The following is a 57,671-nucleotide window of genomic DNA, read 5'->3' as shown; positions in this document are numbered from 1 at the left end:
GAGGGATCTACAGTGATGACCAAGTACGGCCCTGTGAAGACCGATTACGTGCTTTTCATTGCCGCAGGTGCTTTTCACATTGCTAAGCCTTCAGACCTTATTCCTGAGCTTCAGGGGCGCTTTCCAATTCGGGTTGAGCTGAACAGCTTGACGCTGGAGGATTTTGTATCTATTTTGACGGAGCCGGAGAATGCATTGACTAAGCAGTACGTTCATTTACTCCAGACAGAGAACATCGAAGTGCAGTTCCAGAAGGAAGCTATTGAGGAAATCGCTAAGATTGCAGCGTCTGTTAATCAGAACATGGAGAATATCGGCGCACGCCGTCTGCATACTATTTTGGAGAAGCTGCTGGAGGATCTTTCCTTTGAAGCCCCTGAGCTGACACTGGATACAATGGTAATCACACCGGAATATGTTCGTGACAAACTGTCGGGTATTGCCCAGGATCGTGATCTGAGCCAATACATTCTTTAAATTGACAGCATTCGAGATAATTCGAATTTGGGTAGTTGGAATTAGAAATATGCAACATCTCCTCGAAACTGAGGAATATTATGTAAAAATATGCAAAATATTAGTTTTAATATAAGGAGTAATGTAATAAAATAGCATTTTTGTGCTTTAAGCCCTCTCTTTTCTGAAAAGATAGGGCTTATTTCTTATTGTAATAATATACAAATTCTAAGAGAATCAAAGTATGTGAGATCGCTAGTGGAATAAACCACTGACAACTTTCGACCTATAACCAGACGTTCGGCACTATTTTTGGACTTATTTGTCGAATCAAGAAGGGATTCGTAAAGTTGCTGTGGAATTCTTTTTATTACGAAAGCTTTTGGAAGGAGGATTTCCGTGGGATTGCTGAATAGTGTCAGTTTTCAACGATTGCAGGGAGGCATTGAAGCTGCTAATCAACGACAATCTGTGCTGGCTAATAATGTGGCCAATGTCGATACACCAAATTTCAAACGCTCCAATGTTTCATTTGAGAGTATTCTTCAGCAGCAAGAGCTTGGGCTTCAGTCGGATCTGAACGCTAGAGTGACAGATCGCCGGCATTTTCAATTCGGTTCGAACAAGATCGTACCGGCTTCCGTCTATAGCACAGATCAAACCACCTCAATGAACAATAACAACAATAACGTAGATGTTGACAGAGAGATGGCTTTAAGCGCTGAAAATCAGCTCAGATACAATTCATATGTCGGGCTGTTGAATAGCCAATTTACGATGATGCGCTCAGTTGTTGAAGGGAGATAATACTCAATGAACTTTGGTAGCAGTTTTGGGATAAGTGCTTCTGCATTAACCGCACAGCGGCTGCGGATGGACGTAATCAGCTCGAATATTGCCAACGCAGAAACGACAAGGGCTTCGGTAGTGGATGGCAAGGCTGTTCCTTACCGGCGGAAAATGGTCGTTCTGGAGACAGCAGAAGGCAACAAGTTCTCGGACATCCTTCAAAATAAGATGGATGGTGACGTCAAGGGTGTAACCGTCCAGGCCATTACGGACGATTCTTCTCCGTTCAAGCCGGTATTCAATCCAAGTCATCCCGATGCGGATGAGAATGGATATGTGTATATGCCGAATGTGGACATCACTAAGGAAATGGTGGACATGCTGTCTGCATCTCGCTCCTACGAAGCGAATGTAACGATGTTGAACGCATCGAAGGCAATGGTAACCAAAGCGCTCGAAATCGGACGCTAACCGTAAATTTGACCAAGGGGGAACATAGTTGATACCGAATAATCTAGCTATAGGCTCACAGGGAGTTCAGCAGCTTGCACTTAAACCGGCAGCATCACAATCTTCATCTGGTCCGGCAGTGAATGACACACAGAGCTTTGGCTCTTACCTGGAAAATGCATTGAATCAAGTGGCTGCCCAAGAGCAGCAGTCGAAAGAGATGAGTAACAAGTTTATTCTCGGAGAAGTGAACGTGGACGAGGCAATGATTTCTTCGCAACAAGCATTGCTTAGTTTGCAGCTTACGACACAAGTCCGGAACAAGGTGATAGAGGCCTACCAGGAAATTATGAGAACTCAAATCTAAATAATCCTAGCTTAGTTTCGGATGGGGTGACACTGTGAATGAAAGATTTGCCCAGTACCGGGAAAAAGCAGCCCAGTATTGGAACAGATTCAGCAACCAACAGAAGATATTATTTTTTTCCACACTTGGCATTATTATTGTAATTATTGTGGTTCTTACGATGCAGTTGTCCAAGACAGAATATGAAGTTGCATTTAGGGATCTGGACAGTACGGATTCCGCGGCAGTCATGACCTATCTGGACTCCAAAGGAACACCTTACCGGTTGAGTCCTGACGGAAAGAGCATTTCTGTACCAAGTACGGAGGCAGCACGGATCAAGGTGGACATCGGTTCGCAGGGAATTGTGCAAGGTGGCTCCATCGGGTACAAAATCTTTGACGAGAACTCGTCGATGATTGGTACAACAGACAGTGAGTTTAATGTGAAATATAACAACGCTCTGAATGGTGAAGTAGAGCAGTTGATGAAACGGATGCAAGGCATTCAGGATGCCAAGGTACTGATTAATCTGCCTAAAGAGACGGTATTTGCCTCACAGGCTAACCAGGAGAAGGCTTCCGCTTCCGTTGTACTTACGTTTAAACCCGGATTCAGACCAAGCCAGGATAATATTGACGGATACTTCAATCTCGTGAAGACTGCTGTACCAAATCTGCCAGTTGAGAACATTACGATCGCCAACAATGAGGTTGAACTGATGCCAACGGCCAAAGGCGGCCAAGGCGGAGTCTCCAATCAGGTGGAAGAGAACTTTGCGCTGCAGAAGAAATTCGAAGATGATGTCAAAAAGGATGTTAAACAATTTCTTAGCAGACTGATGGGACCTGAAAAGGTAGATGTACTCGTCATGTCCAAGCTGAACTTCGACAAGGAGAGCCGCAAGGAAGATCTTGTCGCACCGGTTGATACTGAGAATATGAAGGGGATCGAGATCAGTTCCCAGATTATCAGCAACTCGTATTCCGGCCAAGGTAACACTACGGGAGGCGTGGCTGGTACGGGTTCCCAGGATGTTGCCGGATTCCCATCCGCAACAGGTACGGGGCAGTCGACTTCGGATGAATCTTCGGAGACTAGAAACTTTGAAGTAAACCGAATCACTAAAGATATCGTTGCAAGTCCGTACTCTGTAAAAGATTTAACCATTAATGTTGCCGTTGAACCACCTAATGGACAAAATTCTTTGGATCAGCCAACAACAGCTGCTATCCAGAACATTTTGGTTAATATTGTACGGGCATCGCTGGCTGGTTCTGAGGTTACTTATACAGACGCAGAGTTGGCCAAAAAAGTTTCGGTATTTTCACAACCATTTGGTTCCAGTGCTGCTGCGACTACTGATACCGGGTTTGCTAATTGGATGGTTTGGGCCATTGGCGCTGCTGCGCTGCTTGTGGGTGCCGGAGTGGGATACTTCATCTATCGGAGACGTAATAGAGCCGAGGAGGAAGAAGAGGAAGAAGATATTCCTCTGCAAGTTCCGACTGAGTTTCCTTCCATTAACTTGGAAAGCGTAACGAATGAAAGCCAGGTTCGCAAGCAGCTTGAGAGTCTGGCCAAGAAGAAACCGGACGAATTCGTAAATCTGCTGCGTACATGGCTTGCAGACGAACAGAGGTGAACTGATTAATGGCAAAAGCTACCCAGCAGACACTTAGCGGTCGCCAAAAGGCTGCAATTCTGCTAATCACACTTGGGCCGGAAGTGTCGGCTCAAATATTCAAACATTTAAGGGACGATGAAATCGAGCAGCTTACGCTGGAGATTGCCAATGTGCGTAAGGTTGATAGCGGTGAAAAAGAGTCGATCATGGCAGAGTTTCACCAGATTTGTCTCGCCCAGGAATATATTTCACAAGGCGGTATCAATTACGCCAAGGAGATTCTGGAGAAAGCGCTAGGCTCGCAGAAAGCACTGGAGGTTATCAACCGCCTGACAGCTACGCTGCAGGTACGGCCGTTCGACTTTGCTCGGAAGGCAGATCCCAACCAGATTCTCAACTTTATTCAGAACGAGAATGTACAGACCATTGCGCTCGTCCTGTCCTATCTTCAATTTGAACAAGCTGCGGCGATCCTGTCTTCATTGCCACAGGAGAAACAAGCGGAGGTTGCGCGGAGAATTGCCGTCATGGACAGCACTTCTCCAGAAGTCATTACCCAGATTGAACGGGTGCTCGAGCAAAAGCTGTCGGCGACAGTTACTCAGGATTACACCAACGCTGGTGGCATAGAGTCCATCGTTCAAATTCTGAATGGCGTAGACCGCGGTACAGAACGCACGATTCTGGATTCCTTGGAAATTCAGGATCCGGAGCTTGCTGAAGAAATCAAGAAGCGGATGTTTGTCTTCGAGGATATTGTCAACGTGGACAATCGTTCGATCCAGCGTATTATCCGCGATATCGAGAATGCGGATTTGCAGCTTGCCCTCAAAGTGGCCAGCGAGGAAGTGCGGGATGTTATTTTCCGCAACATGTCCAAACGCATGGCAGAAACATTCCGCGAGGAAATGGAATACATGGGTCCGGTGCGGCTGCGTGATGTGGAAGAAGCTCAAACTCGTATTGTTGGTACGATCCGCAGACTGGAAGAATCCGGTGAGATTATTATTGCCCGCGGTGGAGGAGATGACATAATTGTCTAAGCTGATCAAACACTCCCAATATGTTCCGGTAGATGTACTCAAGAGGTTGGAGCAGGCCCGGCATTATGCCGGCCTCACCGAAGAACCCGATCCGGAGGAAACTACTGGAGAAATCCACTATCAGGATCCCGCACAGGAAGAGGCGGAGCAGGCCCGCAAGCAAATGCTGAAGGATGCGAAGGAGTTTGCTGAAGGCCAGGTGCGTGATGCTTCCCTTGAGGCCGAGTCCATTGTGGAAGCGGCGCAGGCGGAAGCCGAAGAGTGGTGGCGGCAACGTCGGGAGCAGGATGAGCACCTTGTAGAGGCAGTTAAATCCGAGGCATTTCAGCAAGGCTATCAGGAAGGCATCCAGAAGGCAGAGGAAGAGATGCAGCGGAAGTTAGCCGAGATGATGGAAGAAGCCAGGGCGGTATTGCAAGAAGCCTATAAGGCAAGAGACGTTATTATTCAGGAGGCCGAGCCTTTCCTTGTAGAACTGAGTTGTGACATTGCCGAGAAGATTGTGGACAAGCAGTTGACCTTGGAGCCGCAGTTCGCAATGGAACTAATTCGTAAGAATCTGGCGCGTAAGCGCGAGCAAGGATTGATCTCGCTCTGTGTGTCACCTGCACAGTTCGCGTTTGTGAATGCAGCCAGAGAGGAATTGGCGCTCGCGGTGGATTCTCAAGCAGAACTGCAGATTTTGCCCGATTCAACGGTGAAAGACCAGGGCTGTGTGATCCGGTCTTCCTTTGGCAGTATAGATGCCCGTATCGATACCCAGCTTTCGGAGATTAAGAAAGAGCTGGTACGAATCGCGCTGGATACCGAGGAGCATGGAAGTGGTGAAGAGCATGCTTGACAGTGGACGTTACAAAGAGCAGCTTCGTAATCTCGATCCGGTCAGAATTAACGGCAAGGTTACGCAAGTTATTGGTCTCATGGTGGAATCGGAAGGACCAGACGCCAGCATTGGAGATGTATGTTACATCTACCCGACTAAGGGCAGTAAGCCATTGCAGGCTGAGGTTGTGGGCTTTCGTGATAATAAAGTGCTGCTGATGCCTCTGGGCGAGCTTCAGTCCATCGGTCCAGGCTGTGACGTAGTCGGTACAGGGAAACCGCTTAGTGTTCAAGTTGGCTCCGAACTGCTCGGCAAGGTGCTTGACGGCCTTGGCCAACCGCTGGACGGCTCGCTGATACCGGCTCGGATGCCCCATAGCTCGACTTTTAATATTCCGTCCAATCCGCTGACCCGGCCACGTGTACATGAACCGATCAGCATTGGAGTGCGCGCTATTGATGGGCTGTTGACCATCGGCAAAGGACAGCGGGTTGGGATTTTTGCGGGTTCAGGAGTCGGGAAAAGTACACTAATGGGCATGATCGCCCGCAATACCTCGGCAGATGTGAATGTCATCGCGCTCATTGGAGAGCGGGGCAGGGAAGTGCTTGATTTTATTGAACGTGATTTGGGTCCGGAAGGATTGCAACGTTCTGTAGTTATTGTAGCTACCTCGGATCAGCCGGCGCTGATCCGCATCAAAGGGGCATTGATCGCTACCACCATCGCCGAATATTTCCGCGATCGCGGACTGAATGTCATGCTGATGATGGACTCTGTTACCCGCTATGCGATGGCTCAGCGCGAAGTGGGGCTTGCAGTCGGTGAGCCGCCGGCGATGAGAGGGTACACCCCTTCCGTTTTTGCAAGCCTGCCGAAGCTGCTGGAACGTGCAGGGACTGGTCCAACCGGATCAATAACGGCGTTCTACACAGTGCTGGTTGATGGGGATGACATGAATGAGCCAATCGCAGATGCGGTTCGGGGAATATTGGATGGGCACATCGTGCTTAACCGTAGCATTGCTAACAAAGGACATTTTCCAGCCATTGACGTGCTCGCCAGCATTAGCCGTGTTATGAAGGATATCGCTCCAGAAGAGCAGATAGCGGCTGCAGAGAATGTGAAGCGGCTCATGGCTGTGTATAAGGATTCAGAGGATTTGATCAATATCGGTGCCTATCAACGAGGCTCCAATGCCCAGATCGATGAGTCGATCCATTATATCGACAGCATTTGGGAATTCACCAGACAGAAGGTCAATGAAAAAGTGACGCTTACTGAAGTTCAGGAATCTTTAATTTCCCAGTTCTCAAGGAGTTGATTCAGTATTATGAAATTTCATTATACGTTTCAAAAAGTCGTAGACTTGAAGGGTAACGAAAAGACACAGGCAGAGTGGATGCTCTCAAGCGCGCTCGGAGAACTGCAGGCACAGGAGAAAAGCCTCGAGGAATTGACTGCCCAGCGTAGCAATTTGATGATGGATCTGCAAAACGCAGCGGAACACAAAACGCCGATGGTGAAGATGCGGGAAATGCAGGATTATGTTGATTATCTGGACAAATGCATTGTTCGCAAGCATGCGGATATTGGCCGTGCACATCAGGAAGTTCAGAGAAAGCAGGATCAGCTCAGCAATAAAATGTTGGACGAAAAAGTATGGCTGAAGGCAAAGGATAAAGCCCAGATGCTGTTTCAGCAAAATATGATTTTACGGGAACAAAACGAACTGGATGAGATGGCTACCGTCCGCTTCGCGATGAAATCCCTCTAACCCGGGAGGTTTCCCCTAGTGGCAAATAACGAAGTTGAATTGGAAAACGAAGGGTCAGCAGGAAAGTTTGAGCGTTTCTTGTTCTTGATGATACCGATTATATTTACGCTCGTACTGCTTGGCGTACTGTTGACACTTTTCAATATGGATATCCGCAATAATGTGTTTGCGATTGCGAATAAGATTCCTATTTTGGAAAAATGGATTCCTGATCCGCCAGCGGATCCTTCTAAACCAGCGGATCCGAAGAAACAGGCTGAGAAGCAAGCCGAAAGCTCGAATTCTACTATTAAAGAATTGAAGTCACAGCTTTCCAAGCAAGAGGAGAACTTGAAGAAGATTACTGAGGAGAAGACGGCTCAGGATAATAAAGTGCAGGCGCTTGAGTCTCAGGTGGATACGATGACTCAAGAAGCAAAGGCTGCCGAAGAAGCAAAAGCGGCTACCACCGAAGATGATTACTTGAAGCAGGTCAAGGACTTGGCCAAGCTCTACGCCGGGATGAAGCCATCCAAGGCAGCACCGATCATGGAGAATTTGACACAAGAGGAAATGGTGCAGATTTTCAGTGTGATGAATAATGCCAGCAAAACCGCAATCCTTGAGAAGATGGATCCGAAGAAAGCAGCGGATGTATCTATTAAGCTGAAGGAAGAGACAACTTCTTCGGACCTGGCTATTGCTGCACTTCAGTCTCGACTGAAACAAGATTCGAAAGCAGCAGCGACAACGCCTGCAAATACAAGCAAGAATCTGGACAAGGAAAAGCTGAATCAGACATTCTCCACCATGACACCTGCAAATGCGGCATCTCTGCTCGGAGAAATGTACAAGATCAGTCCGGATAAAGTAATTACGATCCTGAACACCGTCAGTGATTCGGTTCGATCATCCATTTTGGGGGAAATGACGAAAAATGATAGTCCTCAGACTGCCAAGATTGTCAACCGGCTGATGGGTGGCAAGTAAACCTGAAAGGAGGTGAACAATAACAATGAGTTTGATTATTCAATCCCTTTTGGGTAGCAATGCATTGGCTGGAAATGCTCAGTCTGGGACTGCAGCGGGTGCTGCCACAGCCACAACACAGCCTTTCGCCCAGACGCTTGTGCAAACGATGGGTACAAATGCTACGTCAGTTACCCCGCAGACAGTGGGAGGCTTAACCTCATTGCTGATGGGACTGCTCGGCGCTACGGAGCAAACAGTAAGGGAATCTGGTGATCAGCAAGGTCAGCAGAAGCCTGAGGATTTGCTAAAAGCTATGACAGAGGAACTGGAGAAGCAGGATGACAAGATCAGCAATGATCCTGTGCTGCAAGCGGCGCTACAGGGATGGTTGATGTTGGTGGCGGCGGTAGGAAACACGCCTCAGCAGTCAATTGAGGGTGGTAATTCTACAGGTGAAGGCCTGGAGGGCAGCTTACCGCCTCTAGCCCAGCACTCAGCCACTTTGCGATTTGCGCTTCAGGATGAGCTTCATCATCTGGTCAATGTGATTCAGCAATCAGCGGATAAAGGAGACGAAGCTGCAGTCGCCAAAGGCGTTGAACTGGTAAACCAGCTCTCGTTAATGTTAGAACAAGTAGCGCCATCTGTTAAACAAACGAGCACAGCAAATGCTGCTCACGTTCAGTCATCCACGGCAGCCTTTGAACAGCTTTTAGGTGTGGACAGTAAGGATAAGACTCAAGAGAAGGCAGCGCCTATGCTTCGTCCTACTCTAGTAGACGCGCCAACAGTTAAAGGCACGGTGGCATCTTCCCCGACTGCTATACAGCAAGGTGTGACGGGAGAACAGGCTGACACTCCTACTGTTTCAGTCGCTAAAGCAGTAGCAGCTGGTGCTGTCAAAGCCGATGCTAAGGAAGAAGAGTCGGCACAGGCGAAACCAGTAGAAGCTGGCGATCATGAAATCGTCACTGCAGGTCAATTATCTCTGCGTGGCGGCATTACTTCGCTGCATAAAGCGGAAGCCCCTGTACCACAGGTTCCTGTACATCGGTTTGCTGAAGAAATGACAGGCTTTATTACAGGAAAGTTAGAGATCGTGAGAAAAGGCAGTGCTGCTGAAGCTACGATTTCATTATTCCCGGAACATCTTGGACAGGTTGATGTCAAAATTACGATGCAGAATGGTCATCTTGTCGCGCAGTTCATGACTGAGCATGCAGCTACTAAAGATATGCTGGAACAGCAAATGACTCAGCTGCGTGCGGCATTGCAGTCACAGGGCTTGCAGGTAGAGAAACTGGAAGTGACTCAGAACAATACACCGCTGCATTCCCAATTCGGGCAGGAAGGCCGCCAACCAGGCTCAGGTGGACAACAGTCCGGCAACAACCGTTCGAAGCAACGCAGTGAAGACTCTGGAGATGCCGTTCTTGCGGCGGAGCTTAGCGGTGAATGGAGAGATTGGGTAGCGAGTGAAGGAAGCGAAGAACGTAATCACGGAGGTTCCTTCTCAGCTAAAATCTAAACGGGAAGAAGAGAGGTGAACGACGATGACTACAACAACACCACCGGTATCGAGCAGGGACCAGTGGAATTTTAATCCTGAGGATAACAACAAGAAGACAACTGGCGATTCCAAGTTGGGAAAAGATCAGTTTCTGAAAATTTTGATTACCCAGCTGCAGAATCAAAATCCGCTGCAACCGATGGAGGATAAAGAGTTTATTGCTCAGATGGCACAGTTTACTTCGGTAGAGCAGCTCACGAATATCTCGAAGCAGCTGACGGAAATGAACCAGTCACTTGGCTCTGTTTCCGGGCTGATCGGAAAGCAAGTAACTTGGATGGATAGTAAGACTTTTGAGGAGAAATCCGGCAAAGTAGACTCCATACTGGTGAGCAACGGTCTTCAGTATGCGGTGGTTGGCAATGACAAAATTGCATTGACTGACATTACCAAAATTCAGAATGAAGTGCCGCAAACCGAGAATACACCAGATAACGGAACTGGCAATAATGACGCAAGTCCAGTCGATACCAAAGCGGACGCTAATGACGTTGGAGACTCTTCGGTCAATGACAAGGAGAGCGGGGCGGAGCAATGAGTGACCGGATGACCATAGGTCAGCTGTATCCGGCAGCCGTTCATCCTTCAATCCTGCAGCGACCGTCCGTTGCCAAAGATGCAGCAGCCCCGGAGTCATCCTTTGAGAGCTTGCTGCAGCGGAATATGCTGAAATTCAGCAACCATGCCGCCAAGAGATTGGAACAAAGAGGGATTGAACTTGGAAGTCGTCAGTTGGATGAGATTTCATCCGCAGTAGACAAGGCTGCTGCCAAGGGAAGCAAAGAGTCATTGATATTAATGAAGGATATGGCGCTAATCGTCAGCGTACCTAACCGCACAGTGGTTACGGCTATGGATGGCAGCTCGATGAAAGACAACGTGTTCACACAAATTGATAGTGCAGTAATTATATCTTAAACCGGCCGGTCCTAACGGAGAGCCGGAGAGGCCGCCGACCGACTGAAGCGGTTCTTAACTCCAAATAGCTTTACATTCCACGAGTCATATGGACTCTATAATCTGGGAGGACGACATTAAATGTTAAGATCAATGTATTCTGGGGTCTCAGGAATGCGTGGTTTCCAAACCAAGCTTGATGTCATCGGTAACAACATTGCAAATGTCAACACAGTAGGTTTCAAATCTGGTCGTGTTATGTTCAAGGACATCATGAGCCAGACGGTATCAGGCGTTACGGCTCCAACCGATGGCGGACAAGGCGGGGTGAATGCGAAGCAGGTAGGTCTCGGTGTGAGCATTGGTTCCATTGATACCATGCATTTGCAAGGTAGTGCGATGACCACTAACAATCCAACTGACCTGCGGATTGACGGGGATGGATTTTTCCTCGTGAAGCTTAATGAAGACCAGGAAACACCTTTCCTGACGCGCGCAGGGGATTTCAAGCCGGATTCAGCAGGCAATCTCTTAACCTCTGACGGTCTGCATGTTGTGGATTCCAACGGGGCTCCCATCGTGTTCGACGAAGACGTAACAGCTTTCTCCATTTCCAGCGACGGCACGATTATCTTATCGAGAGCTGACGGCACAACCGAGCCAGGACCTCAAATCGGAATCGGAAAAGTTGCTAATCCGCAAGGTTTGGAGAAAATCGGAGGAAATCTGTACCGGATGACCTTGAACGCTAACCCGGATGGCTTACTTGAGCCTACCACTGCAAACAATGCTGAAGCCGGAACGGGCTCCATCGTTGCAGGTCAGCTGGAGATGTCCAATGTGGATCTCACCGGAGAGTTTACGGAAATGATCGTGACACAGCGCGGTTTCCAGGCCAACTCACGGATTATTACAACTTCTGACGAGATTCTGCAAGAAGTTGTGAATCTGAAGCGTTAATTTTAAATAACGTTATTAATGAATCAATTTCATAATGCGGATTTCAATCCGAATAGGTGCAATATCTAGTTATACCAAAACCATGTACAACTAGATATCGATGATTAGACGCTCACTTATGGATTTATGAAATTGATTCAATAGCTTGCTATTATAAATTATAACGTTCGCCAATAGGCGAGGATGCACAATCGGGGGAGAGGTTCTCCTCTCCCTATTTTTGTTAGGAGGCCTGTCATGATTTCCGTAACAAGATTAAATGGTACACCCATGTGGCTGAATGCCCTACTGGTGGAGATGGTTGAGGAAAGCCCGGACACGTATATTACGCTGGTGACGGGAAAGAGACTGATCGTGCTTGAGAAAGCCGATGAGGTCATTGCAAAAATCCGTGATTACAACAAGGACATCGGCACGAATGCTGCCACCATTAAATTTCAAAACATGGAGGAGCTTTCATGAAAAAGATGCTGCCTTGGCTCATTACAATTTTACTCGCAATCACTTTAATCGTAGTGGCTGCGTTTCTGTTAATGGACAAGCTATTTCCAAGCAATGCCAATGATGTGGATCAAGCCGTGCATAATGTACAGACAAAGCGTTTAAGTGCTGATGAGATTGTCGCACTGACGGCTGAAATCAAGGACATCAAAACTAATTCAGCTGACCCCGATTATATCGTTTTAATAAATTTGGCTTTTCAACTGGATTCTGTGAAATCCAAAGAAGCTTTTGAGAAGATCCAAGAGATTAAAATCAAACCTATTATTATCAAAACGCTTGCGGATTCAAAGCCTGAAGAGTTAAATGGAGCAAGCGGTAAGGATCAGCTTACCAGCAAATTAGTCAATCTGATTAACAAATCATTGACTGAAGGCAAGCTGACTCAGATTCAAGTTACCAATTTCGTACTTGCAAGACAGTAGTAACCGGGGGATAAATCCTTGATGGGGGGGTGATTGAATTGGTTGATGTACTTTCACAAAACGAAATTGATGCTCTGCTTGCTGCACTGTCATCCGGTGAAATGGATGCCGATGAGCTTAAGAAAGAAGAAACACAGAAAAAGGTTCGCTCCTATGACTTCAAACGGGCTGTACGTTTTTCGAAAGATCATATCCGCAGTCTTACGCGGATTCATGAGAATTTCGCCCGCTATTTGACAACGTACTTTTCAGCCCAATTGCGCACGTTTGTGCAGATCAATGTCGTTCAGGTAGAGCAGCTCCCTTATGATGAGTTTATCCGCTCCATTCCAAAAATGACGATTTTGAATATCTTTGAAGCCGAACCGCTGGAAGGACGAATGGTTATGGAGGTGCACCCGAATATCGCCTTTGCCATGCTTGACAGGCTACTTGGTGGTTTCGGAACCGCGCCATCCAAAATTAATTCGTTAACCGAAATTGAAACAACGATTATGGAGCGTATTTTCAGCCGCTGTTTTGAGAGTTTACAGGAAGCCTGGAAGACGGTTCTGGATATTGAGCCGCGTATGGAAGCGCTGGAGACCAATCCACAGTTTATGCAAATCGTGTCACCAAATGAGACGATTGCCCTGATTTCCTTAAGCACCAAGATCGGGGACACAACTGGGATGATCAATTTATGCATTCCTCACGTCGTGCTGGAGCCAATTATGTCCCGACTTTCGGTGCACCAATGGTTCGTTTCAGAGAAGAAGACGAGAGATCCAGAAGAAATTGATGCAATAAAAGCAAGGGTACATAAGGCACAGCTGCCGATTGTGGCTGAGCTTGGTGAATCCAGGCTGTCCATAGCCGAGTTTCTCGGACTTAGTGTCGGTGATGTAATCTCACTGAACAGAAATGTGGATTCCGGACTGTCGATTAAGGTAGGAGACAAGCTGAAATTCATTGGAAGTCCCGGCATGATTAAGGATCGGGTAGCGGTTCAAATAGACGAGATTGTCCATGAAGGAGTTGAGGAACTTGACGAGTAAAGACTACTTATCCCAGGAAGAAATCGACGCTCTTCTGCGACAATCTGCGGAGGGCACGATGTCTGCAGAAGTAAAGACGGTAGATGACTTCTTGACACCGTTTGAACAGGATGCCTTGGGTGAAATAGGGAATATAACGTTTGGCAGTGCGGCGACCGCATTGTCCACATTGTTGGGCAAAAAAGTTGATATTACAACACCTCAAGTATCTATTATTACACGGGGGGAGTTTGAAGAGACGTTTCCTAAGCCGCATGTAGCGGTTCATGTGCAATATGTCGACGGGTTCCAAGGAATTAATTCACTCGTGATCAAAATCCGTGATGCACAAGTTATTGCTGATCTGATGCTTGGCGGTGAGGGTGAACCGAAGGAAGAAGAGCTGAATGAAATCCATATCAGTGCAGTTCAGGAAGCTATGAACCAGATGATGGGTTCTTCCGCAACGTCGATGTCGACCATCTTCAATCGGTTTGTTAATATCTCGCCACCCGGGATTGACATTCTTAACATGTCTAGCGGAGAAGGCGTAGGAAGTCTGCCTGATGATGAGACACTGATTCGCATTGCTTTCCGACTTAAAATCGGTGATTTGATCGATTCGACGATCATGCAGCTTCTGCCCGTGCGTTTTGCCAAAGACATGGTTACGATGCTGATTGGTGATGTAACGCCTACTGAGCAGGAGACAGCAGCTTCGACAACGGCATCTGCACCAGCACCTGCCCAACCGACTCAGGAAGCACCTCCGGTCCAGCAGGCGCCGCCACAGCAGCCTCAGGGAGGGGCTCAGCAGACCTATCCCCCGCAGGGGATGCCGCCGTATCCAGGAATGCCGGAAGGTGGCTACTATTATCCACCGGCTGGAATGCCTGCTTATGGCATGCCAGGCATGCCGCCATACGGGATGCCACCGCAAGGAGTGCCTTATGCGCAGACACCACCGCCGGCTAATCCGGCACAGAACCGCAATGTTAATGTCCAACCGGTGCAATTTGCCAATCTTAATGGGGGCGGCTTCGGCAACATTGACGAAAATAATTTAAATTTATTGATGGACATACCACTGAAAGTCACCGTAGAATTAGGAAGGACCCAGAAGCAGATTAAAGATATTTTGGAAATGTCGCAAGGCTCGATTATCGAGTTAGACAAGCTGGCCGGTGAGCCTGTAGACATCCTGGTTAACAACAAACTTATTGCCAAAGGGGAAGTCGTAGTTATCGACGAGAACTTCGGTGTTCGTGTTACGGATATCGTCAGCCAGTGGGACCGTATTCAAAAATTACAATAGCGTACTTAGGGAGGATTTTGTAAAAATGGCTAATCGAATTCTAATCGTGGACGATGCAGCATTTATGAGAATGATGATCCGGGATATCTTGACAAAGAACGGATTTGAAGTAGTGGGCGAAGCCCAGGACGGTTCTCAGGCGATCGAGAAATTTAAGGAACTGCGTCCTGATCTGATCACGATGGACATTACTATGCCTGAGATGGACGGAATCGCCGCCCTGAAAGAAATCAAAAAAGTGGATGCAAGCGCCAAGGTTATTATGTGTTCTGCCATGGGCCAGCAGGCTATGGTTATCGATGCAATCCAAGCGGGTGCTAAGGACTTTATCGTAAAGCCGTTCCAAGCAGACCGTGTTATTGAAGCGATAAACAAAACGCTGGGCGTGTAGGAACCAGATATGCCGAGCAACACAGAACCGCTTGGAACGGGTAATACCCTGCTGAACTTGTTTAACGTTATTTTAGTTCTTGCGGTGATCATTGTTCTTATTGTGCTGCTGATCCGCTTTCTTGGCCGCCGCAATCAGACTTGGATGAGTGGACGTTCCATGCGCACACTTGGTGCGGTGGGGCTTGGTCCGGGCAAGTCTATGCAAGTCATTGAAGTTGGCAGCAGCCTGTACCTGATCGGAGTCGGAGAGGACGTATCCATATTGGATAAGGTGACCGACCCGGATGAGGTAGCGTTGATTATATCGGCTTTTGAGGATCAAGCCTCGGGCCGTAACAACTTTCTCGTGCCGCTTATCTCTAAACTGAGAAATAGGCAGCGCGGGAAGGTTTCATCTCAGGAAATTGAACTTAGTGAAACATCATCCTTTTATGAGACACTTCAATCCAAGCTTCGCTCTGCGCCTGAGCGCAAAGAGAAGATGGAGGAGCTGCTTCGGGAAGATGCCGCCAAGAATGAGTCGAGGGGTTTATGAAAAAAAAGCTAATTCTCGCTTTTCTGCTGCTCAGTAGCCTTAGCATTCTTATGAATCATACGATGCACGCTGATCCTATCCCTAATATTAATGTGCAAATTGGGGGTAGTGATAGTTCCAGCGGGGGTACCAGTTCTATATCCATATTGCTTCTTATTACGGTTCTGAGTGTTGCCCCGGCATTTGTTATCCTGATGACTAGTTTTACCCGGATTGTCATTGTACTGGGCTTTGTCAGAACCTCGCTCGGTACACAATCGATGCCGCCGAACCAAGTGCTGGTGGGGCTTGCTCTTTTCCTGACGCTATTCGTGATGGCACCAACATTCTCGACCATTAACGAGACGGCGTTGCAGCCTTATATGAAAGGTACAATTACTCAGAGCGAGGCGCTGAACAAGGCAGCTGACCCAATGAAGGAATTCATGTTCAAGCAGACGAATTCCAAAGACCTGTTACTGTTTATGAAATATACAGGGTATACGGGGACAGACAAGCCGGCTACATACAGCGACATCCCATTAACGGTCATTGTACCTGCGTTTGCAATCGGTGAAATGAAAAAAGCATTTACTATGGGTTTTCTTATTTTCATACCATTCTTAATCATTGATATTGTAGTAGCCAGCACCCTGATGGCAATGGGGATGATGATGCTACCGCCAGTTATGATCTCGTTACCATTCAAAATTATGCTCTTTGTACTAGTAGACGGCTGGTACCTGGTCATAAAATCACTGCTATTGAGCTTTAACACCTGACGTTAATGAGGAGGCATAGGGATGAGTACGGAGTTTATTATCGGTCTAGCTGGCCAAGCCGTATATATCGTGCTGGAAACTAGCGCGCCCATGCTGATTCTAGGTCTGGCGGTTGGGCTAATTATCAGTATCTTTCAAGCTACGACACAGATTCAGGAGCAAACGCTAGCGTTTGTTCCCAAAATCGTCGCAGTAATGCTGGCCTTGCTGCTGTTCGGGCCTTGGATCATTACGAAATTGGTCGACTTTACAAGCCAGATTTTGGGCAATCTCCATATGTATATCGGTAAGTAACGGATATGGAGATCATGCTGCAAAGTTTTCCCGTCTTTCTGTTGTTTTTTTGTCGAATTTCAGCATTTTTTGTTGTCGTTCCTGTTTTTTCGTCCAATGGAGTGCCGATGACCTTCAAGATCGGTCTTTCCTTTTTTGTGACACTGGTAGTGTTTAGTGCGAGTGGAACCGGGTTGGTTGTCCCGCAGGATATTAGTTATATTCTATTGATTGCCAAAGAGATTTTAGTAGGACTCCTACTGGGTTTCATAGGCTATCTTATCTTTATGGCGATACAAACGGCGGGCTCCTTTATTGATATCCAAATCGGATTCGGGATTGCGAATGTCATTGATCCGATGACTGGAGCTTCCGCACCGATTTTTGGTAACTTCAAGTATATGATTGCGCTACTGATGTTCTTGAGTATGAACGGACATCATTATCTGCTGGATGCTATCGTGTACAGCTATAATTGGGTTCCTATTAATAATGAACTTTTCCTGAAAATGATAGACGGCAGCTTGTCGGAATTCCTTGTCCGTACATTTGCCCAATCGTTTATCCTTGCTTTTCAAATGTCTGCGCCCTTGGTGGCGGCATTGTTTCTGACGGATATAGGCCTTGCTTTTCTGGCGAGAACGGCTCCTCAATACAATGTATTTGTGATCGGGGTTCCGCTTAAAATCATTATTGGTCTGGCGCTTCTACTTCTGCTGATGCCAGGTCTGGCAGTTCTTTTCAGAAGCATGTTCGATATTTTGTTTGAATCTATGCACAACTTGCTGAAGCTGATGGGGAATAGTCCATAGGTGACCATAAGGAGAGAGAGTTATGCTGCAGCCTAGGCGCTATAAACTGGATCTTCAGCATTTCGGGGGAGAAAAAACTGAAAAAGCAACCCCTAAAAAACGACAGGAAGCGCGCAAAAAAGGCCAAGTAGCCAAAAGTGCGGAGCTGTCGGGTGCTGTCGTGCTGTTATCCGCAGTGCTAAGTTTATCCATGTTTGGCGGTTACATGAAGGAACGCTTCATGACTTTGTATATGGATATTTTTCAAAACAGGATGTTGCAGGAGATTACACCAGAGAATGTGATGAAAATGTTCAGCGGTTACGCAGTGCAAGTGCTTTTGCTACTGGCTCCGCTGTTTGGGGTTACTTTTTTTATGGCACTGGTCTCCAATATCATGCAGGTCGGCTTTATGGCATCCGGACAAGGGCTAGCCCCCAAGTTCAGCAAAATTAATCCGATCAAAGGATTTAAAAATATTTTTTCTATGCGCTCACTGGTGGAATTTCTGAAATCCATCCTCAAGCTGCTTCTGATTGCGTATTTAGTCTACAGTACGCTATGGGGGCAAAAAAGAAACATCATGTCACTGTCGCATATCGATACGGAAGGGATTTTCAAATTCGTAGCTAAGCTGACGATGGCGCTCGGACTCAAGATAGGCGCAGTGCTGATGGTTATGGCTTTTCTCGACTATATATATCAGAAATATGAGCATGAGAAGAGTCTCAAAATGTCCAAGCAGGATATTAAAGACGAGTATAAGAAAATGGAGGGTGACCCTCTAATTAAAGGCAAGATCAGGGAACGCCAACGCAGGATGGCTATGCAGCGGATGATGCAGGAAGTTCCTAAAGCGGATGTGATCATAACGAATCCGACGCACTTTGCAGTAGCACTGAAATATGACGGTTCCATGATGGAGGCGCCACAGATTATTGCCAAGGGCCAGGACTACGTGGCACTCCGAATCCGGGAGCTGGCTAAGGAGCATGGCGTTGTGACTATGGAAAACAAGCCGCTTGCACGGGCGCTGTTCCAGAGGGCTGAAATCGGGGATACCGTCCCTGCAGATTTGTTCCAGGCAGTTGCCGAAGTACTGGCGTATGTATACAAGCTTAAAGGTAAGAAGAGATAAGGCGGGGGAGGTTAAGGACATTGAAAGCTAGAGATCTATCTGTTTTGGTGGGCATCATCGGTATTGTGCTTATGATGATTCTGCCTATCCCGTCCTGGCTTCTGGACGTTTTACTGGTTGTAAATATTTCAATTGCGTTAACCATCATATTGGTGGCTATGAATACTAAGGAAGCTTTGCAGTTTTCAATCTTTCCTGCATTGCTTCTGATTACAACGTTGTTCCGTCTGGCGTTGAACATCTCGACAACCAAGCTGATTCTCTCTGAAGGTGATGCAGGTGCTGTTGTTGCTACCTTCGGTAGCTGGATTGCCGGCGGACAGATTGCTATCGGTTTTGTCGTGTTTCTGATTCTGGTGGTTGTTCAATTTATAGTTATTACCAAAGGCTCTGAACGCGTGGCCGAGGTAGGCGCGAGATTCACACTCGATGCAATGCCCGGAAAGCAAATGAGTATAGATGCCGACCTCAACGCCGGCATGATCAATGAACAGCAGGCCCGTGAGCGCCGTCAGAAGGTGGAACGTGAAGCAGACTTCTACGGAGCGATGGACGGGGCCAGTAAGTTTGTTAAAGGGGATGCTATTGCCAGCATTATTATCCTCCTTATTAACCTGATCGGCGGATTTATCATCGGGATGGTTGTACACGGTATGCCTTTTGGTGAAGCACTGTCAACCTATTCTGTACTGACTATTGGTGACGGGCTGGTCAGTCAGATTCCTGCTTTGCTCATTTCGACCGCTGCCGGCTTGATTGTTACCCGCGCTTCTTCGGAAGGCAATCTGGCAGAGGATTTGACAGGACAATTATTGTCTTATCCGAAGCTGCTCTATATTGTAGCTGTAACTGTAGCCTTCCTGGGTTTGTTTACTCCAATTCATCTCACAACAACGTTGCCGCTAGCTGGACTGATGGCCTTCGCTGCTTACCGGATGAGTCAAAATCTCAATAAAAAGCAGATCGCGGAAGAACAGCTTGTGGAAGAAAAGCAGATCGAAGAAGTGCGCAGTCCCGAAAGTGTTATCAACTTGCTTTCAGTCGATCCGATTGAGTTCGAATTTGGCTACGGCTTGATTCCTTTGGCTGATACGGGCCAGGGTGGTGACTTGCTCGACAGAATTATCATGATTCGACGGCAATGTGCGCTTGAGATGGGACTAGTGGTGCCTGTTATTCGCATTCGCGACAATATTCAACTAAAACCGAATGAATATGTCATCAAAATTAAAGGAAATAACGTTGGCGGTGGTGAATTATTACTTAATCACTATCTTGCCATGAGCCCAGGGTATGATGATGAGTCTATCAACGGGATTGAAACCGTGGAGCCTTCTTTCGGATTGCCGGCTCTGTGGATTGACGAATCCGTAAAAGAACGTGCTGAGTTGTCAGGTTATACCGTAGTTGACCCACCTTCTGTTGTAGCAACACATCTTACTGAACTGATTAAACGCCACGGGCATGAGTTGCTCGGACGTCAGGAAACCAAAATGCTGGTCGACAATTTGCGGGAGAACTACCCTGTGCTTGTGGATGAGCTCATTCCTTCAGTATTGGCCATCGGGGATGTGCAGAAGGTGCTGGGGAAATTGCTTCGTGAGAAGATCTCCATCCGGGATCTCGTAACCATCTTCGAGACGCTCGCAGACTATGGAACCTACACTAAGGATCCTGACATTCTTACCGAGTATGTGCGTCAGTCTTTATCGAGACAAATTACCCAACAGTTCTCCCAAACCGGGGAGACCTTACGGGTAATAACCGTAGGGCCGACACTGGAAAAGAAAATCTCTGAAAGTGTGCAGCAATCGGAGCAGGGCAGCTATCTAGCGTTGGATCCGGTGTCAACACAAACGGTCTATCAGCGACTGACCGAGCAGATCAATCGACTGCTTCAGTCGGGACAGCAACCGATTGTGCTGACCTCACCGAATATCCGCATGTATTTGCGGCAGGTGATTGAACGCACGATGCAGGATATTCCGGTGCTCTCTTACAGCGAGCTTGAACCGAACATTGAAATTCAAAGCGTTGGAGTGGTGAATCTATGAGAGTGAAGCGTTATGTGGTGGATACGATGCCTGATGCTATGTTGTCCATCCGCAATGAGCTAGGCAGCGACGCCGTCATTCTTAGTACCAAAGAGATCAAAGTAGGCGGGTTTATCGGACTCTTCCAAAAGAAAAAGATAGAAGTGGTTGCTGCCGTAGAGAAGGAGCAGAAGCCAGCTGCTCCGGCACCGCCGCCAGCGCCTTCTCTTAGCATACCGCGCAATGCCGTTCCGCAGGCGTATAAAAGAGCATCTGCCACGCCGCAGGCTGTTGAAGAGAAGCCCGCTCCAGCTCCTGCGGAGAACCGCACGTTTGCCGAGATTGCCGCAGCGCTCTCTGAGGCCATAGGTATTCAGGAGACATCGGTTGTGCCAGCGCCTCCCGTGCGCCAAGATCCAACTTCGACTTTGGAGGAGACGAGACAGACGTTGCTGAGTAAGGAGCCTGAGTTCCCGCTCCTAAATGTTGACTTCATGGAGGAAGCGAGAAGACCTCTTATAAATGAAGCATCAGCGCCTGATCCTGAGGTGTTGCGTGAAATACGCGAAATGAAGCAGTGGATGGAACGGATTGCTCGTCACTCCTCAGGCTCGCGTGAATTGCCGGATCGTCTGGAGATACTTAGGAGCCAACTGGTGGATCAGGAGATGGATACGGTGCTGGTTGAAGAATGGATTAGCACTATTTTTGACCGCTGGAATGATGAAGGACGCACCTGGAGACCTGAGCAGTTCGATCAGTGTCTGGCTGAACAGATCAGCAGCTTTCTCGAGGGCCGTGTAGCTCAGGGGATACGCCCGGATACACAGATCGTATACATTGCCGGACCTACTGGCGTTGGTAAAACGACGACAATCGCCAAGCTGGCCGCAGAGCAACTCTTCAAGTATGGCCGTAGAGTGGGCTTGATCACCTCGGATACATACCGGATATCGGCTGTAGATCAGCTACGAACCTATGCGTCTATTCTGAACATTCCACTGGAAGTGGTTCAGTCGCCGGGAGATCTGCAGCGGGCGATGTTCCGGCTCGAAAGCTGTGATCTCGTATTGATGGATACAGCGGGACGCAATTACCGCAATGAGATGCTTGTTGCTGAATTGCAGAGCCTGCTGGCCAAGGAGCTAAGGAGCGAGACTTATCTGGTTCTTAGCATGACCTCCAAGAGCCGGGATATGAAGAAGATTGCCGAGCATTTCGGCAGGTATCCGCTGGATAAAGTAATCTTTACGAAGCTGGATGAAACGGGAAGCTACGGTCCTCTTTTCAATGTACTGAATGATTTTCCGTTAACCTTGTCTTACTTGACCAATGGGCAGAACGTTCCGGATGATCTCTTACTTGCTTCTGAAAAAGAACTATCTGATATGCTCTTGGGAACAGGTGGGTATTAATGGATCAAGCGCAATCTTTAAGACATCTTGTGTCCAGCCAAGACACCAAACGTATAACCAAGGAAGGTTCCACTGCCCGGGTTATTACAGTCTGCAGCGGAAAAGGCGGCGTTGGTAAATCGAATTTCACACTGAATTTTGCGTTGGCCCTTCAGTCACTGGGGAAGAAAGTTCTTTTATTCGACGCTGACATCGGGATGGCGAACATAGATGTGTTAATGGGGGTCTCTCCCAGATATAACCTCTATCATTTGCTAACAAGAGAAGCCGATATTAACCGGGTCGTTCAACTCGGACCGCAAGATCTTCCTTTCATCGCAGGTGGCTCTGGCATGGACGAGCTGTTCTCGCTCTCTGAGGCTGATCTCAATTATTTTACAACCCAGATCGCCGAGATTGCCGACAGCATGGACTTTATTCTGTTTGATACAGGTGCTGGCTTGTCCAAGGAAACGATGAAATTTATTTCGTCTGCCGATGACTGTCTGGTGGTCACTACCCCAGAGCCAACGGCTATAACTGACGCCTACGCACTAATGAAAGTGGTACATAACTCTCATCCCGATATTTCTTTCAGACTTATTGTCAATCAAGCCGGGGACATACGGGAAGCAGCAGCAACTAGTGATAAAATTCGAATGGCGGCAAGCCGGTTTTTACAACTGAATCTTCCTTTCTTGGGTCATATCAGCAGTGATTCCCATGTGGTTCAGGCTGTGAAAAGACAAGTACCGTTCATTCTAGCCTATCCAAACAGCGCAGCAGCTAAAGACGTTCATCTTCTAGCCGTTCGTTATCTGGCAAGCGATGCTGCTATAGAAACCAAAGTTCAGGGGATTAAGGGGTTTATTCGCAAGTGGTTAATACGAAACAGGTAGTACATGTTCTGAACTCAGGAACAGAGGTGGAAATGATATGAAGCCATATAAAGTTTTGGTTGTTGATGATTCTGCATTTATGCGCAAGATCATTTCCGATTTGATTGAAAACGATGCTGACTTTCAGGTAACGGCAACGGCAGCCAATGGCCGTGAGGCGATTGAAAAAGTAAACGAGCTATGCCCCGACCTTGTGACCATGGATGTGGAAATGCCGGAAATGAACGGCCTGGAAGCGCTGAAAATAATCATGGCCGAGCGTCCGCTTCCCGTAATTATGCTGTCAGGCATCAACGAGGAAGGCATGAAGGAGACCATTCTGGCACTGGAGTGGGGGGCCTTCGACTTCATCCGTAAGCCATCGATTTCCAGCTCGCAAGATATCATCGCCGTGGGGGAATCGCTGCGTGAGCAGATGAAGGAAGCGATGCTGGCCCGTCATCAGAGACAAGTCAGAGAAACTGCTATTCAGGCCATCGAAGCTAACCCTGTTGAGCCTGTAGCGCCGCAGGAACAAACCGCTAAACCAAGTATACAAGCTGTAAGAAAGAATCTGGAGCTCCCAGCCAAAAACTCCGGGCTGCCGGCAAGCAAGCAAGCTGAAGCAGATAGACCGATTAAGCCGGCAGAGGTGACTCGCGCTGCTAAGCCTATCCAGAAAAAAGCTGCACAGGAGAGCAAAACCACGAAGAAGTCGGTTCTGCCACCGCCAGCTTCTGCAAAGCCTGCTTCTGAGAAGTTCAGGAGTCGCCTCAGAACAGAGCGTGAGTCTACGAATGTACTCCAGTTACAACAGGAGACCACTGCTGAACGGGCAGAGGTGACTGACGCTCCAAGCACGGTCCGGAGCTCCGGTTCTGCGAAGGGATTCAGCAAAATCGTCGCTGTAGGTTGTTCAACCGGAGGGCCGCGAGCCCTTAAGGCTTTGCTGGAGAACATTCCGGCCGATTTCCCAGCGCCGATCGTGATTGTGCAGCATATGCCGCCTAACTTCACGAAATCGCTGGCACAGCGATTGAATACCTTCAGTCCGCTGGAAGTGGCCGAGGCGGAGCCGGGCATGGTATTGCGGCAAGGGGCCGCCTATATCGCCCCGGGTGGCTATCACATGAAGGTTGTTCCAACCGCTGGCGGGCAATATACCCTTTCTCTTACGAAGGAAGAGGCACGCAACGGCCATAGGCCGTCTGTAGATACATTATTTGAATCCTTGCTTCCGCTTTCGTCGCTGGAACGTCATGCTGTGCTGATGACAGGAATGGGAAGCGATGGAGCACGAATGATGAAGGCTCTCTATGAATCCGGCGTTTGTTCAACCTTTGCCGAGAGTGAAGAGACTTGTGTTGTATATGGAATGCCGCGCTCTGCGGTTGAACTGCAGTGCGTTAGACATATCCTGCCGTTGCAGGAAATAGCTCCAAGACTGGTGCAAGCCGTTAAATAACGGAAAAGCGAACTCGAAGGGGAGGTGCTCGTTAGTGGACATGAATCAGTATTTATCCATGTTTATTGATGAGTCAAATGATCATCTGCAGTCATTGAACGAAAATATGATGGGGCTGGAAGCAAATCCTGAGGATCTTAGCATCGTACAGGTAATCTTCCGCTCTGCGCATACTTTAAAAGGTATGGCGGCTACTATGGGCTTTGAGGATTTGGCTTCACTCACTCACCAAATGGAGAACGTGCTTGATCTGGTTCGCAACAACAAATTGCGAATGCAGGATTTCATTTTTGACACCTTATTCAAAAGTCTGGATGCCCTGGAATCGATGGTTCAGGACATTACTGGGGGCGGAGAAGGCAAGGCAGATGTTTCTGCCATTGTAGCCGATCTTCAGGCCATTGTTCGCGGTGAAGTTCCTGCAGCAGGTGGTGCATCGACTGGGAGTGCTCCAGCAGCTTCCGGACAAGCCGAGACTCCAATACATCTGGACGAGTTCCAGTTCTCTGTCCTGGAGCAGTCTATTCAGGAAGGCCATAAGGTTATGTTCGTGGAGGTTGCAATTCGTGAGGATTGTCAGCTTAAAGCGGTACGCTCTTACATGGTATTTGATCTCTTGGAACGCTCCGGCGAGGTCGTTAAATCCTTCCCTTCCGTTCAAGATATTGAGCAGGAGAAATTTGATCACAGCTTTTCACTCTATTACATAACTCAAAAGGATGCTAGTGAAATTCAGGCCATGATCCTGAACCTGTCGGAAATTGACAAGGTGACGGCTATTGCGCTGGATCAAGAATCCTTACATCAGCTTGGTCAGGACACGGCTGCAGCCACTGCCGAAGTAGCTACCGCTGCTTCTGAGGTAGCTGTTGCTGTGGAAACTCCTGTTGCACCAGCTGCTACATCCACTCCAGCGCCAAGAGCGGCTGCTAAAGAGGAGGCCAAGTCCCCGGCTGCTGGCCGAACGGGCGGTACGCCGTCGCGGACCATCCGGGTGGACATTGAGCGTCTGGATGTCTTGATGAACCTGTTCAGTGAACTGCTTATTGACCGGGTCCGTCTGGAACAGCTTGCTTCCGAAATGCAAAGTGGTGATCTTACCGAAACGGTAGAGCATATGAGCCGGGTTAGCGCCGATTTGCAGAATATCGTAATGAAGCTGCGCATGGTGCCGGTGGATACGGTATTCAACCGGTTCCCGCGGATGATTCGTGACCTTGCCAAGTCTTTGGACAAGAAGGTTGATCTTGTAATTACCGGTGCTGAGACTGAGATGGACAGAACGGTCATCGATGAAATCGGCGATCCGCTCGTGCACTTGCTGCGCAATGCGGTTGACCATGGGATCGAATCTGTTGCCGACCGGATTGCTGCCGGCAAGCCGGAGACCGGAACTGTTAACCTGCGCGCATTCCATAGCGGTAACCATGTATTTATTGAAATTGAAGAAGATGGAAGAGGGATTGTCCCTGAGAACGTCCTGAAGTCTGCTGTTAAGAAAGGGATTCTTACCCAAGAAGAAGCGGCAAGCAAGACGGATGAAGAAGCTTATCAAATGTTGTTCGCCCCAGGCTTCAGTACGGCGGAAGTTATCTCCGACGTTTCTGGACGTGGCGTGGGATTGGACGTTGTTAAGGCCAAGATTACTGCGCTGGGCGGCAATGTTACCATTTACTCCACACCGGGTAAAGGAACTAACTTCTCGGTACAGCTTCCACTTACACTGTCGATCATTGCGGCAATGATGATTAAGCTGGGCTCGGAGAAGTATGCGATTCCGTTGTCCTCGATTGTAGAAACAGGCATCATCAAGCAAACTCAAATCCGTACCATTCATGGCAACAAAATGCTGGAGTTCCGAGGCAGCCATATTCCGCTAGTTTCCTTGAGCCGCATATTCTCCATACCTGATTATGATGAAAGTACTGAGGAAGAAACGGAAATCGTTGTGGTCCGTAAGGGAGAACGCCTCGTGGCTCTGGCGGTACAGGATTTTATCGGACAGAACGAGATTGTAATCAAGAATCTCGGCAAATATCTGCCTGAGATTCAAGGCATATCCGGCGCTACGATTCTTGGTGACGGACAGGTGGCACTCATTATTGATCCGAACGCTTTTATTAAATAACTAGGATAGAACAGGGAGGTTCATTCCATGGCTGAAGATATTAAAGTGATAGTGTTCAAATTAGGTCTCGAAGAATACGGCATTGAAGTGGATAAGGTGCAGACCATCGAGCGTATGATGCCGATCACACGTGTACCAAAGACGTATTCTTTTATCAAGGGAGTAATCAATTTGCGCGGGGTTGTGATCCCTGTGATTGATCTTCGTGGCCGCTTCGGCATTGCTGAGGCTGAGCACACCGACCAGACGAGAGTAATTATAGTAGCTGTGAACGAGATGGAAGTAGGCTTCATCGTAGATTCCGCCAATGATGTCATTGATCTTAACAGGGATTCCATTGATACACCTCCAGATGTTGTGGGTGGCATCAAAGCCAAGTACTTGGACGGGGTGGCCAAAATCGGGGAAGACCGTCTGCTGATCATGCTCAATTTGTCCGAGGTGCTCAACAAGAGCGAAATCGTACAATTGGAAGGCCTGGAGGGCTAACCAGTGGAGTTGTTCAAAAACTTCAAGGATTTCAAAATGGACGTGCTCAAGGAAGTCGGTAATATAGGAGCAGGTAACGCTGCCACCGCGTTATCTCAGCTGCTGGGCAAACCGATTGATATGGCCGTACCAAAGGTCCAGCTGCTCAACTTTGAGGAAATTACTGAGAAAGTGGGCGGCGCCGAAGAATTGGTGTATGCCGTTTTCCTGCGGGTTGAAGGTGATGCACCTGGCAATCTGTTCTTCATTCTTACACCGGAAGCTGCCGTCAATCTGCTCAGCCGTGTGGCCGGGATCGAGCTGTCTGGTGGGGAAGAATTGAGCGAAATGGAATTATCCGCATTGAATGAAATCGGCAACATTTTGGCTGGTTCTTATCTGTCCTCACTAGCCGATTTTACTTCGCTTACCATGTACCCAACGGTGCCGGCACTCGCAATGGACATGGCGGGTGCAATTCTGGGCTACGGCCTGTTACAGTTTGGGCAAATGGGCGATGATGCTTTGCTGATAGATACGACGTTTTTGGAAGGGCAAAATGAGATTGAAGGGCAATTCTTCCTCATCCCCGATCCGGAATCGTTCCCGAAAATCTTCAAATCACTAGGAGTTCCTTTCGACAATGATTGATGAACAGACCATCATAAAGGTAGGCATGGCAGATCTTAATGTCGGGAGCCAGGGTCTGATCCGTACAACTGGACTTGGCTCCTGCGTAGGATTGACCCTGTATGATCCGGGCAAAAAGCTGGCAGGAATGGCACATGTTATGCTGCCTTCCTCCGAAATTGCCAGGGAGGGGCAGCTCAATATCGCCAAGTTTGCCGATACAGCTGTGCCGGAACTGCTAAACCGTCTGCTGTCACTTGGGGCGGTCCGCAGCCGAATCGTCGCCAAGATGGCGGGAGGCTCTCAGATGTTTGCCTTTGCTGGAGGGAGTGACACCATGAGGATCGGGCCTCGTAATGTGGAATCCTGTAAGTTGGCACTTGAAGCTTTGAACATTCCCTTACTCGCTGAAGATACCGGCGGCAATTATGGCCGTACGATAGAGATCGCCTGTAGCACCGGAGTCTTGTACATCCGCAGTGTGCAAAAAGGCGCTAAGGAATTATAATGATGATTGGAAACATTTTGATAAATTTGCTGTCTGGCGTAGTAGGCTTTGTGGTTACCTTCCTTGTCACTTACGGGAATAACTTGCTAATGACCAGTCTGATTCGAGGATTATTTGGATTTATCACCTGGTTCTTGCTTGCATTTCTTCTTAGATGGGTATTGGGTGTTATGTTGAAACAAACGGAACCACAAGAACTCACGGACCCTGCTGCAGGGGATGGCGAAGAAGCGCTGGGTGCCAGACTGAATATCAGCACTCCGGATGAGGATGAGGAATTGAAGAATCTTTTGAAGCCAAAGCCGGCCGAAGGGAATGGAGATAACGGAGGATTTACACCGCTAAAGCCGCCCAAGCTGGTCACTATGAAAGATCCTGAAGAATTGGCCAAGGCCGTTCGTCACCTGAAAGAAGAATAAGGTAGTGCTGCAGGAACCGGTATTCGGCCAAGCTGTACGGTTCCTCACTCAGGGCACGCTGACTAAACTTTGGGAAGGGTGAAAGCTGTTGAACGAGCGTAAAGCTTCTCAATCGGAGATAGACGAGCTATGGACGCAGTGGAAAGAACACGGCGATCCTGAAGCGAAGAAAAAGCTGATTGAGAGTTATCTCCATATTGTAGATTACGTATCCAGCCGTTTGGCTGTAGGATTGCCCAAGAACGTATCCAAGGATGATTTAGCCAGCAATGGTGTTATGGGGCTGATTGATGCCATTGAAAAATTCGACTATAAGCGGGGGCTCCAGTTCCAGACCTATGCCTCCTGGCGGGTACGTGGGGCGATCCTTGATTCTTTGCGCCAGAGTGACTGGGTTCCCCGGTCGGTGAGGGAGAAAGCCAAAAAAATAGAAGATGCTTATCAACAGATGGAACAGAAATATTTACGGTCTGTTACCGACGAAGAAATGAGTCAATACCTGAATATTAGCGAACAAGAATTTCAAAATATGCTGCAGGATGTGGCCGTTATGTCACTCTGCTCACTGGAAGACCCCATTCGCGAAGAAGAATCGGAGACCCGGATGTCCATCCTTGTGGATGACAAGGCAAAGAACCCGGATCGCAAGGTAAACGAATTTTATTTGCGTGAGACCCTTACCAAAGGCATTGAGAAACTAACGGTGAAAGAACGGACCGTGGTGTCCCTTTTATATTATGAAGATTTGTCTTTAAGCGAAATTGCCGAGGTCATGTCACTATCCCCCTCGCGGATTTCGCAGCTCCATTCTAAAGCTATTTTGCGGCTGAGGGGAACGCTGGAGAAAAACCGTGATCTTCTCATGCAAAACGATTAACCGTACTGCGGTGACAAGGGGGAGTATAATTTGATCGGTCATTATGCTTTGAATCAGTACCTGAGTATTACATTCTCGGATGACAAAGGCATTGCTTACCTCCAGTTTTCCAAAAAAGACGAGAATTTTTCCTGTTCGATCGAAGAGCTGGAGGCTTTTCTGCACAGTCATAATATCAGATTTGGTATTCAACGGGATATTGTCCAGCGTCTTAGTACTCATCCCGAGGAGTATTTCTTCAATAGAGTACCTATTGCGATTGGAGACTCCGCCGAGAATGGTACCGATGGACGAGTTGTTCTTACCATTGATATGGAGGAGAACCGTGGGCCGGCTGAGAAGGCTGACGGGAAGGTCGACTATAAGGATTTGGTCCGGCTTCATAATGTCCGTAAAGGCCAACTGATCGCCAAGACCGTTCCTCCATTAGCCGGTAAACCAGGTAAGATGGTGACGGGTGAAGAACTACCATTTAAGGCTGGTCGGGAAGCCCAGTTTAAAGTCGGTAAAAATGTCCTGGTCAGCAATGAAGAGACCTCCATGTATGCTGCAATAGATGGTCTTGTGACGATTACGGATAAAGGCAAAATCAATGTTTTTCCGGTGTATGAAGTCAATGGTGACGTGGATTACAGTACCGGAAATATTGATTTTGTGGGTACCGTTGTTATCCGTGGTAATGTTCTCACCGGGTTCTCTGTTAAATCGGAGGGCGATATTCGGGTGGTTGGCGGAGTGGAAGGTGCGGAACTAATCGCCGGAGGTTCCATCGAGATTACAGGCGGCATTATCGGTTATCACAAAGGCCATGTCAGCGCCGGTAAAAATGTAAAGGTGTCCTTTATCCAAGACGGGAATGTAACTGCAGGCGAAGACGTTATTGTCTCGCAGAGCATTATGCACTCCGATATACGTGCAGGACACGACGTCGTGTGTAATGGCACAAAAGGTCTGATTGTCGGTGGAACTGTTCAGGCCGGCGAGCGGGTGATCGCACGGACAATCGGTAACACGATGTCTACGGCAACAGCTCTTGAAGTGGGGGTATTGCCAGAGCTGAGGAATGAGATTAATGAACTCCGTCAACAGCTCCGACAGCTGCTTGAGAATGATGACAAGACCACCAAAGCGCTTTATCTTTTGAATCAATTGGCGAATAGCGGTCAGCTGTCTCCCGACAAAATAGCACTTCGCGTCAAGCTTAATGCAACAAAGCAATCCCATCAGAGGGAAGAGACAATTATCAAGAGCAGAGTGCTTGAGATCGAGAGAATGCTAGAGGATACAGGTAGAGCCAGGATAGAAGTTGTTAAGACGATATACGGAGGATGCAAAATCGTAATTGGCAGATACACTAGATATGTAAAAGACCCGACAGAGCGGGTCGTTTTCGCATACAGCGAAGGTGATATTTCAATCACGCCGTACATCTAAACTCAGGCGGGCAGCATCGGCGGCCGGCCATTTACAAATTCCTATTTTGTGAAAAGAGGGTCGACATGAGTCTGAAACCGGTGGAGTTGCAAATCGCTGTGCCTCGGACAACAGAGGCGGGAAGAATTCAGAACGAGCTTCAGCATCGTCCTGCAGCAGACCAGCAGCAGCTAGCTGCACAGAATGTTAAGCAAAGCCAGGAAATGACTCAGCGTACTGGGGAGGTCGATGATCCTTCAGAGCCCGCCTTGCGTGATGATGGTGGACGGGGCAACAATCCAGGAGGACATTCCTCGCAGGAAAAAGGTCACAAGTCTGATGGAAGCCGTGATGCCGAGCATCCGTACAAAGGGCGTCGCATTGATTTGAGCTTATAAGAAACTAATATTATTTTAAGCAAAAGGGGATTTGGCACTTGCAACCATGGGGGTATATTGTGCTGGTGGGCGCTGTCACAATCGTGTACGCCCTGATTATGCCGGCGCGGGCCCGGGAGGGCAAGAAAACAGAACAGCAAAGCCTTAAGGAGACTGAGGCGGCGCTTGAGCTCTATATGGCGGATATGGAGCGCGAGAATGAAGAGCTGGTTCAATTAGTGAGCAGCATCAAGCAGCAGTCCCAGAGTAATCAGGCGACACTAACTGAGCAGATCAAGGATCTGCAAGGGGCTTTGAGCGAACAGCAGGAGCATTCCAAGCAGCTCGAAGCCAGAATGAACGAAGAAGCGGAAACCTTACGTCAATTGGCGACCTCACTAGAAAATCAAACAGTTATTCAAACAACTGTTGCAAATAACGTAGAGCATGTGGTGGCACCGCCTGAGATAAAGCCGAAGCCAGTGAGTTCCATTAAACTGCGTTACCCGCGTTTATTTGAACTGCATGAGGAAGGCAAGTCCATAGACTCCATAGCCAAGACTGCTGGGCTTCAGCGGGGAGAGGTGCAACTGATTCTCCAGCTTGCCAAACAGGAGGAATCGATAGGATGAAGAATCGTTCCTTTCTGCTTGGACTTGGCTCTGGCCTAGTTGCCGGGGCTCTGCTGCTTCAAGTTATGATCTCGGGCAATGCAGCGCCGCTCACGAAAGAGCAGGTGCTCAAGGGGGCGGCGCAGCTGAACTTGAAAGTCTCTGATGAATCAGGCAAGCTACTTACGCCTGGGGAGTCTGCGTTGGAAGTTCAGCCCGGCAGCACGGAAGGTCCATTGGGCGAGGAAGGAGACACCCGTGAACCGGTTAGTACGGAGGTACCGGCTGTCATGGAGGCTTCTCCGCCGCCATCGGCACCGGTTACAGCAGTCGTTCCTTCGCCTGCTGCCACGCCGAAAGCTACCGAGCCTTCTACGCCTGCAGTCCCCTCTTCGCCAGTAGAAGAGATTGCTCAGCAACCGAAGGATACAGGAACTCCAGACGTTCCAGAACAGCCTGAGACACCAAAGGCACCTAAACCAGAAGTGGTGACTGTGCGGATTCCAAGCGGTATCACTTTGACAAGAACAGCAGATTTGCTGGCTCAGTCGGGTGCGGTCAAAGATAAAGAGGCTTTTCTGAAGTCGGCTAAAGAACGCAAGATCAACACGAAGATTCAGTATGGTACCTACAGCTTTGAAAAAGGTGAGAGCATTGACTCCATTATTGAAAAGCTGATTACGCTGAAAAAGTAGAGTCGATAGAGCTTGGATGCAGCTATAGCATTATTTTGTAGAAAGATGGAAATCCTGTTCTGGCAGTCATTAAGCTGCCTGAAATACGGGATTATCCATCTTTTTTGCTAAAATTACAAGTTGGACGTTGCAACCAATATTAAATTATGGTATATTAATTGACGGTGTTAAAACACACGCCGGTTGATTTCAGGCAAGCGGTGCTTTCTTTCGAAGAAAGTCTTGCCGAAAAATGACACATGGCGGAGGAGACACACAATAAACCAAAATTAGGAGGTGTGTGAAGATGGCAGTAATCTCCATGAAGCAGCTTCTCGAAGCTGGGGTACACTTCGGTCACCAGACTCGTCGTTGGAACCCAAAAATGGATCGTTATATCTTCACTGAAAGAAACGGAATTTACATTATTGACCTGCAAAAAACGGTTAAAAAGGTAGAGGAAGCTTACAACTTTGTTAAGAGCGTCGCTGGCGACAACGGCACTATCCTTTTCGTAGGAACAAAGAAACAAGCTCAAGATTCCGTAAAAGAAGAAGCTGAACGTTCGGGTATGTTCTACATTAACCAACGTTGGCTGGGTGGTACCCTGACTAACTTCCAAACTATTCAAAAGCGTGTTGATCGCCTGAAGAAATTGGAAGCTTGGGAAGAAGACGGTACCTTCGCAGTTCTGCCTAAGAAAGAAGTTATCCTTCTTCGCAAGGAGAAAGATCGTCTTGAGAAATTCCTGGGCGGAATCAAGAACATGAAAGGTCTGCCAAGCGCGTTGTTCATCATTGATCCGCGTAAAGAGCGCATCGCTGTTGCGGAAGCTCGCAAATTGGGTATTCCTATCGTTGCTATCGTTGATACCAACTGTGATCCAGACGAAATCGACTACGTAATTCCAGGTAACGACGACGCGATCCGCGCTGTAAAACTGTTGACTGGTAAAATGGCTGACGCTGTTGTCGAAGCTCACCAAGGCGAAGACACAACTACAGCTTAAGTAGTGGTTACAACATAAACAAGAACTTAAATGAAAAGGGTGGTTGGCAGGTGGATAACCTCTCACTGCCCTTTTTTTAGGATATTAGCAAGAAAACGACAACATATCTGGAGGGAATAATCAATGGCAGTAGATGCAAAGGCAGTAAAAGAGCTTCGTGAAAGAACAGGCGCAGGTATGCTGGATTGCAAAAAGGCGCTTGAAGAAGCAAACAACGACATCACGAAAGCTGCTGAATTGCTTCGTGAAAAAGGTTTGTCCGCAGCAGCTAACAAAGCTGGACGCGTTGCAACAGAAGGCGTTGTAGAATCTTACATCCACGCTGGCGGCCGTATTGGCGTACTCGTAGAAATCAACTGTGAAACTGACTTCGTTGGTAAAACAGATTCCTTCAAAGAGTTCGCACGCGATATCGCTATGCAAATCGCAGCAGCTAACCCGCTTTATGTACGTCGCGAAGAAGTTCCACAAGCAGACGTTGAGAAAGAAAAAGAAATCTTGAAGGCTCAAGCCCTGAACGAAGGCAAGCCTGAGAAGATCGTTGAAAAAATGGTTGAAGGCCGCATCAGCAAGTTCTATGAAGAGTACTGCCTGCTTGAGCAATCCTTCGTTAAAGACCCTGACAAAACTATTTCCCAATTGTTGAATGAAAAAATCAGCACCATTGGTGAAAACATCTCCATCCGTCGTTTTGTACGTTATGAGTTGGGTGAAGGTCTGGAAAAGAAAGTTGATAACTTCGTTGAAGAAGTTATGGCACAAGTTAAACAATAATCTAGTCCCCCGGGTAACCGGGAGAATTGAATAAAGGCAAGCATCAAAAGAGCGGAACACGTACACTTAGTGTTCCGTCTTTTGTAAGAAAGTGAGGGTATACAATTGGAACAGCCGGTATTTAAGAGAGTAGTCCTTAAAGTTAGCGGTGAATCATTAGCGGGACAAAACGGATATGGTATTGATGCCGACACGATTATCTCCATCGCGGAACAAGTTAAAGAAGTTGTAGAACTTGGAGTACAGGTAGCCATCGTCTGCGGAGGCGGCAACATCTGGCGCGGAATCGCTGGTAGCGCAAGCGGCATTGATCGGGCAACTGCCGATTATATGGGGATGCTAGCTACAGTGATGAATTCTCTTGCCCTGCAGGACGCACTGGAGCAAATCGATGTGCCGACACGTGTACAGACTTCGATTTCAATGCAACAGATTGCTGAGCCGTACATTCGTCGCCGGGCGATCCGTCATTTGGAGAAGGGCCGCGTTGTGATTTTTGCAGCAGGTACAGGAAATCCGTTCTTCTCTACAGATACCACTGCAGCTCTACGGGCAGCCGAGATTGAAGCAGAGGTTATTCTGATGGCGAAGAACAAAGTGGACGGTGTATACTCTGCCGATCCTTTCAAAGACAGTACAGCTGAGAAGTACGAACAGCTTACCTACATGGATGTACTGAATAAGAATCTTGGCGTGATGGATTCCACCGCTTCATCTCTCTGCATGGATAATAATATACCGCTCATCGTGTTTGCCATTACAGAACAAGGTAATATCAAACGAGTCGTTCTTGGTGAGAAGATCGGGACGATTGTTAAGGGGAGTGTAGATTAATGCCACAAACGATTAAGAAAAATGCTGAAGAGCGTATGGAAAAAGCGATTTTGTCGCTGAAGCGTGATTTGGCAACATTGCGTGCGGGCCGTGCTTCTACAGCGCTTTTGGACCGTATCCAGGTAGAATACTATGGTGCACCTACACCTGTGAATCAGTTGGCGAACATCAGTACACCGGACTCCCGGACACTGTTGATTCAGCCGTGGGACAAATCTTCGTTGTCTGACATCGAGCGTGCGATCATGAAATCGGATCTTGGCTTGACGCCGGCTAATGACGGCACCATCATTCGTCTGTCCATCCCTCCACTAACTGAGGAGCGCCGTGCTGAACTGGTGAAGTTCACCAAGCGGTTCGGTGAGGATGCAAAAGTGGCGATCCGCAACATCCGCCGCGATGCTAACGACGATATCAAGAAGCTGGAGAAAAACGGAATCTCTGAAGACGAATCCCATGGACATCAGGAAGATATCCAAAAGGCTACTGACAGGTTCATAGCCGAGGTTGATAAAGTGCTCTTGTCCAAGGAAAAAGAGATTATGGAAGTTTAAAGATAATCAAGAGATTAAGGCCCCTCCGTCATTGGTGGGGTTTGTCTCTTTCTGATAAGAGCTTGGAGGAAACGGAAATGATCAAACGGGTTCAAGCGTGGTTGGGCCGTAAAGACAGGCAGCAGTCAGTCGAGATTTCACCGGATAACATCCCCCTGCATGTAGCGGTAATTATGGACGGTAATGGACGCTGGGCTAAACGGCGCGGCTTGCCGCGAATTGTCGGCCACCAGAATGGGATGAAAGCCGTCAAACGAGCAACCATTGCCGCAGATGAACTGGGTATCAAATACTTAACGATGTACGCATTTTCAACCGAAAACTGGAAGCGTCCTAAGGATGAGGTTGAGTTCCTAATGCGACTGCCAGAAGAGTTTCTGGCGATTGAACTTGATGAATTGATCGAAAAAAACGTGCAGGTACGTGTCATGGGCGACGCCGAAGCACTACCTTCATATACCCGCAAGGCGATGGAAGAAGCAGTTGCCAGAACCCAAAACAATACCGGACTTATTTTGAATTTTGCCCTGAATTATGGGGGGAGAAAAGAAATTACAGATTGCATGCGCAGTTTGGGCAAGGATATAGAGGCAGGGGTATTGAAACCGGAAGACATTACGTCTGAAGTGATCGATAGCAGACTTTTATCCGGCGGATTGCCAGACCCCGATCTGCTGATCCGTACTAGCGGTGAAATGAGAATTAGCAATTTTATGTTGTGGCAGCTTGCCTACAGTGAACTGTGGTTTACGGATGCATACTGGCCTGAATTTAACAAAGAACATTTGCTGCAGGCCGTTGCCGAATATCAGCGGCGTACACGCCGCTACGGTGGACTGAAGTAGCCTGATTGGAGATGGAGACCTTTGAAGCAGCGCTTGATTACCGGTGTTGTTGCCGGAGCTATATTTTTGGGTTTATGCCTTTTGGGAGGCTGGCCGTACCAGCTATTGCTGGCCGCCATGGCTCTCATCGGCTACTATGAGTTCGTGAAGATGACCGGTTCGCCTGCGTTTGGCGGTACGGCTCTGCTCGGTTATGGCGCAATTGCAGCTTTTATGATACCTTGGAATTTGCTTGGAGTGACCGCATTATTGTCCTGGGAACAAGGAATTTGGCTCTTGCTGCTCCTTTTTCTGTTGGTCACAGTTTTCACTAAAAATAAAATGGATATTCGGATTACAGCGCTGCTGTTTGCTGGTATCGTCTATATAGGCATGGGATTCTCCTATATGGCTATGGCCCGGTCTTCTAGTGACGGGTATGGCTTGCTATGGACCTTCCTGCTGCTCTTCTGCATTTGGGGGAGTGATGCTGGAGCGTATTTTGTAGGTAAGAGCTTTGGCAAGAATAAGCTTTGGCCTGCGATCAGCCCTAACAAAACTGTGGAAGGTGCAGTGGGAGGCGTTTTGATCGCCATGCTGATTTCCATTGTTTTTGCGATTTTTGCTCCTGATCAGTTGACCTTTGGACGAGCTCTGCTCATTGGTCTTTCTTGCGCGGTGCTAGGTCAGCTCGGAGATCTTGTACAATCTGCCTATAAACGTGTGTACGGTATCAAAGATTCAGGTTCGCTGCTTCCTGGTCATGGAGGCATCCTTGACCGCTGCGACAGCTGGATTATCGTATTTCCGTTCGTACATATTGTAATGCTTATGCCTTACTATTAATGTCAGGGAGAAGGTACTGCTGTGAAGAAAATAAGTATCCTCGGTTCTACCGGTTCTATCGGCACTCAGACATTGGATGTCATCGCGATGCACCCGGAGAAATTTGAAATTGATGGATTGGCGGCTGGAAGTAATACTGCGCTCTTGCTGGACCAGGTTCGTAAGTTCAAACCGCGCAGGGTATCTGTCGCCACCGAAGCGCTTGCTAATGAGATTAGGGAAGCTCTGCCAGCCGGTACTGAGCTTTATAGCGGAAGTCAGGGCTTGGTGGAGATTGCGGCAGGAGGCGATGCCGATACGATCGTTACTGCGGTGGTGGGCAGTGTCGGACTGCAGTCTACGTTAGCCGCGATTGAAGCGGGTAGAACGATTGGACTGGCCAACAAGGAGACACTTGTGACAGCAGGACATCTTGTCACAGAGTTGGCCCGCAAGAAGGGTGTGCGTATACTTCCTGTGGACAGTGAGCATTCTGCGATTTTTCAATGCCTGAACGGGGAGAATCGGAGCGATGTCGAGAGCATCACTATAACAGCGTCTGGTGGTTCTTTTCGGGATTACACCCGTGATCAGCTTGTAGGGGTTACGGTGGAAGACGCGCTGCGACATCCGAACTGGAGCATGGGTGCGAAGATTACGATTGACTCTGCGACCATGGTTAACAAAGGTTTAGAGGTCATAGAGGCTCATTGGCTGTTCGGTCTTCCTTATGAGCAGATCCATGTGCTGCTGCATCCGGAGAGCATCATTCACTCTTATGTGGAGTTCCGTGACAGCAGCATTATTGCCCAACTTGGCACCCCTGATATGCGTGTTCCGATCCAATACGCCTTGACCTATCCGGATCGCTGGCATTCCCCGGCAAAACGCCTCTCGCTTGCGGAAGCGGGCCGCTTAACGTTCCGGGAGATGGATTTTGAACGTTATCCGCTTCTTCGACTGGCTATTGAGTGTGGTAAAGCAGGGGGGACCGCTACAACAGCATTCAATGCGGCGAACGAGATTGCGGTGGATCGCTTCCTGCGCGGAGGAATTTCATTCCTTCGTATCGAAGAGATCATTGATGAGGTGCTTCAGTGCCATAACAACGAAAGTAATCCTGATCTGGAGCAAATCGGGCATTGTGACCGAGCGGTAAGGGAATTGGCGGCACAGCTGTAAACATCCTGCTTTTTATAACTGCTAATCATTGCCTAACCCTAAAAATAGGTTCGGACTGTTGATTCTCTTGTGCCTGATCGGAGAATAATGATAAATTAAGAGGACATACTTCGGTCTCACACCTAAAGGGGGATGTTACGCTTGGAAATGGTTCAAGTCGTTTTTTTAACGGTGCTGATGTTTTTTGTATTGGTAACCGTACATGAATGGGGACATTACTACTTTGCCAAACGCGCTGGCATACTTGTCAGAGAATTTGCTATCGGTTTTGGTCCAAAACTGTTCTCCTATAAACGCAATGAGACCCAGTTCACGTTGCGTCTACTGCCCTTTGGCGGGTATGCGCGAATGGCCGGAGAAGATCCAGAGATTGTCGAGATCGGTCCGGGTCAGACCATTGCTGTAAGACTGGGGCAGGACAATAAGGTCAAGAACATCTATCTGGATGCGCTCGACACTCGCAAAAACGTGATTCGCGGTGAAGCACAGCATACGGATCTTGAGGAGAAGCTGAAAATCTCGCTGGATGTGGACGGAGAAGTGACCACTTATGATGTTCACCCGCAAGCGATGATGGTCAGAGGCAGTCAACAGACACAGATTGCACCTAAGGACCGCCAATTCGGCAGTAAAACCGTAGGTCAACGCGCCCTTGCCATTGTTGCCGGACCAGTTATGAATTTCTTGCTTGCTTTCGTACTGTTTGCGCTCCATATTCAGATGGCTGGAATCGCTATTGAGAACCCTAGCACTGTCAAGATCGGTGATGTCAGCAAGGGCATGCCGGCCGAAGAGGCAGGTCTCAAGAAAGGTGATATCGTCGACTCCGTTAACGGCCAGAAGATTGGCGGTGACTTCCAGAAGATGATCACCCTGACTGCAGCCTCTAAGGGCAAGGAAATGAAGTGGGAAATTCTTCGAGGTAACGAAACATTGGACTTTACTCTCATTCCGCGTTCGATGGAAGGGGAAGACGGGGCCAAGGTCGGTATCACTCCCGAAATTCAGACCCGTAAGGCTGGCCTTGGAGAGACATTTACAGGGGCCGGACAGGATATGGTCAATACCACAAAAATTATTTTTATCGGCTTTAAGCAACTGATCAATCAGTTCAACATGGATGATATCGGCGGACCGGTTCGTACCTTCCAACTGACAGGACAGATTGCCGAACAAGGTATTCAATACTTAACCAAATGGGCAGCGATTCTCAGCCTGTACCTCGGTATTTTCAACCTGTTGCCGATTCCTGCACTTGACGGAAGCCGTCTGGCGTTCCTTGGTGTTGAGGCATTGCGTGGCAAGCCGGTTGATCCCGGCCGGGAAGGCATGGTTCACTTCGTTGGGTTCGCGTTGCTCTTCCTTCTTATGATAGCAGTAACTTATAATGATATATTGCGCTTGATTAGCGGATAATTTTGCTTTTATTTACGGGAGGAATTCCAGCACATGTCAAAAGATAAACAATTCGTAACGGAAATTACGCCGCAAGGCGAAGATTTTTCACGCTGGTATATTGATGTTATTAAAAAAGCGGATTTGATGGATTACTCTCCAGTGCGGGGTTGTATCGTCTTCAAACCGGACGGTTTTGAAATTTGGGAGCATATCCAGGAAGAGATGAACCGTCGCTTCAAAGCAACAGGTCACCGTAACGCCTACTTCCCAATGTTTATTCCGGAGAGCTTTTTCCAAAAGGAAAAGGATCATATCGAAGGCTTCAATCCTGAGCTGCCATGGGTAACAGAAGCGGGTGGAGACCAGTTGGAAGAACGTCTGGCCATCCGTCCAACTTCGGAGACCATGATCGGACATATGTACTCCAAGTGGATTCAGTCCTACCGTGATCTGCCGGTGCTGATCAACCAATGGGCGAACGTCGTGCGTTGGGAGAAACGTACACTGCCGTTCATCCGTACTAGCGAGTTCCTCTGGCAAGAAGGGCACACAGCGCATGAGAACGAGGAAGAAGCACGGGCAGAGACGATGCAAATGCTGGAGGTTTATCGTGATTTTCTAGAAGGCTATCTGGCTATTCCGGTCATCGCGGGTCAAAAAACGCCTTCTGAACGCTTCGCGGGTGCGGTGGATACGTTCTCCATTGAAGCTATGATGAAGGATGGAAAGGCCGTTCAAGCGGGTACTTCCCATTATATGGGTACCAAGTTTGCTGTAGCTTTTGAGATCCAGTACCTTAGCCGTGACAACGTTCTTGAGTATGCACACACCACTTCCTGGGGGACAAGCACACGGATGATCGGTTCGATGATCATGGTACACGGTGATGACCGCGGTCTCGCATTGCCGCCGAAGGTAGCTCCAACACAGGTGATTATGATTCCGATCGGACCTCCGAAGACTCGTGAAGCTGTAATCGGACGGACCGATGAGTTGTTTAAAGATCTGAAAAGCGCAGGCATCCGTGTCCGCGTTGACGATCGTGCGGATGTCACACCAGGCTGGAAGTTCAACGAATACGAAATGCGCGGAGTACCTGTTCGTTTGGAACTCGGTCCACGTGATATGGAGAACGGCGTTTGTGTTCTGGTATCACGGGTTACTGGCGAGAAGAAAGTCATTCAACAAGAGAACCTTGTAGAAGAAGTACAGGCGATGCTGGAGCAGGTACACAACGAAATGTTCGAACGGGCACTCAAATTCCGTGAAGATCACTTCTACTCTGTTGATACCCTTGATGAGATGAAGGCTTCCATGGAAGAAAAACGCGGCTTTGCTTTGGCAGGCTGGTGTGGATCTGAAGAATGTGAGTCCAAGGTTAAGGAAGAGACAGGAGCAACCAGCCGGAATATTCCGTTCAATCCTGCGGAGCAGAAGGAAGTCTGCCTCTGCTGTGGAAAGCCTGCTGCACATACCGTTGTATTTGCTAAAGCGTACTAATCTAGAGCGACTTTACGAGATATAGATTTACTTTATGCAGCTTCTGGCGAAAGGAGTCGGCGGGCCGAAAGAACCCAATGCTTTTTGACCCGGAAGCTTTTTATCATTGGCAAGTTAGGGCGATCATAAGGTGGAGGGAAGCCATGGAACAAAACGTGGAAAGAAGAAAAAGGTTCGAGCTTCTGATGAAGCAGGGCGAAATACCGCCTGGACTCATCGATCCTTATTTTCTGGATGGAAGTATTGAGCGTGTAGAGATTAGCCGTGGCAACCGGGATTGGCGTATTGTTATTGCCAAAGAAACTCTAGTACCTGCGCAGGCTTACCGGACCTTTTGTCTGAGAATGCGGGAGAAGCTGCAGCATATTGCGAAAGTGAGCTTTTTGTTCCAATATGCGGAGAACGTTAGCAGGGCAGATCTGGTGGCAGAGTATTGGGGGTTGTTCCTGGAGTGGGTTCAGCGTGAAATTCCGTCGGTTAATGGTTGGTTGACACGTTCTTCGCAGGAACTTCAAGACGGTACTCTGGTGCTGACGATGAGCGATGCAATGTCCCAGGAGCTAGCCCGTAAAAAGGGCATCGACTCAGCTATTATAAAATTTTACGATAAATATTTTGCTCTCCCGCTAAGGGTTAAAATTCAGGTAGCGGAAAATCAGGATAATACCGTTGTCTTCGAAGAATTCCAGCAGAAGCTCCAGCAAGAGCAGCGAGAATTCATTGAGCAGATGATGACTGAGGTTGAGCCGGAATCCGTTGTAGACGAGGGTGATCCTAATGAAGTCGTGAAGCTTCAGGTGGGCTATGATATCAAAGAACCGCCGGTACCGCTTGTCGAGATCCAGGATGAAGAGAAGAAAATTACAATTCAAGGGACTATTTTTGGACTGGAAAGCAAAGAACTGCGGAACGGCAGCACACTCTTTACTTTCTTTATTACCGATTTTACCGACTCGCTGCAGATGAAGATGTTCGCCAAGAACAAAGAAGACCTCAAGATTATGAGCCAGCTGGCCAACGGAAAATGGGTAAGAGCGCGGGGAAGAGTGGAGTATGACCGGTTTATGCAAATTCCGGAACTGGTGATGATCCCATCTGATTTGTCCGAGGTTGCGGCGCCACCAGCACGTAAGGATAATGCTCCAGTCAAAAGAGTAGAGTTCCATCTGCACACGACCATGAGCACCATGGACGCTGTGACGCCAGTCGATGTCTATATCAAAACAGCGGCCAAATGGGGCCACACGGCAATGGCCGTTACCGATCATGGCGGAGTTCAAAGCTTCCCGGAAGCGAACCATGCTGCCCATAAGAACAAGATTAAAATGCTGTACGGTGTGGAAGCCAATGTCGTGAATGATGCGGTGAACATTGTTGAGAATCCGAAGCCGCTTGATTTGAAGACAGCTACCTATGTAGTTTTTGATATCGAGACCACGGGCTTATCAATCACCCGCAATAACATTACAGAGCTTGCAGCGATCAAGATGTGCGAGGGAAAAGAGCTGGATCGGTATACCACCTTTGTTAACCCGCACGAGAAGATTCCTTATCATATCCAGCAGTTGACGAATATCACGGATGAAATGGTCAAGGATGCTCCAGATCTGGAGCCTGTCCTGCATGATTTTGTAAAGTTTGTAGGTGACAGTGTGCTTGTGGCACATAACGCCAGATTCGATATGGGATTTATTCAGGCCTCTCTGGCTAAGCTGGGGCAGCCCAAGCTGACTAATCCGTCACTGGATACGCTGGAGTTAGCAAGGCTGCTGCATCCCACCATGAAGAATCACCGTCTGAACACTCTGGCGGATAAATATAAGGTGCTACTGGAAAGTCATCACCGGGCGGTTGACGATACTATTGCTCTAGGTGGCATTCTGAACGGTCTGCTTGCGGATGCTGAGAAGCTGAAAGGGATGACAAGTCTGGAGCGGCTCAATGATTATGTGGGGAATGATCTCTCCAACACACGGCCGTTTCATTGCTGTATATACGCTCTTAATGCAATCGGTAAGAAAAATCTCTATAAGCTGATTTCGCTATCACATACAGAGTATTTCAAGCGGGTTCCTTGTATTCCAAAATCGAAGCTTGAAGAACTGCGGGACGGATTGCTGGTCATCTCAGGTTGTGAACGGGGAGAATTCTTCGAATCTGTACTCAACAAAACAGTGGAGGAAGCGATGGAAGTCGCCCAATTCTACGACGTGCTGGAGATCCAGCCACTGACAATGTACATGCATTTGGTGGACAAAGGGTTTGTAGCCAGTCCTGAGGAACTGCGTGACGTGGTACGCAAAATTTGTGAGATTGGTGAGCAGCTGGGCAAGCCGGTAATCGCTACAGGAAATGTGCATTATCTCGAGCCGCGCGACAAGCTGTACCGTGATATTACGATAAACGGCATTACTGGCTTTAGCCCGCTGAAGGATATGCGTAAGCCAGACGCCCATTTTCGGACGACAGAGGAAATGCTGGCTGAGTTCGATTTCCTGGGTCCGGAAAAAGCGATGGAGGTTGTGGTGACGAGCACGGTGGAACTAGCCGATCGCTTTGAGGAGCTGGAATTGTTCCCGGATAAGTTGTTCACTCCGATTCTTGAAGGAGCAGATGAGGAAATCCGCGAGACCTGCTACACGACAGCGAAATCAATATACGGCGAGGAATTACCGGAGGTCGTAGTGGCCCGTTTGGAAAAAGAATTGGAGCCGATTATCAAATACGGTTTCTCGGCCAACTATCTGATCTCTGAACGTCTCGTTAAAAAATCGAACCGCGACGGTTATCTCGTCGGATCACGGGGGTCAGTAGGCTCTTCCGTAGTAGCTACTTTTCTTGGCATCTCGGAGGTTAACCCGCTTCCTGCGCATTACGTTTGTCGCAATGCCGAGTGCCGGCATAGTGAGTGGTTCCTGGACGGCAGTGTACCGAGCGGATTTGACCTGCCGGACAAAGTCTGTCCGGACTGTGGCGGGATGCTGAAGGGCGAAGGACAGGACATCCCGTTCGAGACCTTCCTCGGTTTTAAAGGTGACAAGGTTCCCGATATCGACCTTAACTTCTCCGGTGAATATCAGCCACAAGCGCATAATTTCACGAAGACGATGTTCGGTCCGGATAACGTATTCCGTGCGGGCACAATCGGTACGGTAGCGGAGAAGACTGCTTTTGGTTTTACCAAGAAATATGAGGAGCATCACCAGAAACGCTGGCGTGGTGCCGAGGTTAGCCGTCTGGCGGCAGGATGTACAGGTGTCAAGCGGAACACCGGGCAGCATCCCGGCGGGATCGTCGTTGTGCCAGACTATATAGACGTAGAGGATATTACTCCTGTGCAGTTCCCGGCGGATGATGTCAATGCCGAATGGAAGACTACGCACTTTGATTATCACGCTTTTGATGCGAACCTGCTCAAGCTCGATATTCTGGGTCACGATGATCCGACCATGATGCGGATGCTGCAGGATTTGACCGGAGTGGACCCTACGACAATCCCAATGAACGACCCTAAGGTAATGAGCATGTTCAACTCTACGGAAGCGCTAGGTGTTTCGCCCGAGCAGATCCGCTCACCTGTGGCTACGTATGGGGTGCCGGAAATGGGGACCAAGTTCGTGCGGCAGATGTTAATCGAATCGAAGCCGTCGAGTTTTGCCGATTTACTGCAAATTTCAGGGTTGTCGCACGGAACAGGCGTATGGCTGGGAAATGCCCAGGAACTTATTAAGAATAATACCTGCAACATCAAGACCGTAATTGGTTGCCGGGATGACATCATGCTTTTCCTCATCTATAAAGCGGGTATGGATGCCAGTCTGGCCTTTAAAATTACCGAAAGTGTCCGGAAGGGTAAGGGTCTGCCGCCAGAATGGATCGAGGAAATGAAACGATGCAAGGTACCTCAGTGGTACATTGATTCTTGCCTGAAGATCCAGTACATGTTCCCGAAGGCGCACGCAGCAGCGTATGTTATCTCTGCAGTGCGTACTGCCTACTTTAAGCTCTATCATCCGATTGAGTATTATGCGACCTACTTCTCTGTACGGGCAGCGGATTTTGACATTGATCTTTGTTGTCAGGGTTATGAGGCCATCGGTCGTCAGATCGTGGAGATTGAGCAAAAGGGATTCCAGGCGCTGCCTAAGGAAAAGGCGATGCTGCCGATTCTGGAAATGGCTCTGGAAATGACCGCTCGCGGTCTTACATTCAAGAATATCGATTTGTACCGCTCTGATGCTACCCGCTTTACAGTGGATGGCGACAGTCTCATCCCTCCGTTCTCTGCACTATCAGGCATCGGGGATAACGCAGCGATCAATATTGCTGCCGCTAAGGACGCCGGAGAGTTCTTGTCCATAGAGGATTTCCAGCAGAAATCCAAAGCTAGTAAGACGGTTATCGAGCTTCTTACCGGCATGGGCTGCTTCCGGGGACTACCGGAGAGCAACCAGCTTTCTCTTTTCTAACGACCTCATTTTCGCATAGATTTGCTGCCGGATATAACAGGTTGATTGCGGGAAACTGCAATGGTCATGACTCCTGAAAAGGGGTAGTCAAGGGCTGGCACTTGTCAGTGCCCACGCACTATGTTATAATTTTTTTGGTAATAATGAGATAAGTCCGTTGTGTAAAGAGTGGGGAAACCCACTCTTTATCTTTGGTATATAGCAAAAGACAAGTTCGTGGAGGTTAATTTTTTGAGCACACCCAAATCCAAAATTAAACAAACGGTAGAGCAGATGCTCGGACCCTATCTGGACGACAATGGCTTTGAGCTGGTAGACGTAGAATACGTAAAGGAAGGTTCCAACTGGTTCCTGCGTATATTCGTGGATAAGGAGGGCGGCATTGATATCGATGACTGCGGCTCCATTAGCGAATATTTCAGCCAGAAGCTGGATGAGAATGATCCTATTCCCGAGGCTTATTTCCTTGAAGTGTCCTCACCGGGAGCGGAACGTCCGCTCAAGAAAGCCGCAGATGTGGCCAAGGCGGTAGGAAAAGACGTATATGTGACGGTTTATGAGCCGATTCAAGGACTCAAGGAATTCGAAGGTCGTTTGCTTTCGTTCGAGAACGAGGAACTGCTCATCTCCGCGGGCAAAAAAGAACATGTTGTGCCATATGCCAAAGTCGCCAGCGCGAGATTGGCCATTATTTTTTAACGTCTTGAAAGGGGGACCGGAATTTCATGAGTATGGATTTTATTGAAGCTATGAATGAACTGGAAAGGGAGAAGGGCATCAGCAAGGATGTGCTGTTTGAAGCCATTGAAGCTGCGCTGATCTCCAGCTATAAACGCAACTTCAATGCAGCACAGAACGTTCGTGTGGACATGAACCGCAACACTGGAGTAATCAAGGTGTTCGCACGTAAGCTGGTGGTCGAGGAGGTTCTGGATTCACGGACCGAGATCTCGCTGCCAGCAGCTAGAGAGATTAACCCTCACTTCCAACTGGAAGATGTGGCCGAGCTTGAGGTCACCCCGCGTGATTTCGGGCGCATTGCTGCTCAAACGGCTAAACAAGTAGTTACTCAACGTATTCGCGAAGCAGAGCGTGGACTCATTTATAACGCTTTTATCGACAAGGAAGAGGATATTGTTACCGGCCTTGTTCAGCGTCAGGATATGCGCAACATCTATGTGGACCTTGGTAAGATCGAAGCGGTTCTGCCGCTAAGCGAACTCATGCCTGGAGAGAAATTCAAGCAGAGCGAGCGTATCAAGGCTTACATCACCAAGGTTGAGAACACCACTAAGGGGCCACAAATTCTGTTGTCCCGCAGCCATCCTGGCCTCTTGAAGCGTCTGTTTGAGCTTGAAGTACCTGAGATTTTTGACGGTGTGGTGGAGATTCGTTCCGTAGCCCGCGAAGCTGGCTTCCGTTCCAAGATTGCTGTATTCTCGCGCAACCCGGAAGTGGATCCGGTCGGCTCTTGCGTAGGCCCTAGAGGTATGCGTGTACAGACGATCGTTACCGAACTGCGCGGCGAGAAGATTGATATCGTCCGTTATTCCGAGTCGGTGGAAGAATATGTGGCCAACGCGCTGAGCCCGTCTAAGGTACTTGAAGTTCAAGTATTCGAAGCGGAGAAAATGGCGCGGGTGATCGTTCCTGATTATCAATTGTCGCTGGCTATCGGCATCAAAGGGCAGAACGCTCGTTTGGCTGCTAAGCTGACCGGCTGGAAGATCGATATCAAGAGCGAGACCCAGGCGGAACAGGAATACGGCAGACCTAAGTCTGTCAGTGATGAAATGCATCAGGATTCCGTCTCCATTGATTAATTAACGTGTCAAGGCGGGGGGCGATACAATGAAACAAAAAAAGGTTCCACTGCGAAAATGCGTAGCCAGCCAGGAAATGATGCCCAAGAAAGAATTGATCAGAGTGGTCAGAACTCCTGAGGGCGAGGTGCTTATCGACCTGACAGGCAAGAAGTCGGGCCGGGGTGCTTATATTTGCGGTAAGCTGGAATGCTTCAAACTGGCCCAGAAGAACAAAGCGCTTGACCGGGCCTTAAAATGTCAGGTAAGCTCCGAAATCTATGCCCAGCTTGCCCGGGACTTTGCGTCCGTTGAGGAGCAGTTCTTGGCAGCAAAGGATAGTGAGGATAATGAGTAAGGTACTTTCTTATTTAGGACTTGCGATGAGAGCAGGCAAATTAGTCACCGGCGACGAGATCGTGCTCAAAGCGGTACGGTCATCGGAGGCGAAGCTGGTCGTTCTTGCGGGTGACGCGTCAGACAACACCAAGAAAAAGTTCCGTGATAAATGCGGAACCTACGATATTCCACTAGTAATCGCTTTTCACCGGGATACCCTCGGTGCAAGTATTGGTAAAGACCAGCGCGTAGTGCTGGCCATTACGGATAAAGGATTCGCGGAAATGATCTCCAAGCAGCTCGGAGATACAGTCGGAGGTGTATTTATTGACTAAAGAAGACAATAAAGACAAATTGCGTGTGTATGAATATGCAAAATCACTGAATATGAGTAGTAAAGAAATTATTACAATTCTGAAGCGTTTGGATGTTCCTGTGAATAATCATATGAGTGTAATGGAGAATGGCGCTGTCAATAAAGTAGAGCAATTCTTCAAGGACATCAAATCAAACGCTGCGGCCAAGCGGGATAACGGCACCAGCAGCCGTCCGGTGACAACCGGATCGGTAACAGCCAATCCGCAAAGTGCCCAGAATGCCAACAAAAATCAACCGGAAAAGCAGGTAGGTATGAACAGTAACCAAAACAACAACCAAACTACAACGTCCCCAAGGCCCCAAAGCGGACAAGATTCCCGCAGAACACAATCAGGTTCCACACAAAATGCGCGTCCACAGCAAGGCGGAGCGCCGCGTACTGGCAGTAACAACGGAAGCCGTCCACAAGGACAAGGTAATTCGACCGGTGGCAATCGTCCACAAGGTAATTCCGGCGGCAACCGTCCGCAAGGCAGCAATACTGGTGGTGGCAACCGTCCACAAAGCGCTACTAGCGGCAGTCGTCCGCAAGGTAGCGGCGGCACCGGCAATCGCCCACAAGGCGCTAATAGCGGCGGTAACCGTCCGCAAAACAGTACAGCCGGCGGCAACCGTCCACAAGGCGGCGCACCGCGTACTGATAGCCGTCCACAGCAAGGTCAAGGTGGAGATTTCTCCCGTGGCGGCGCTGGCGGCCCTAAGAAGAATACGACTGGTGGCAGACCGAATTCGAACCAACGTCGTTTTGATGATGGTAAAGGCGGTAACTTCCGTGGTCGCGGTGGCAAGAACAACCGTGGCGGACGTAACCAATCGATGGAGCGTCGCGAGAAGATTGACAATACACCGAAGAAAATCATTGTGCGCGGCAGCATGACTGTAGGCGAAACTGCCAAGCTGCTCCATAAGGATGCTTCTGAAGTTATCAAAAAACTGATTTCTATGGGCGTTATGGCGACCATTAACCAAGAGCTTGATATCGACACTATTCTGCTGCTTTCCGGTGAATTCGGAGTAGAAGTAGAAGTGAAGATTCCAGTGGATGAGGATAGCTTCGAAACCGTTGAAGAGAACGATTCTGAAGACGATCTGCAATCACGTCCTCCAGTAGTTACAATCATGGGTCACGTTGACCATGGTAAAACAACATTGCTGGATGCTATCCGTTCCACGAATGTAACGGGCGGAGAAGCAGGGGGAATCACTCAGCACATCGGTGCTTATCAAGTTGAAATCAACCACAAGAAAATCACGTTCCTGGATACACCGGGTCACGAAGCGTTCACCGCAATGCGTGCTCGTGGTGCTCAGGTTACAGATATGACGATTATCGTTGTAGCAGCCGATGATGGCGTTATGCCACAGACGGTAGAAGCAATTAACCATGCTAAAGCTGCAGGTCTTCCGATTATTGTTGCTGTCAACAAAATCGATAAGCCAGGCGCTGATCCTGACAAGGTGAAGCAAGAGCTTACTAGCTATGAGCTGGTTCCTGAAGAGTGGGGCGGAGATACGATTTTCGTTAACCTGTCCGCTAAACAACGTATTAACCTGGAAGAATTGCTTGAAATGATCTTGCTCGTTGCTGAAGTTAATGAGTACAAAGCGAACCCTGACAAACGGGCACGCGGTACCGTTATAGAAGCCGAACTTGACAAGAACCGTGGACCGGTTGCACGTATTCTCGTGCAGAATGGTACCCTCAAAATTGGGGACGCATTTGTAGCAGGTAACTGCTTCGGTCGCGTACGTGCTATGGTGAATGACAAAGGACGCAAGATCAAAGAAGCAGGACCATCCACTCCAGTGGAAATTACGGGTCTGACAGAGGTTCCACAAGCGGGCGATCCGTTCATGGCCTTCGAAGACGAGCGTAAAGCCCGGGCTATCGCTGACAGACGTTCCACGTCCCAGCGCCAGTCAGAGCTGAACACGAACACCCGTGTTACATTGGATGATCTGTTCCAGCACATCAAAGATGGCGAGATTAAAGATCTCAACGTAATTATCAAAGCTGACGTGCAAGGTTCAGTAGAAGCACTTAAGAGCTCTTTGGCCAAAATCGAAGTGGAAGGCGTACGCGTGAAGATTATTCACAGCGGTGCCGGTGCTATCACAGAGTCCGATATTACCTTGGCAGCAGCATCAAATGCTATCGTAATCGGCTTCAACGTTCGTCCAGATGCTCAAACTAAAGTAGCTGCTGAGCAAGAGAAAGTGGATGTTCGTTTGCACAACATTATCTACAACGTAATCGAAGAAATCGAAAGTGCTATGAAAGGTATGCTTGATCCTGTCTTTAAAGAGAACATTATCGGGCATGCTGAAGTACGTAACGTCTTCAAAATCAGTAAGGTGGGTAATATTGCAGGATGTATGGTTACTGACGGCAAAATCACCCGCAGTGCTGAAATGCGCTTGATCCGCAGTGGAATCGTTGTGTTCCAAGGTAAGATCGATACCCTGAAGCGCTTCAAGGATGATGCCAAAGAAGTGGCGCAAGGTTATGAATGCGGCATAACTTTGGAACGCTATAATGACATCCAAGAGGGTGACGTTATCGAAGCGTTCATCATGGAACGTGTAGAGCGCTAAGCGAAGAGGTGAATATTGATGTCTAAAATCAGAGCTGGACGCGTTGGTGAGCAGATCAAGAAAGAACTTAGCCAACTGATCCAAAGTGAATTGAAAGATCCCCGAATTGGTTTTGTAACGGTGACTGGCGTAGACGTGACGAACGACTTGTCACAAGCTAAAGTGTACCTTAGCGTGTTCGGGGATGAAGAACAAAAAGCCAAGTCGCTTAAAGCGATCGACAAAGCCAACGGCTTTCTCCGCACAGAGCTTGGCAAGGCAATCCGCCTTCGTCATACCCCAGAGCTGATCTTCAAGTTTGACGAGTCCGTCGCTTACGGCAGTCATATCGAGAAGCTGCTTGGTGATATTGGCAAGAACGAAGAGAGATAGTCAACTTAAAAGGAGACGGCGAATGCAGAGCTATGAACAAAGTCTCCAGCAGACCCGTGAGTTTCTGCTGGACCATGACGATTACCTTGTAGTGTCGCATGTTCAGCCGGACGGAGATGCAGTCAGCTCCACCCTAGCGGTGGGCTGGCTTCTCTCATGTCTGGGCAAAAAATACACTATGATCAATGAAGGTCCAATTCCGAAGCGGATGGAGTACCTGTGGCATGCCAGTGAGATTGTCAACATGTCTGAGCAGGAGCTATCTGGCCAATATAGCCATATCATCTGTGTGGATTGTGCCGACTTTGAGCGTGTAGGAAGAACACAGCGTTATTTTGCCGAAGGGGCGAAGATCCTCAACATTGACCATCATCCCACCAATAACGGGTATGGAACGGTCAACCTGATCAAGCCGGATGCAGCGGCGACCGCAGAGATTCTATTCGATCTGCTCAAAGTTATCGGAGTAGAGTGGAATCTTGAGATTGCTACTGCTATCTATACCGGATTGTTGACGGATACCGGCGGTTTCCGTTATTCCAATACTTCACCGAAGGTAATGGCGACAGTCTCAGAACTGCTGTCACTTGGTGTGAATGGTCCGGAACTGGCGGAGAATCTGCTGGAAGAAATGACATTGCCGCAGGTTAAGGTATTAAACCGGGCTCTGAGTACATTGCAGCTGTCACCTGAAGGGCACATTGCCTGGGTTCACGTGACTCCGCAGGACATGATTGATTGTGCTGCAGAGAATGAGGATCTCGAAGGGATTGTGAACTATCCGCGCAATATTCGTGGGGTAGAGGTTGGCATTCTGTTCAAGGTCATTCATGAGAATGCAGTTAAGGTTAGCCTACGCTCTGCGGGCAAGGTTGATGTTGCTGCACTGGCGCAGACGTTTGGCGGCGGCGGACACACTCGTGCAGCCGGTGCCAAGGTAGAGGCGCCACTGGAGCAGGTTATTCCGCTTATCCTTGAGGAGGTCAGACGTCATTTATGAGTGAACTTACAGGAGTTTTGGCCGTGTATAAGCCAGCTGGGTTCACGTCCCATGATGTTGTGGCCAAAGCCCGGCGCATTCTAGGCATGAAGCGAATCGGTCATACGGGGACACTTGATCCCCAAGTGACGGGTGTGCTGCCGTTATGTCTGGGACGGGCTACCCGGGTGGTGGAGTATATACAGGAGCTACCCAAAGAGTATGTTGCTACGCTGAGACTTGGCATGGCCAGTGATACAGAGGACTTGACCGGAACGGTTACAGAAACCGTTGACGAAGTAAATGTCACGGATGAAGAGATCGCGGCGGTGCTGAACTCTTTTCATGGCGTAATTTCTCAGGTGCCACCGATGTATTCTGCAGTCAAGGTAGACGGCAAACGTCTATACGAACTGGCTAGAGAAGGCAAGACCGTAGAACGGAAAAGCCGGGAAGTGGAGATTTACGAAATCGAGCTGCTGAATGTGACTCGAAATGGTAATTATCCCGATATTACCTTCCGTGCGCGCTGCTCCAAAGGCACTTATATCCGTACGCTTTGCGTCGATATTGGCCGGGCACTGGGCGTGCCGGGGGTGATGGTCAAGCTGGAACGAACGATGTCTGCTGGTATTACTGCCGAGCATTGTCTAACGCTTGAGGAGATTGCAGACCACAAGGAAGCAGGTACGCTGGAAAGCCATCTGATTGCTGCTGATGAAGCGATTGCCCATTTGCCACAGCATAAGGTGATGGACGAGAAGAAGAAAGCAGCCTTGCAGGGCCAGCGCCTTTCCTTACGTTTTGTTGCTCCGGAAGTCGAGACGGACGGTGATTTCCGGCTTTATGATTTGCAAGGGGAGTTTCTTGGTATTTACAAGCTGGATGAGACAGGAGCGATTGCTCCAGTCAAAGTTTTTGCACAAGTCTAATATCAATTTTACAAAGTGAATTGTAGGTGAGAGACAGCGTGAGAACCGTAACGTTAACCTATCCAATGCCTCCAGAGACAGCCACGCAATGGGCACAGCCGCAAGTGGTTGCCCTTGGGCAGTTCGACGGTCTGCATCTCGGCCATGTCAGTGTCATTGCCTCGGCTGTGGCTCTGGCCCGCAAAGAAGGCGTGCCGGCTGCCGTAATGACCTTCCACCCCCATCCGAAGGATGTTATGGGTAAAGGAGATTATGAAGGGTATCTGACTCCACAGGCGGACAAGCAGAAACTGCTTGCGGACATGGGTGTTGATATTTTGTATATAGTTGAATTCAATGAGCAGCTCTCCAGAGTTAGCCCGCAGAACTTTGTCTCTGTCATGCTGCTGCCGCTGCATGTGATTACTGCCGTTGTCGGTTTTGATTTCCGTTTCGGCTATCAGGGCGAAGGCGATGCAGAGATGCTGAGCGAACTGGGAGGCGGGGCTATGAATGTCGAGACTGTGCCTCCTTTCCTACTGAATGGCGAGAAGGTCAGCAGTTCTGGTATCCGCAAAAGCCTTCAGACCGGTGAGTTGGAGCTGGCGAACGCCTGGTTCGGCCGCTTTTATCATCTGCGTGGAATGGTTGGACATGGCGAGAAGCGCGGACGTACCATCGGTTTTCCGACAGCGAATCTGCAGCTCGATGACCGTTTTGTCACACCCGCTAAAGGCGTATACGCCGTTCGCGTGTTCTACAATGACCAGGTGCTGCATGGGGTCATGAATGTTGGGGTGAAACCGACCTTCCATGAAGGCGTGATCGCGCCTAGCTTTGAAGTACATCTATTCGATTTTGCCGGCGATTTATATGATAAGCATCTTAAAGTCGAACTGGTCTCATACATCCGTCCGGAGCGCAAATTCGAGTCCATTCCGGCTTTGATCGCTCAGATTGGACAGGATTCCGAAACGGCCAAACAGCTTTTACAGCAATATTTATAATAGGCAGCGGACATGCCGTTTACATTTGTCGGTGAAGATGCTATACTGATAAACGTTGCCGCACTTTGGCATCATAACCTTAGCTTGGTTGCTTGTTCTCACCGACGGCTACGAGGCTATTGGCGATTATTATGAAGGAGGTGAACAGGATGGCATTGACTCAAGAACGTAAACACCAATTGATCGACGAGCACAAAACTCATGAATCCGATACTGGATCCCCTGAGGTGCAAGTTGCTATCCTTACGGAGAACATCGTTAATTTGACTGACCACTTGCGTACGCACAAGAAAGATCACCACTCCCGTCGTGGATTGTTGAAAATGGTTGGCCAACGTCGTAAACTGCTGGCGTATTTGAAAAACAAAGACGTCCGTCGTTACAGCGCCCTGATCGAAAAACTGGGATTGCGTCGTTAATATTCCATAAGCTTACTCTTAAAGCAGCCTGGTTGTATACCGTACGTCCTTTTCGGAGCGACAGCGGGACAACTGGGTTGCTTTTTGAAAATTATGGGGAAACTATTGAAAGTATGAAAGAAGATATGATTCGCAAAAAACGGCTTCATCATCTCGCTGGGAGGACAAGCCGTTTTTGCTTGTAGTTGTATACAGAATTTGTGTATCTTAACGGTTAGCAAATTCGTTTACTTCAATTAAGGAGGGACTTTATGGAACAACGTGTGGAAATGCAGTTGGGCGGAAGACGCCTTGTGCTAGAAACAGGCCGTTTGGCCAAACAAGCTAATGCAGCCGTAATGGTGCGTTACGGTGATACTTCAGTATTGTGTACGGTTACAGCCTCGAAAGAGCCGAAGGATCTGGATTTTTTCCCGCTAACGGTTAACTATGAGGAAAGATTATATTCGGTGGGTAAAATCCCGGGTGGTTTTATTAAACGGGAGGGCAGACCGAGTGAAAAAGCGATTCTGTCGAGCCGCTTGACAGACCGTCCTATACGCCCGCTGTTCCCGGAAGGTTTCCGGAATGATGTACAAGTCTTGAACCTTGTTATGAGTGTGGATCAGGATTGTGCACCGGAAATTGCCGCTATGATTGGTACTTCCGCAGCACTTAGCATTTCGGATGTGCCGTTTGATGGACCTATCGGTGGGGTTGCCGTAGGCCGGATCAATGGTGAGTTTGTCATCAATCCGGATGTAGCTCAGCAAGCCGACAGCGACATTTATGTCGTGGTTGCCGGAACCAAAGATGCCATCATGATGGTTGAGGCGGAAGCAAGTGAAGTATCGGAAGATGTGATGCTTGAAGCGATCATGTTCGGGCATGATGAAATTCGCAAAATCGTCGCTACCATTGAAGAACTAGTCAAACTTGCTGGTAAGGAAAAAATGGCTGTGAAGCTGCATGCGGTAGATGCTGATGTGAACACTGAGGTTCGTGCTTTTGCGGAGAGCCGTTTGGTGGAAGCTGTCAAAATTGCCGAGAAGCATGCACGTCAACAGGCGATCGATGTTGTGAATGATGAAGCTGTTGCGTATTTCGTTGAGAAATACATAGAAACCCCTGAGCTTCTGAAGGATGTCAAGGAAGTGCTTCATGACATCGTGAAGGAAGAAGTCAGACGACTGATTACTCATGACAAGGTACGTCCAGATGGCCGTAAGCTTGATGAGATCCGTCCAATCGAATGCGATACAGGTCTGCTGCCGCGTACACACGGCTCCGGTCTGTTCACACGTGGGCAAACACAAATTCTTAGCGTATGTACGCTGGGTGCATTGGGTGATGTGCAGATTCTCGACGGTATTGATTTGGCTGAAACGAAACGTTTCATGCACCATTATAACTTCCCTCCGTTCAGCGTAGGGGAAGCTCGTCCGCTTAGAGCACCTGGCCGTCGCGAGATTGGTCACGGCGCACTTGGAGAACGTGCACTGTCTAAAGTAATTCCTAGTGAGACTGAATTCCCATACACCATTCGTTTGGTATCGGAAGCCATTGAGTCGAACGGTTCGACTTCCCAAGCAAGCATTTGCGCCAGTAGTATGGCGATGATGGATGCGGGTGTTCCGATTAAAGCACCAGTAGCCGGTGTAGCCATGGGTCTAATCAAAGATGGAGAGCATGTTTCCATTCTGACCGATATTCAAGGTATGGAAGATCACCTTGGCGATATGGACTTTAAAGTAGCGGGTACTGCAGAAGGCGTAACGGCGATTCAGATGGATATTAAAATTGCCGGTATCGATCGGAAAATTCTTCAGGATGCTTTGCAGCAAGCCAAAGAAGGCCGTTTGTTCATCTTGGACAAGATGAATGAAGTGATTTCCGAGGCAAGACCGAATCTGTCCAAATATGCACCAAAAATTATCATCATCAACATCAACCCGGACAAAATCCGTGATGTTATCGGAGCTGGCGGTAAGATCATCAACAAAATTATCGAAGAAACCGGCGTGAAAATCGACATCGAACAAGATGGCCGTGTATTCATTGGTTCCTCTGATGAAGAGATGATTCAGAAAGCCCGTACCATTATCGAAGGTATTGTACGTGAAGTGCAAGTCGGCGAAATTTACGTGGGTACCGTTAGACGCATCGAGAAATTCGGCGCATTTGTTGAGCTGCTGCCAGGTAAAGACGGTCTGGTGCATATCTCCCAGCTGTCCACCGAGCGTGTAGCTAAGGTAGAGGATGTTGTGGCTATCGGCGATACAATCACTGTAAAAGTCACCGAGATCGACCAACAAGGTCGTGTCAACCTTTCCCGCAAAGCGGTGCTGACTTCCGAAGGCGCAGCCAAGGCATAAGTTTTTACACGAGGGCTGTGAGGGTTAAAAGAGACAGAAGCGCAAGTATTCTGGCTCTTTTTCTCATTACACTTTTATAGTTAGTATTTAGATTTAACAATATAGGAATTAGAGGCAGGGCACCGTAAGGTGCTTTTCTTGTTTTCATCAGAGTATACTTGTGGCGATAATCCGCTGCATGCATAATTTCCTCGAATCTTTCATAGGCTGGGACAAAGCCTCCCTGCACAGCGATGTGCAGGAGAGATTGGTTTGTGCCGGAGGAGGAAAGGATCATGAAGACGGAAAAGGTCGCACTCGTGCTGGCCTGCATTGCTATAATTATTGGAATAGGGAGCACGAACGGCCCTGTGAAGGACATGCTGGTCCAGTTGAAGCCGCAGGAAGGATTGGCCGTGTGGAAGGACGAGTCAGCCATAGCGCATGATGATTTA

General features: G+C 48.5%; 60 protein-coding genes (2 of these 60 running past the window's edge). All 60 read left to right on the top strand.

The window, feature by feature from the left end; genetic code table 11:
- On the top strand, nucleotides 1-477 hold the 3' portion of the coding sequence (hslU, locus tag ACFRAM_RS02480; RefSeq protein ID WP_175371950.1) for an ATP-dependent protease ATPase subunit HslU. 924 nt of this gene lie to the left of the window's left edge; only the last 477 of its 1,401 coding nucleotides appear in the window; the start codon falls outside the window, past its left edge; its stop codon occupies nucleotides 475-477.
- Nucleotides 478-855: 378 nt separating this feature from the next.
- Nucleotides 856-1,263 (top strand): flagellar basal body rod protein FlgB, encoded by a 408-nt coding sequence (flgB, locus tag ACFRAM_RS02475; RefSeq protein WP_175371949.1) that lies wholly within the window; start codon nucleotides 856-858, stop codon nucleotides 1,261-1,263.
- Between the two features lie 6 nt (nucleotides 1,264-1,269).
- Nucleotides 1,270-1,716 carry a flagellar basal body rod protein FlgC gene (gene flgC, locus ACFRAM_RS02470; RefSeq protein WP_379464382.1) on the top strand — a complete coding sequence of 149 codons (447 nt, stop codon included), beginning with the start codon at nucleotides 1,270-1,272 and terminating at the stop codon, nucleotides 1,714-1,716.
- A 31-nt stretch (nucleotides 1,717-1,747) separates the two neighbouring features.
- Entirely contained in the window at nucleotides 1,748-2,062 is a 315-nt protein-coding gene (gene fliE / locus ACFRAM_RS02465; RefSeq protein ID WP_175371987.1) for a flagellar hook-basal body complex protein FliE, read from the top strand.
- 34 nt (nucleotides 2,063-2,096) lie between these two features.
- Nucleotides 2,097-3,686: a flagellar basal-body MS-ring/collar protein FliF gene (gene fliF, locus ACFRAM_RS02460; protein ID WP_379464381.1), complete on the top strand. Its 1,590-nt coding sequence runs from the start codon at nucleotides 2,097-2,099 to the stop codon at nucleotides 3,684-3,686.
- 8 nt (nucleotides 3,687-3,694) lie between these two features.
- Complete coding sequence (fliG, locus tag ACFRAM_RS02455) at nucleotides 3,695-4,711, top strand: flagellar motor switch protein FliG (RefSeq protein WP_175371946.1); 1,017 nt, start codon at nucleotides 3,695-3,697, stop codon at nucleotides 4,709-4,711.
- Nucleotides 4,704-5,552 (top strand): FliH/SctL family protein, encoded by an 849-nt coding sequence (locus ACFRAM_RS02450; RefSeq protein ID WP_379464380.1) that lies wholly within the window; start codon nucleotides 4,704-4,706, stop codon nucleotides 5,550-5,552. The genes fliG and ACFRAM_RS02450 overlap by 8 nt, the downstream gene beginning before the upstream one ends.
- Nucleotides 5,545-6,858, top strand: coding sequence for a flagellar protein export ATPase FliI (gene fliI, locus ACFRAM_RS02445; protein WP_379464740.1), 1,314 nt, complete (start codon nucleotides 5,545-5,547; stop codon nucleotides 6,856-6,858). Before ACFRAM_RS02450 ends, fliI begins: the two co-directional genes overlap by 8 nt.
- A gap of 9 nt (nucleotides 6,859-6,867) precedes the next feature.
- Nucleotides 6,868-7,311, top strand: coding sequence for a flagellar export protein FliJ (fliJ, locus tag ACFRAM_RS02440; protein ID WP_379464379.1), 444 nt, complete (start codon nucleotides 6,868-6,870; stop codon nucleotides 7,309-7,311).
- An 18-nt stretch (nucleotides 7,312-7,329) separates the two neighbouring features.
- Nucleotides 7,330-8,280, top strand: coding sequence for a magnesium transporter MgtE N-terminal domain-containing protein (locus ACFRAM_RS02435; RefSeq protein ID WP_379464378.1), 951 nt, complete (start codon nucleotides 7,330-7,332; stop codon nucleotides 8,278-8,280).
- A gap of 25 nt (nucleotides 8,281-8,305) precedes the next feature.
- Nucleotides 8,306-9,790, top strand: a complete 1,485-nt coding sequence (locus ACFRAM_RS02430; protein WP_379464377.1) for a flagellar hook-length control protein FliK — start codon at nucleotides 8,306-8,308, stop codon at nucleotides 9,788-9,790.
- A gap of 25 nt (nucleotides 9,791-9,815) precedes the next feature.
- The gene (locus ACFRAM_RS02425) at nucleotides 9,816-10,370 is read left to right on the top strand and encodes a flagellar hook capping FlgD N-terminal domain-containing protein (RefSeq protein ID WP_379464376.1); all 555 of its coding nucleotides are present in this window, start codon (nucleotides 9,816-9,818) and stop codon (nucleotides 10,368-10,370) included.
- On the top strand, nucleotides 10,367-10,750 hold the full coding sequence (locus ACFRAM_RS02420; RefSeq protein ID WP_175371941.1) for a TIGR02530 family flagellar biosynthesis protein: 384 nt from the start codon (nucleotides 10,367-10,369) through the stop codon (nucleotides 10,748-10,750). Before ACFRAM_RS02425 ends, ACFRAM_RS02420 begins: the two co-directional genes overlap by 4 nt.
- 120 nt (nucleotides 10,751-10,870) lie before the next feature.
- Entirely contained in the window at nucleotides 10,871-11,689 is an 819-nt protein-coding gene (flgG, locus tag ACFRAM_RS02415; RefSeq protein WP_379464375.1) for a flagellar basal body rod protein FlgG, read from the top strand.
- A gap of 237 nt (nucleotides 11,690-11,926) precedes the next feature.
- The gene (locus ACFRAM_RS02410) at nucleotides 11,927-12,151 is read left to right on the top strand and encodes a flagellar FlbD family protein (protein ID WP_379464374.1); all 225 of its coding nucleotides are present in this window, start codon (nucleotides 11,927-11,929) and stop codon (nucleotides 12,149-12,151) included.
- Nucleotides 12,148-12,615 (top strand): flagellar basal body-associated FliL family protein, encoded by a 468-nt coding sequence (locus ACFRAM_RS02405; protein ID WP_379464373.1) that lies wholly within the window; start codon nucleotides 12,148-12,150, stop codon nucleotides 12,613-12,615. Before ACFRAM_RS02410 ends, ACFRAM_RS02405 begins: the two co-directional genes overlap by 4 nt.
- A 38-nt stretch (nucleotides 12,616-12,653) precedes the next feature.
- Nucleotides 12,654-13,652, top strand: a complete 999-nt coding sequence (gene fliM / locus ACFRAM_RS02400; RefSeq protein ID WP_379464372.1) for a flagellar motor switch protein FliM — start codon at nucleotides 12,654-12,656, stop codon at nucleotides 13,650-13,652.
- Complete coding sequence (fliY, locus tag ACFRAM_RS02395) at nucleotides 13,642-14,946, top strand: flagellar motor switch phosphatase FliY (RefSeq protein WP_379464371.1); 1,305 nt, start codon at nucleotides 13,642-13,644, stop codon at nucleotides 14,944-14,946. Before fliM ends, fliY begins: the two co-directional genes overlap by 11 nt.
- A 25-nt stretch (nucleotides 14,947-14,971) precedes the next feature.
- The gene (locus ACFRAM_RS02390; protein WP_066362129.1) at nucleotides 14,972-15,337 is read left to right on the top strand and encodes a response regulator; all 366 of its coding nucleotides are present in this window, start codon (nucleotides 14,972-14,974) and stop codon (nucleotides 15,335-15,337) included.
- A gap of 9 nt (nucleotides 15,338-15,346) precedes the next feature.
- Nucleotides 15,347-15,874, top strand: a complete 528-nt coding sequence (locus ACFRAM_RS02385; RefSeq protein WP_379464370.1) for a flagellar biosynthetic protein FliO — start codon at nucleotides 15,347-15,349, stop codon at nucleotides 15,872-15,874.
- The gene (gene fliP / locus ACFRAM_RS02380) at nucleotides 15,871-16,635 is read left to right on the top strand and encodes a flagellar type III secretion system pore protein FliP (RefSeq protein WP_379464369.1); all 765 of its coding nucleotides are present in this window, start codon (nucleotides 15,871-15,873) and stop codon (nucleotides 16,633-16,635) included. The genes ACFRAM_RS02385 and fliP overlap by 4 nt, the downstream gene beginning before the upstream one ends.
- A 21-nt stretch (nucleotides 16,636-16,656) precedes the next feature.
- A complete protein-coding gene (fliQ, locus tag ACFRAM_RS02375) occupies nucleotides 16,657-16,929 on the top strand; it encodes a flagellar biosynthesis protein FliQ (RefSeq protein ID WP_175371934.1) in 273 nt (90 codons plus the stop codon).
- Nucleotides 16,930-16,934: 5 nt separating this feature from the next.
- A complete protein-coding gene (gene fliR / locus ACFRAM_RS02370; protein WP_379464368.1) occupies nucleotides 16,935-17,720 on the top strand; it encodes a flagellar biosynthetic protein FliR in 786 nt (261 codons plus the stop codon).
- 22 nt (nucleotides 17,721-17,742) lie between these two features.
- The gene (flhB, locus tag ACFRAM_RS02365) at nucleotides 17,743-18,837 is read left to right on the top strand and encodes a flagellar biosynthesis protein FlhB (RefSeq protein WP_379464367.1); all 1,095 of its coding nucleotides are present in this window, start codon (nucleotides 17,743-17,745) and stop codon (nucleotides 18,835-18,837) included.
- A gap of 20 nt (nucleotides 18,838-18,857) precedes the next feature.
- Nucleotides 18,858-20,891, top strand: coding sequence for a flagellar biosynthesis protein FlhA (flhA, locus tag ACFRAM_RS02360; RefSeq protein WP_379464366.1), 2,034 nt, complete (start codon nucleotides 18,858-18,860; stop codon nucleotides 20,889-20,891).
- Nucleotides 20,888-22,285 (top strand): flagellar biosynthesis GTPase FlhF, encoded by a 1,398-nt coding sequence (flhF, locus tag ACFRAM_RS02355; RefSeq protein WP_379464365.1) that lies wholly within the window; start codon nucleotides 20,888-20,890, stop codon nucleotides 22,283-22,285. The genes flhA and flhF overlap by 4 nt, the downstream gene beginning before the upstream one ends.
- Complete coding sequence (locus tag ACFRAM_RS02350; protein WP_379464364.1) at nucleotides 22,285-23,163, top strand: MinD/ParA family protein; 879 nt, start codon at nucleotides 22,285-22,287, stop codon at nucleotides 23,161-23,163. The genes flhF and ACFRAM_RS02350 overlap by 1 nt, the downstream gene beginning before the upstream one ends.
- 37 nt (nucleotides 23,164-23,200) lie before the next feature.
- Nucleotides 23,201-24,607: a protein-glutamate methylesterase/protein-glutamine glutaminase gene (locus ACFRAM_RS02345; protein WP_379464363.1), complete on the top strand. Its 1,407-nt coding sequence runs from the start codon at nucleotides 23,201-23,203 to the stop codon at nucleotides 24,605-24,607.
- A gap of 34 nt (nucleotides 24,608-24,641) precedes the next feature.
- Nucleotides 24,642-26,735: a chemotaxis protein CheW gene (locus ACFRAM_RS02340; RefSeq protein ID WP_379464362.1), complete on the top strand. Its 2,094-nt coding sequence runs from the start codon at nucleotides 24,642-24,644 to the stop codon at nucleotides 26,733-26,735.
- Between the two features lie 27 nt (nucleotides 26,736-26,762).
- Nucleotides 26,763-27,224 (top strand): chemotaxis protein CheW, encoded by a 462-nt coding sequence (locus tag ACFRAM_RS02335; protein ID WP_379464361.1) that lies wholly within the window; start codon nucleotides 26,763-26,765, stop codon nucleotides 27,222-27,224.
- Nucleotides 27,225-27,260: 36 nt separating this feature from the next.
- Nucleotides 27,261-27,854 carry a chemotaxis protein CheC gene (locus tag ACFRAM_RS02330; RefSeq protein WP_217622385.1) on the top strand — a complete coding sequence of 198 codons (594 nt, stop codon included), beginning with the start codon at nucleotides 27,261-27,263 and terminating at the stop codon, nucleotides 27,852-27,854.
- Nucleotides 27,847-28,341 carry a chemotaxis protein CheD gene (locus tag ACFRAM_RS02325; RefSeq protein WP_379464360.1) on the top strand — a complete coding sequence of 165 codons (495 nt, stop codon included), beginning with the start codon at nucleotides 27,847-27,849 and terminating at the stop codon, nucleotides 28,339-28,341. The genes ACFRAM_RS02330 and ACFRAM_RS02325 overlap by 8 nt, the downstream gene beginning before the upstream one ends.
- Entirely contained in the window at nucleotides 28,341-28,760 is a 420-nt protein-coding gene (locus tag ACFRAM_RS02320; protein WP_379464359.1) for a hypothetical protein, read from the top strand. The genes ACFRAM_RS02325 and ACFRAM_RS02320 overlap by 1 nt, the downstream gene beginning before the upstream one ends.
- Before the next feature lie 88 nt (nucleotides 28,761-28,848).
- Entirely contained in the window at nucleotides 28,849-29,637 is a 789-nt protein-coding gene (locus tag ACFRAM_RS02315) for a FliA/WhiG family RNA polymerase sigma factor (RefSeq protein ID WP_175371923.1), read from the top strand.
- A 30-nt stretch (nucleotides 29,638-29,667) separates the two neighbouring features.
- Nucleotides 29,668-31,071: a flagellar assembly protein A gene (locus tag ACFRAM_RS02310; protein ID WP_379464358.1), complete on the top strand. Its 1,404-nt coding sequence runs from the start codon at nucleotides 29,668-29,670 to the stop codon at nucleotides 31,069-31,071.
- Between the two features lie 65 nt (nucleotides 31,072-31,136).
- Nucleotides 31,137-31,448 (top strand): hypothetical protein, encoded by a 312-nt coding sequence (locus tag ACFRAM_RS02305; RefSeq protein WP_175371921.1) that lies wholly within the window; start codon nucleotides 31,137-31,139, stop codon nucleotides 31,446-31,448.
- A 38-nt stretch (nucleotides 31,449-31,486) separates the two neighbouring features.
- On the top strand, nucleotides 31,487-32,059 hold the full coding sequence (locus ACFRAM_RS02300) for a syntaxin family protein (RefSeq protein WP_379464357.1): 573 nt from the start codon (nucleotides 31,487-31,489) through the stop codon (nucleotides 32,057-32,059).
- Nucleotides 32,056-32,733 (top strand): hypothetical protein, encoded by a 678-nt coding sequence (locus ACFRAM_RS02295; protein WP_379464356.1) that lies wholly within the window; start codon nucleotides 32,056-32,058, stop codon nucleotides 32,731-32,733. The genes ACFRAM_RS02300 and ACFRAM_RS02295 overlap by 4 nt, the downstream gene beginning before the upstream one ends.
- A 286-nt stretch (nucleotides 32,734-33,019) precedes the next feature.
- The gene (gene rpsB / locus ACFRAM_RS02290; protein WP_066362087.1) at nucleotides 33,020-33,721 is read left to right on the top strand and encodes a 30S ribosomal protein S2; all 702 of its coding nucleotides are present in this window, start codon (nucleotides 33,020-33,022) and stop codon (nucleotides 33,719-33,721) included.
- Between the two features lie 123 nt (nucleotides 33,722-33,844).
- Nucleotides 33,845-34,495, top strand: coding sequence for a translation elongation factor Ts (gene tsf / locus ACFRAM_RS02285; protein ID WP_175371918.1), 651 nt, complete (start codon nucleotides 33,845-33,847; stop codon nucleotides 34,493-34,495).
- A gap of 105 nt (nucleotides 34,496-34,600) precedes the next feature.
- Entirely contained in the window at nucleotides 34,601-35,329 is a 729-nt protein-coding gene (gene pyrH, locus ACFRAM_RS02280) for a UMP kinase (protein ID WP_066362084.1), read from the top strand.
- Nucleotides 35,329-35,883, top strand: a complete 555-nt coding sequence (gene frr, locus ACFRAM_RS02275) for a ribosome recycling factor (protein WP_379464355.1) — start codon at nucleotides 35,329-35,331, stop codon at nucleotides 35,881-35,883. The genes pyrH and frr overlap by 1 nt, the downstream gene beginning before the upstream one ends.
- Before the next feature lie 77 nt (nucleotides 35,884-35,960).
- Complete coding sequence (locus tag ACFRAM_RS02270; RefSeq protein WP_379464354.1) at nucleotides 35,961-36,728, top strand: undecaprenyl pyrophosphate synthase; 768 nt, start codon at nucleotides 35,961-35,963, stop codon at nucleotides 36,726-36,728.
- Between the two features lie 21 nt (nucleotides 36,729-36,749).
- A complete protein-coding gene (locus ACFRAM_RS02265) occupies nucleotides 36,750-37,553 on the top strand; it encodes a phosphatidate cytidylyltransferase (RefSeq protein WP_379464353.1) in 804 nt (267 codons plus the stop codon).
- Nucleotides 37,554-37,574: 21 nt separating this feature from the next.
- Entirely contained in the window at nucleotides 37,575-38,714 is a 1,140-nt protein-coding gene (locus tag ACFRAM_RS02260; RefSeq protein ID WP_379464352.1) for a 1-deoxy-D-xylulose-5-phosphate reductoisomerase, read from the top strand.
- Between the two features lie 141 nt (nucleotides 38,715-38,855).
- The gene (rseP, locus tag ACFRAM_RS02255) at nucleotides 38,856-40,130 is read left to right on the top strand and encodes an RIP metalloprotease RseP (protein ID WP_379464351.1); all 1,275 of its coding nucleotides are present in this window, start codon (nucleotides 38,856-38,858) and stop codon (nucleotides 40,128-40,130) included.
- Nucleotides 40,131-40,163: 33 nt separating this feature from the next.
- Nucleotides 40,164-41,612, top strand: coding sequence for a proline--tRNA ligase (proS, locus tag ACFRAM_RS02250; protein WP_379464350.1), 1,449 nt, complete (start codon nucleotides 40,164-40,166; stop codon nucleotides 41,610-41,612).
- Between the two features lie 143 nt (nucleotides 41,613-41,755).
- Nucleotides 41,756-46,081, top strand: a complete 4,326-nt coding sequence (locus tag ACFRAM_RS02245; RefSeq protein ID WP_379464349.1) for a PolC-type DNA polymerase III — start codon at nucleotides 41,756-41,758, stop codon at nucleotides 46,079-46,081.
- A gap of 231 nt (nucleotides 46,082-46,312) precedes the next feature.
- Nucleotides 46,313-46,780 carry a ribosome maturation factor RimP gene (rimP, locus tag ACFRAM_RS02240; RefSeq protein WP_066362070.1) on the top strand — a complete coding sequence of 156 codons (468 nt, stop codon included), beginning with the start codon at nucleotides 46,313-46,315 and terminating at the stop codon, nucleotides 46,778-46,780.
- A gap of 26 nt (nucleotides 46,781-46,806) precedes the next feature.
- Nucleotides 46,807-47,904, top strand: coding sequence for a transcription termination factor NusA (gene nusA, locus ACFRAM_RS02235; protein ID WP_066362068.1), 1,098 nt, complete (start codon nucleotides 46,807-46,809; stop codon nucleotides 47,902-47,904).
- A 28-nt stretch (nucleotides 47,905-47,932) separates the two neighbouring features.
- Complete coding sequence (rnpM, locus tag ACFRAM_RS02230) at nucleotides 47,933-48,241, top strand: RNase P modulator RnpM (RefSeq protein WP_066362066.1); 309 nt, start codon at nucleotides 47,933-47,935, stop codon at nucleotides 48,239-48,241.
- Nucleotides 48,234-48,557, top strand: coding sequence for a YlxQ family RNA-binding protein (locus tag ACFRAM_RS02225; RefSeq protein WP_066362065.1), 324 nt, complete (start codon nucleotides 48,234-48,236; stop codon nucleotides 48,555-48,557). Before rnpM ends, ACFRAM_RS02225 begins: the two co-directional genes overlap by 8 nt.
- Entirely contained in the window at nucleotides 48,550-51,195 is a 2,646-nt protein-coding gene (gene infB / locus ACFRAM_RS02220; protein WP_379464348.1) for a translation initiation factor IF-2, read from the top strand. Before ACFRAM_RS02225 ends, infB begins: the two co-directional genes overlap by 8 nt.
- An 18-nt stretch (nucleotides 51,196-51,213) precedes the next feature.
- Nucleotides 51,214-51,567 (top strand): 30S ribosome-binding factor RbfA, encoded by a 354-nt coding sequence (rbfA, locus tag ACFRAM_RS02215; RefSeq protein WP_175371910.1) that lies wholly within the window; start codon nucleotides 51,214-51,216, stop codon nucleotides 51,565-51,567.
- Between the two features lie 22 nt (nucleotides 51,568-51,589).
- A complete protein-coding gene (locus ACFRAM_RS02210) occupies nucleotides 51,590-52,567 on the top strand; it encodes a DHH family phosphoesterase (RefSeq protein WP_175371909.1) in 978 nt (325 codons plus the stop codon).
- Nucleotides 52,564-53,478, top strand: coding sequence for a tRNA pseudouridine(55) synthase TruB (gene truB / locus ACFRAM_RS02205; RefSeq protein ID WP_379464347.1), 915 nt, complete (start codon nucleotides 52,564-52,566; stop codon nucleotides 53,476-53,478). The genes ACFRAM_RS02210 and truB overlap by 4 nt, the downstream gene beginning before the upstream one ends.
- A 38-nt stretch (nucleotides 53,479-53,516) precedes the next feature.
- Nucleotides 53,517-54,464: a bifunctional riboflavin kinase/FAD synthetase gene (locus tag ACFRAM_RS02200; protein WP_379464346.1), complete on the top strand. Its 948-nt coding sequence runs from the start codon at nucleotides 53,517-53,519 to the stop codon at nucleotides 54,462-54,464.
- A gap of 149 nt (nucleotides 54,465-54,613) precedes the next feature.
- Complete coding sequence (rpsO, locus tag ACFRAM_RS02195; protein ID WP_066362055.1) at nucleotides 54,614-54,883, top strand: 30S ribosomal protein S15; 270 nt, start codon at nucleotides 54,614-54,616, stop codon at nucleotides 54,881-54,883.
- A gap of 251 nt (nucleotides 54,884-55,134) precedes the next feature.
- Nucleotides 55,135-57,237, top strand: coding sequence for a polyribonucleotide nucleotidyltransferase (gene pnp / locus ACFRAM_RS02190; protein WP_379464345.1), 2,103 nt, complete (start codon nucleotides 55,135-55,137; stop codon nucleotides 57,235-57,237).
- A 275-nt stretch (nucleotides 57,238-57,512) separates the two neighbouring features.
- Nucleotides 57,513-57,671: the start of a polysaccharide deacetylase family protein gene (locus tag ACFRAM_RS02185; protein WP_379464344.1), read on the top strand. Its footprint extends 825 nt past the window's final position; the window shows 159 of its 984 coding nt (coding positions 1-159); its start codon is at nucleotides 57,513-57,515; its stop codon lies off the right edge, out of view.

The sequence above is a fragment of the Paenibacillus sp. NPDC056722 genome, assembly GCF_042790635.1.
In the GTDB taxonomy this organism is placed as follows: Bacteria; Bacillota; Bacilli; order Paenibacillales; family Paenibacillaceae; genus Paenibacillus_AQ; species Paenibacillus_AQ agri.
This window is presented reverse-complemented; position numbering and strand designations above follow the sequence as displayed.

What these genes read in the sequence shown, in the direction of transcription:
- flgC (WP_379464382.1), top strand. Translation starts at nt 1,270, where the DNA reads ATGAACTTTGGTAGCAGTTTTGGGATAAGTGCTTCTGCATTAACCGCA.
- fliG (WP_175371946.1), top strand. Translation starts at nt 3,695, where the DNA reads ATGGCAAAAGCTACCCAGCAGACACTTAGCGGTCGCCAAAAGGCTGCA.
- fliI (WP_379464740.1), top strand. Translation starts at nt 5,545, where the DNA reads ATGCTTGACAGTGGACGTTACAAAGAGCAGCTTCGTAATCTCGATCCG.
- fliJ (WP_379464379.1), top strand. Translation starts at nt 6,868, where the DNA reads ATGAAATTTCATTATACGTTTCAAAAAGTCGTAGACTTGAAGGGTAAC.
- ACFRAM_RS02430 (WP_379464377.1), top strand. Translation starts at nt 8,306, where the DNA reads ATGAGTTTGATTATTCAATCCCTTTTGGGTAGCAATGCATTGGCTGGA.
- ACFRAM_RS02425 (WP_379464376.1), top strand. Translation starts at nt 9,816, where the DNA reads ATGACTACAACAACACCACCGGTATCGAGCAGGGACCAGTGGAATTTT.
- ACFRAM_RS02420 (WP_175371941.1), top strand. Translation starts at nt 10,367, where the DNA reads ATGAGTGACCGGATGACCATAGGTCAGCTGTATCCGGCAGCCGTTCAT.
- flgG (WP_379464375.1), top strand. Translation starts at nt 10,871, where the DNA reads ATGTTAAGATCAATGTATTCTGGGGTCTCAGGAATGCGTGGTTTCCAA.
- ACFRAM_RS02410 (WP_379464374.1), top strand. Translation starts at nt 11,927, where the DNA reads ATGATTTCCGTAACAAGATTAAATGGTACACCCATGTGGCTGAATGCC.
- ACFRAM_RS02405 (WP_379464373.1), top strand. Translation starts at nt 12,148, where the DNA reads ATGAAAAAGATGCTGCCTTGGCTCATTACAATTTTACTCGCAATCACT.
- ACFRAM_RS02390 (WP_066362129.1), top strand. Translation starts at nt 14,972, where the DNA reads ATGGCTAATCGAATTCTAATCGTGGACGATGCAGCATTTATGAGAATG.
- ACFRAM_RS02385 (WP_379464370.1), top strand. Translation starts at nt 15,347, where the DNA reads ATGCCGAGCAACACAGAACCGCTTGGAACGGGTAATACCCTGCTGAAC.
- fliP (WP_379464369.1), top strand. Translation starts at nt 15,871, where the DNA reads ATGAAAAAAAAGCTAATTCTCGCTTTTCTGCTGCTCAGTAGCCTTAGC.
- fliQ (WP_175371934.1), top strand. Translation starts at nt 16,657, where the DNA reads ATGAGTACGGAGTTTATTATCGGTCTAGCTGGCCAAGCCGTATATATC.
- fliR (WP_379464368.1), top strand. Translation starts at nt 16,935, where the DNA reads ATGGAGATCATGCTGCAAAGTTTTCCCGTCTTTCTGTTGTTTTTTTGT.
- flhB (WP_379464367.1), top strand. Translation starts at nt 17,743, where the DNA reads ATGCTGCAGCCTAGGCGCTATAAACTGGATCTTCAGCATTTCGGGGGA.
- flhF (WP_379464365.1), top strand. Translation starts at nt 20,888, where the DNA reads ATGAGAGTGAAGCGTTATGTGGTGGATACGATGCCTGATGCTATGTTG.
- ACFRAM_RS02350 (WP_379464364.1), top strand. Translation starts at nt 22,285, where the DNA reads ATGGATCAAGCGCAATCTTTAAGACATCTTGTGTCCAGCCAAGACACC.
- ACFRAM_RS02345 (WP_379464363.1), top strand. Translation starts at nt 23,201, where the DNA reads ATGAAGCCATATAAAGTTTTGGTTGTTGATGATTCTGCATTTATGCGC.
- ACFRAM_RS02335 (WP_379464361.1), top strand. Translation starts at nt 26,763, where the DNA reads ATGGCTGAAGATATTAAAGTGATAGTGTTCAAATTAGGTCTCGAAGAA.
- ACFRAM_RS02330 (WP_217622385.1), top strand. Translation starts at nt 27,261, where the DNA reads ATGGACGTGCTCAAGGAAGTCGGTAATATAGGAGCAGGTAACGCTGCC.
- ACFRAM_RS02325 (WP_379464360.1), top strand. Translation starts at nt 27,847, where the DNA reads ATGATTGATGAACAGACCATCATAAAGGTAGGCATGGCAGATCTTAAT.
- ACFRAM_RS02320 (WP_379464359.1), top strand. Translation starts at nt 28,341, where the DNA reads ATGATGATTGGAAACATTTTGATAAATTTGCTGTCTGGCGTAGTAGGC.
- ACFRAM_RS02305 (WP_175371921.1), top strand. Translation starts at nt 31,137, where the DNA reads ATGAGTCTGAAACCGGTGGAGTTGCAAATCGCTGTGCCTCGGACAACA.
- ACFRAM_RS02295 (WP_379464356.1), top strand. Translation starts at nt 32,056, where the DNA reads ATGAAGAATCGTTCCTTTCTGCTTGGACTTGGCTCTGGCCTAGTTGCC.
- rpsB (WP_066362087.1), top strand. Translation starts at nt 33,020, where the DNA reads ATGGCAGTAATCTCCATGAAGCAGCTTCTCGAAGCTGGGGTACACTTC.
- tsf (WP_175371918.1), top strand. Translation starts at nt 33,845, where the DNA reads ATGGCAGTAGATGCAAAGGCAGTAAAAGAGCTTCGTGAAAGAACAGGC.
- frr (WP_379464355.1), top strand. Translation starts at nt 35,329, where the DNA reads ATGCCACAAACGATTAAGAAAAATGCTGAAGAGCGTATGGAAAAAGCG.
- ACFRAM_RS02270 (WP_379464354.1), top strand. Translation starts at nt 35,961, where the DNA reads ATGATCAAACGGGTTCAAGCGTGGTTGGGCCGTAAAGACAGGCAGCAG.
- proS (WP_379464350.1), top strand. Translation starts at nt 40,164, where the DNA reads ATGTCAAAAGATAAACAATTCGTAACGGAAATTACGCCGCAAGGCGAA.
- ACFRAM_RS02245 (WP_379464349.1), top strand. Translation starts at nt 41,756, where the DNA reads ATGGAACAAAACGTGGAAAGAAGAAAAAGGTTCGAGCTTCTGATGAAG.
- nusA (WP_066362068.1), top strand. Translation starts at nt 46,807, where the DNA reads ATGAGTATGGATTTTATTGAAGCTATGAATGAACTGGAAAGGGAGAAG.
- rnpM (WP_066362066.1), top strand. Translation starts at nt 47,933, where the DNA reads ATGAAACAAAAAAAGGTTCCACTGCGAAAATGCGTAGCCAGCCAGGAA.
- ACFRAM_RS02225 (WP_066362065.1), top strand. Translation starts at nt 48,234, where the DNA reads ATGAGTAAGGTACTTTCTTATTTAGGACTTGCGATGAGAGCAGGCAAA.
- rbfA (WP_175371910.1), top strand. Translation starts at nt 51,214, where the DNA reads ATGTCTAAAATCAGAGCTGGACGCGTTGGTGAGCAGATCAAGAAAGAA.
- ACFRAM_RS02210 (WP_175371909.1), top strand. Translation starts at nt 51,590, where the DNA reads ATGCAGAGCTATGAACAAAGTCTCCAGCAGACCCGTGAGTTTCTGCTG.
- truB (WP_379464347.1), top strand. Translation starts at nt 52,564, where the DNA reads ATGAGTGAACTTACAGGAGTTTTGGCCGTGTATAAGCCAGCTGGGTTC.
- rpsO (WP_066362055.1), top strand. Translation starts at nt 54,614, where the DNA reads ATGGCATTGACTCAAGAACGTAAACACCAATTGATCGACGAGCACAAA.
- pnp (WP_379464345.1), top strand. Translation starts at nt 55,135, where the DNA reads ATGGAACAACGTGTGGAAATGCAGTTGGGCGGAAGACGCCTTGTGCTA.